Source organism: Campylobacter sp. BCW_6877 (genome assembly GCF_001762445.1).
Taxonomy (GTDB): domain Bacteria; phylum Campylobacterota; class Campylobacteria; order Campylobacterales; family Campylobacteraceae; genus Campylobacter_D; species Campylobacter_D jejuni.
Window position 1 is genome coordinate 173,015 of sequence record NZ_MJWW01000059.1, and the last position, 51,442, is coordinate 224,456.

Genomic DNA, 51,442 nt, shown 5'->3' on the forward strand with positions numbered 1-51,442 from the left:
CGTAGAAAAAATCAAAGACATTCTAGCAGGCATATAAAGATAAATATCACGAGTTTTTGGCGTATCGATTTTAAAATCAGGTTTTGATAATGAAGCTAGAAACAAATCCACATTGCTTTGATTATAATCTTTCATCATGGCTTGTAAAATGTCTGTTTTTAAAATATCATTTTGCGGAGCATAAAAGCTTTTTTCTGTATATTCTACACTAAGTCTTGCCATATTAGCTGCAGCTTGTTCATCTTTGCTTAAAGCAAAAGAAGGGAAAAAATTATCCTTACCTAAATGCTTTCCACCATCTACTAAAGTTTTCACATCGCTATAATAACGCACAGGATAACCATAATCCCACCAAGTTACCACATAATCTTCTCTATTGGCTATATTCTTTAATTGATTTAATAATGATGCTTCATTTTGAGAAAAAACTGTTGGTGCTTTATAGTTGTAAATATGGATAAATACTGGAGCTAAAGTCAAAATAGTTGCAAAAACAATACAAACATTTGAAGTTAATTGGCTATATTTTTTAACCAATATAGCCTTAAACTCGCTCAATAAAAAACCAAATCCTAAGGCCATTACAGGTACAGAATAAATGGTAAATCTAAGCCCCCCTTTTAAGGCTAAAAACCCGAGCACCAATATAGGTAAAGCCATAATCATACTTTTATGTTTTCTCAAAAGCCATACAAAACCAAACAAAGAAAACAAGAAAACAATTTCACTACCACTAATTCTTCGCATAAATTCGCTAAGATCTACATTTTCAACTTCTTGTATGGTTTGATTGACATTAAAATACATAAAGCCCTGTGTTAAATTCGCACTTTCATCACTTCTAAAAATATAAAATTTAAGCTGATAAAGTATAGGATCAACCCCACCGCTTAAAATCAAAAATATCAAAGTTGCACTACCTAAAATTCCTATAATCATAAAATTTAAGCGTTTTTGCTCTAAGGCGAATAAAGCAAAAAGTATTACTATAATGGCACTTTGATAAAACCATGCTATATTTGAAAGAGTAAGAGAAGACAAAATCACAGCTATATAAAAAATCTTTTCTTTTCTATGAAAAATAAGTGTATAAATTAAAAAAAGTCCAATTAAAGCTACATTTAAAGTATAACTTGAAGGATACCACCAAAGATAAATTCCTATAAATAACGGCAAGGCAATCAATGAAAAAAAGTCTTTTTTTAAAATCATTCTTACCATAAAAAATAAAATAAACATAGGCAAAACAATTACCAGCATATCCGTATCATAATACCCGCTCATAGTGCGATTATAATAACTGTTTGCTATGCTTGCTAAAAAAGCAGCTACAAAGCCCATTAAAGGACGTTTGTATTCATTAGCTAGCAAAATAATAGGAATCACCACCAAAGAAGATAAAAAAGTACTCATATATAAAATGATACTTTCAAAAGAAAAAGGTGTGACTTTATAAAGCCAATAAGTAAGCGCGGATAAAGAAGATCCATAATAACTCAAATCATTAGGCTGATGAAAACCTGCTATCATATCTCTTGCGCCCTCAGCAAAGGCATAGCCATCGTTTGAAATGATCATTAATTGATTATTGAAAAAATACTCATTAAACTCACTTGCCCACCAAACCCAATAAAACCTGCAAAATACACTAAAAACATAAGCTAATATAATCATCACAAATAAAACTAAATAAGGGTTTTTTAAATACTCTTTTTTCAACATCTTCTATCCTAATAAATATTTCAAAGCATCGCGTGCAATTTTTACTTTATCAAAGGCCTTAGCCCTAGTTTTAGCCTTATTTTTATACGCTTTTCTTAATTTATCGTCTTCAAGCATAGTTTTTAAACCCTGAAACATGGAGTTTTCATTATCTACTTCTACTAAAAGTCCAAATTCATCATCGCCAAAAAGCTCTCTTGCGCCACTTTTATGATCAGTGCAAACCACCGCACAAGAACAAGCTAAGCTTTCAATTAAAACATTTGAAAAGCCTTCAAATACAGAAGCAAAAGCAAAAAATTCGCATTTAGCCATGTATTTATAAGGATTATTATCAAATCCTAAAAGCAAAACCTTTTCTTCTAAATTTAACTCTTTAATCAAAGCTAAAAGCTCATCTTTAAGCACACCTTCACCTAAAATCACAAGCTTTAAATCTGTTTTCAATCTCGCATAAGCACGAATTAATAAAGCATGATTTTTACCTTTATCAAGTCTGCCTACACTTAAAATAAATTTATCTTTTAAAGCTATGTCTTCAAGGGCTTTTTGCTCTATGTTTTCTAAATCGATGGCATTGTACAAAATTTCACATTTTTTTGGATTTATACTAAAATTTTGCACTAAATCTTCTAAATTTCCCTTAGAATTAGGCAAGATTAAATCAGCTTTTGGGTAAAGCAAAGAAATTAAAAATTTATTTGCCAAAGAATTAAAATTATTTTTCGCATACATCACACTTGGCGTAGTGCATTCATTGATCACAAGGCGAGTTTTATTTCCAAACATTCTTGCCATTAAAGCTATATAATTAGGTCGATTTAAAAAAACAAATTCTGTATCAATGCCTAAATTTCTGCAAAGTTTTTTGTATTTTAAAGCCAAAAAAGGTAATTTTAAAAATTTCAAAATAGGATTTTCACTAGGTTTTGAATATTCTAAAAAATGAATTTGACACTCTGGAATTTCATAAGAAATTTTATCATTCATCAAGATCAAATGCACTTCAAATTTCAAACTTAAAATAGGCAATAAAGTCGCCACAACTCTTTCAGCACCACCACTTCCTAAAGAATAAATAAAAATTCCTAATTTTTGCATAAAGCCACCCGAATTTTCGATAATTTTTCAATCATATTATTTGGAATTATACTTAAAATGAGTAATATCAAAGCAGGAGCGTTGATTTTTATACTCAGGCTTTTAAACAAACATTTATAAAGAGCTTTATAATTTTTTGCAAGTTTTGCATAATAAGCTGCCATTTTATAATAACTCGCACAAGTTTTTTTATAATCTTTATCCTTACTCATTCTAAGTTCATTTTCTAAAATTTTAGCAAGCTCTAAATATCCCAAATACACCCTATAAGCATTTTTACTCGCCCCTAAAGTCACGCTATCTTGCCTAAAAATCCTATAAATCCTAAAAGCCTTATGAATATAAAAACTTTTTTCCTTGTATAAATTTACCCAAAGCGTGGCTTCATTGCCATAAAATTCTTCATTAAAACGCTTGTTTTCAAGTAGAGATTTTTTAAAAACAGAAAAAAACTCTCCGCTAAATTTAGCCATTAAAAAATCTTTTTTAGAAATTTCGCTATCTTTTTCCAAACCCTTGCCGCTAAATTCCTTGCTTAAATTTCCTTCTTTTTCTATCAAACAATTTCCAAAAACATGAGCATAACCTTCGTTTGCTTTTTGCATTAAGATGCCTAAAGCCCCAGATAAAAGTTCATCATCATCATCTAAAAAAGTTACAAACTCGCCACTTGCTTGATCTAAGCCATTATTTTTATTGCCATTTGGACCTTGTTTGTAGTTTTGATTTAAAAAATACTTAATGCGATCATCATTTTTTTGTAAATTTTGCACCACACTTTTAGTATCATCGCTAGAATTATCATCGCTTATAATAATTTCTAAATCTTTAAAATCTTGATTTTGTATGCTTTTAATAGCCTTTTCTAACAAAACTTGACGATTAAAAGTTGGTACTATAACAGAAAGTTTAGGCATTTTTAACCTCGACTATAAGCTTAAGCCATTCTTCTTTGATATGAGAAATTTCAAAATCTTTACACCTTTGTTTGGCATTATTTACAAGTTCTTTTCTAAAATTTTCATCATTTAAAACAAGTTCGAGTTTTTTAGCAAGTGCTATTTCATCATCACAACCTACCAAAAGCCCGTCATGATTATCTTTGATCAAATCCTTAGCACCATTATAATAAGAACTTGAAATTCTACAAACCTCAAAATACAAACTTTCAATTAAAACCGTTGGCAAACCCTCTACAAAAGAACAAAGGCAAAGCGCTTTTGCTTTTTCATAAAGAGCCTTGACATTTTCAATGCGTCCTAAAAAATCAACTTTTATTCCTAAAGATTTTACCTTATATTCAAGTTCTTGCCTTAACTCTCCATCTCCTGCTATAACAAATTTATAATTTTCTTGCAAATTTTTATCCAAATGCGCTATAGCTTTTAAAAACATTGCAGGGTTTTTGTTGTGATCTAAACGCCCTATAAAAAGAACCAAATTTTCCTTTTTAAAACTAGAATCAAAAGGAATTTCATCGCTAAAATGACAAGGATTTAATAAAAGCTTAACCCTTTTTACAAATCTTTCATAATACACCTTATCACTGCTTCCAAGCACACTTAAAGCATCACAAAAAGGATAGCTTACCCTTCTTAAAAAACGCCAAATTTTAGGTTTTAAATACGCCTCATTGCTATGCTCACTTATAATGAGTGGAGTTTTAAGCCCTATTTTCGCAGCAATACAAGCAATATTAGTCGTATCCAAAAAAGAAATAAAAACATCAGCCTTACTTTCTTTTAAAGCCTTTCTTAAAGCAAAAAATTTCTTAAAACGACTTGCGATTTTATGATAAAATGTGTCAAATCTAAATTGTTTTAAACTTGTAACTTTAACTTCATTTTCAAGCTTATAAAAAGATTTTCCTGCATGAAATTTAATAATACTTACTTCATGCTCTTTGCAAAGTGCATTAGCCAAGGTTACCAAAACACGCTCAGCGCCTCCTGAATTTAAAGTTGCGATAATAAAGCTTATTTTCATCATTTCTCCTCTTTAAGCTTACCGTGTTCTAAACGATAAACCTTATCACATTGCGTTATCGTAGAAAGGCGATGTGCGATAATAATCATGGTTTTATCTTTAGAAATTTTATAAATTTCATCCATGATTTTTGCTTCACTTTGAGTATCAAGCGCAGAAGTTGCTTCATCAAGCACTAAAATTTCAGGCTCTAAATATAAAGCTCTTGCTATGGCTATGCGTTGTTTTTGCCCCCCGCTTAAATTACTCCCCCCATCGCCCACTTTTGTTTGCACTCCTTGAGGTAAATTTTTTATAAAATGCTCTAAATTTGCTTGTTTGATAACCCTGTTAAGTTTTTCTTCATCAACCGCATCTGTAAAAGTGATATTTTTAGCTATGCTGTCATTAAAAAGATAGATATTTTGCGGAATATAGCCTATTTTTTGGCGATAATTTTTTGCATTGCTTGCATTTAATTCTTGCTCATCAATTAAAATTTGCCCTTCTTTTGGTTTTAAAAGTCCTATGATAAGATCTACTAAGGTACTTTTTCCGCAACCACTCTCCCCTATAAAAGCGATTTTTTCGCCTTTTTTAATGTTTAAGTTAAGATTTTTAAATAAATGTTTTTTTCCCTCATAACCAAAGCTAAGATTGCAAATTTTAAGCTCTTGATTAAAGCTTAATTTTTCCTCGCCCAAATTTTCTTCTTCTTGTCTTAAATTTTGGTAAATAATATCCAAAGAAGAATGATAATAAAGCAAATCATGATAACTTGTGATAATACGATTTGCACTTGGCATTAAGCGATAAAGCGCTAAAACAAAAATAGAAATCGTGGATAAAATACCTGAAATATCACTTTCATTTTTCAAAACCAAAAATACCACGATAAAAACAAGTACGCAAAAACCTATTCCTTCAAGATAAATTCTAGGCACCGCAGCTACGCTTTCATTGGTAATATTTGCTTTAGAAAAAGCTTCACTTTGTGCTTTAAAAAGGCTTAATACTCCATCTTCTTTGGTTTTAAGCTTGATAAATTTGAAATTATTTAAATTTGTATTTAAAATTTCGAAGAAATTTTTCATCGCTTCTTCACGTTTTAGTCCTGCTTTTTTAATGATAGGGCTTAAAATTTTCACTAAAATAAAGGCATTTAACACCATAAAAATACTTAAAAATAAAGTGATTTTATAATTAATCAAAAGCATTAAAGCATAAAGCAAAAGCACTACAAAAATTTCACTCATCAAAAGTAAAAATGATGAAATCATAGTGCTTAGATTATAAACTTCTCCTGTAATGGACTTTAAAATTTCAGATTGATTTTTTTGAGTAAATTTTTCATAATTAATATTTAAAAATTTAGAAAAAACCTTATAAGCGATCGCGTGATAACGTCCTTTAGAAAATCTTGCCAAAAGATGAAAATAATACGCATTTAACAAAGCTCTAAATACATAAAAAACAATAAGCCCCACTCCAAAATAAACAATGATTTCAAAAACAGGGATATTAAGATATTCTTTTAGGCTGATTAAATATTTATTACGATCAAAATAAGAAAAATCACTAGCCAAAGTGATAAAAGGCATTACCAAAGAAATTGCAAAAGTTTCTATAAAAGAAACAAATACTGAAAAAACAAGCAAGAAAAATAAAAAATTTTTATCTTCCTTGCTTAAAATAAAAAAAAGTTTTTTTAACACTGTTTTTCCCAATCAAAAGCAGATTTACAAATAAGCTCTAAATCATCGTATTTAGGCTGCCAAGAAGTAAGATTTCTGATTTTACTTGCATCAGAAATCAATACACTAGGATCGCCCGCACGGCGTGGGGCAAGTTCTACTTTAAAATCCGCTCCGCTAACTTTTTTCATCGCTTCAATCACTTCTTTTACACTAAAACCATGTCCATAACCTACATTAAAAACATTACTTTCATTCTCTTTTAAATAATCCAAAGCTGCTAAATGCGCGCTTGAAATATCATCTACATGGATAAAATCTCTTATGCAAGTACCATCTTTTGTATCATAATCATCGCCAAATATGAAAAGTTTTTCACGTTTTCCTGCGGCACATTCAGCTGCAACTTTTATAAGCAAAGTCGCTTTTGGATAGCGTTGTCCTAAAGTATAATCCATACAAGCACCTGCAACATTAAAATATCTTAAAATACAATGCTTAAATTCAGGATTTGCCATACTTGCATCACGCAAAACTTCTTCGCTCATAAGCTTACTACGACCATAAGGATTAATAGGTGCTAAAGGACTTGTTTCGCTCACAACAGGAGTTTGTGGTTCGCCATAAGTGGCTGCCGTTGAAGAAAATATAAATTTATTCACTCCAGTTTGCAAACAAGTTTCGATGAGATTTGTTGTATTAACAGTGTTGTTCATATAATATTTTAAAGGATTTTGCATACTTTCAAAAACTTCAATGCTCGCTGCAAAATGCACAATAGCGTCAAATTTTTCTCTCTCAAACAATGCTTTTACGCCTTGAAAATCACTTAAATCTTGTTCAAAAAATTTAAAAGCTCTTATTTTTTGCAAATCTTCTATTGCGATTTTAGAGCCCTTAGAAAGATTATCTAAAACACAAATTTCATGATCTGTTTTTAAAAATTGTCTTAAAGTATGAGAACCTATATAACCTGCGCCACCGCTAATAAGAATTTTCATCATCATTCCTTTTTTTAAAAATGTCAAAAATAAATTTTAATATATTTTCTTAAATACTTAAGATTGAACTTTTGAAATTTCATTCTCACAAGCTTTTGCAAAAACTTCTGCATAAGAACGATCTGATTTTTTTGCACGCAAAAAATCTCTCATATAAGAAAGAAAATCAACATAATCTTCTTCACTAACATTACCTTTAATAAGTTCATATTTTAAAAAAAGCATATAGGTGTTTAAAACATCACTTTCACAATATTCGTGAATTTTTTCAAGTTCATTTTCATAAAAAAGTTTCATTACCTCATCGCCATGTACATCATATTTTCCTGGCAAACCCACCATAGAACAAAGTGTATCAAGCTTTATTCCACGCCCATTAGAACCTAAGGATTCCAATAAATCACAATGTTTTAATTCTGAAAATCTTGTTTTATAATTATTCCATTTATCACTTTGGGTATCTAAATAAGTTGCTGCTTTTAAATTGTATTTTAAAGCCCTTAAAACAAGAACAGGCATATCGAAATTTTTACCATTAAAACTGACTAATTTTGGCTCATAATTTTCTATAAAATTAAAAAAATTCTCAATCATTTCTTTTTCATTTTGCCCATCAATTTTATTTACTTTGATAAATTTTCCAAAATTATCGCTTAAAACCGCACAAATACTGATGATTTTATGATAAGGCAAAGGCAAAAACTCACTTCCGCTTTGTTCTTTTTGCCACTGAAGTGCTTTTAAACTTACCTCTAAATCACTTCCTTCAAAACCTAAAGTTTTGCGGATAAGCTCAACATCTGGCACACTCTCACAATCAAAAACACAAATATAACCTTCATTTTTTGCCATTTTTAACCTTTTTTTAAATAATTTCGCTAAAATCATAGCAAAAATTTTAAAATATTAGGCTTTTAATGAAAATAGCAATTGTTCGTTTATCAGCACTTGGTGATATTATCCAAAGTGCCGTGGTTTTGCAATTTGTCAAAAATTTTAAAAAAGATATAAAAATTCATTGGTTTGTAGATGAAAAATTTGAAGGCATACTCAAAAATCATCCTTTAATAGACAAACTCTATGCCCTGCCCTTAAAAGACAAAAAAATTTTAAAAAGCCTAAAAATTCTTCTTAAAGCAAGAAAAAACAACTATAATACAGTAATAGATCTACAAGGGCTTATAAAATCTGCTATTGTAAGTCGAATTTTAAGTAGAAATAATTTTGGTTTTGATAAAAATAGCCTTAAAGAAAGTTTTGCTCATAATTTCTATAACCAAAAACTTGAGTTAGATTACAATGAAAATGTATTTGTAAGATACTTAAGTCTTACCTCCTTTATGTTAAATACTGATTTTAATGTCAAAAATTTAGCCTTTAAACAAGATATTTTTAGCGTAGATGAAAATTTAAAACAACTCTTAAACAATAAACTCAAACTCGATAAAAACGAAAAAAACATACTCATACATGTAGGTTCAAGCGTAGAAAATAAAATCTATCCTAAAACCAAACTTGCTATACTTTGCAAACTTTTAATCAATGAATTTCAACAAGCAAAAATTTGGCTCGCTTGGGGAAATGTAAAAGAATATGAATTTGCTAAAGAGGTTTTAAATCTTAGTGGTATTGATGAAACACATATAGAATTAGCGCCAAAATTCAGTCTTGAAGAGCTAATGGCTTTTACAAAAATGATGAATTTAATCATAGGAAATGATAGCGGTCCAACACATTTAGCTTTTGCTTTAAACAAAGCATCTATTACGATTTTTGGAGCAACACCAAGCTACCGCAATGCTTTTCAAACTCATATCAATAAAATCATTGACGCAGGTAAAAAAATCCAAAATGCCAAGCATATCGATAAAAGTGATTTTTGTATCACGCGCATAGAAGAAGAAGATATCTTCAAACTTGCCAAAGGCTTACTTAATGAAAAATAGCGATAGAATATATCTTAGTCTTTATTATATTTTGAAATTTTTTGTTACTTTTATGCCTGATTGTATCTTGCATTTTTTAACTTTAATTGCGGCAAGAATCACTTTTCATCTTAACAAAAAACATCGCAAAATCATCGATATAAATTTGCAAATCTGTTTTCCTCAATACACTCAAAAAGAACGCGATAAATTGTCTTTGAAAATTTATGAAAATTTTGCTCAATTTGGAATTGATTGTTTGCAAAATCAAAACACTACCAAAGAAAAAATTCTCAATAAAGTAAAATTTATCAATGAAAATTTACTTACAGACGCTCTAGCTTTAAAGCGTCCTATTATCTTCACAACTGCACACTATGGAAACTGGGAAATTTTAAGCCTTGCTTATGCAGCTAAATATGGTGCGATTTCTATAGTGGGGAAAAAGTTAAAAAGCGAAGTTATGTATGAAATTTTAAGTAAAAATCGTACCCAATTTGACATAGAGCTTATTGACAAAAAAGGGGGGTTAAGACGAATGCTAAGTGCTCTAAAAAAGGGGCGAACTTTAGGAATTTTAACCGATCAAGACTGCGTAGAAAACGAAAGCGTAAGATTGAAATTTTTTAACAAAGAAGTGAATTATCAAATAGGAGCAAGCCTTATCGCACAAAGAAGCAATGCTTTAATCATCCCTGTTTATGCCTATAAAGAAGATAGTAAATTTTGCATAGAGTTTTTTAAAGCAAAAGATTCTCAAAATGCAAGTTTAGAAGAACTGACACTTTATCAAGCACAAAGTTGCGAAGAAATGATTAAAAAAAGACCTTGGGAATACTTTTTTTTCCATAGACGCTTTGCTAGTTATAATCAAGGAATATACTCATGAATATTTCAATAGTAATACTAACTTTTAATAGCCAAAAATATCTTCAAGAAGTATTGCAAAGTGTTAATTTTGCTAATGAAATTATTTTAATAGATAGCGGAAGCACGGATGATAGTTTAATAATAGCAAAAGCTTTTAAAAATGTGAAAATTTTCCATCAAGATTGGCTTGGTTTTGGAAAGCAAAAACAATTTGGAGTTGAAAAAGCAAATAATGACTGGATATTTGTTTTAGATAGTGATGAAGTTTTTACTGAAGAATTAAAAGAGGAAGTATTGCAAATAATCAAAAATCCATCATTTAAAGCATACAAAGTAGCAAGATTAAATTTTTTCTTTGGAGAAGCAATAACAAAAATGGGGCTATATCCTGATTATAACATAAGATTATTTCATAAAAAATATGCCAAATTTAATGAAAGAGAAGTTCATGAAAGCATAATCTGTCAAGAAAAAATAGGGAAATTAAAACATCATTTTTTACATTATGCTTATGAAAATATCGAGCAATTTATAGATAAGCAAAACAAATACTCAAGTCTAAATCCTAAAAAAAATAACCTTCTTAAAGCTTTAATAAATCCTTATTGGACTTTTTTTAAACTTTATTTTGTAAAATTAGGTTTTTTAGAAGGCAAAAGAGGTTTTATCATAGCAAAGCTTTATGCACAATATACTTTTTGGAAATATATTAAATAGGAGTGCAACAATGAAAGGCATTATTTTAGCTGGAGGTAGTGGAACTAGACTTTATCCTAGCACATTAACTTTATGCAAGCAACTTTTACCTATATACGATAAACCAATGATTTATTATCCTATGTCTGTTTTAATGCTTGCAAAAATTAAAGAAGTTTTGATTATTTCTACTCCAAAAGATATTGATAGATTTAAAGAGCTATTCAAAGATGGTTCTTTTCTTGGAATGCAAATTCAGTATAAAATTCAAGAGCGTCCAGAAGGTTTAGCACAAGGACTTATTTTGGCGCAAGATTTTATTCAAGATGATGATATTGCATTAATTTTAGGAGATAATATTTTTTACGGACAAGGCTTTAGTGATATTTTGGAAAATGCAAAAGATGACTTAAAAAAAGGATTTGCTAGTATTTTTTCTTATCATGTAAAAGATCCAGAAAGATTTGGAGTGGTAGAAATAGATCAAAATGGAAATGTTTTAAGCCTGGAAGAAAAACCCAAAAATCCAAAAAGCAACCATGTGGCAACTGGTTTATATTTTTATAATAATGATGCTATAGATATTGCAAAAAATGTAAGACCAAGTGCAAGAGGAGAACTTGAAATAACAGATGTAAATATAGAATATTTAAGGTTAAATAAGCTAAAATCACAACATTTAGGAAGAGGTTTTGCTTGGATTGACACAGGAACTCACGATAGTCTTATAGAAGCTAGTTCGTTTGTGCAAACCATAGAATTAAGGCAGGGTTATAAGATTGCCTGCTTGGAAGAAATAGCCTACAATAACAACTGGATAGATAATGAAGTCCTAGAAAAAAGAGCATTGTTACTTTCAAAAAGTAATTATGGTCAATATTTATATAAAATACTTAGTCAAGGAAAATAATGTATATTTTAGTTACTGGCGGAGCTGGTTTTATAGGTAGTAATTTTTTATTATATTTTTTTGAGAAAAATCCAGATGCTAAAATTATAAATTTAGATTTTTTAACATATGCTAGCGATATATCAAATTTAAATGAATTAAAAAATAATCCTAATTATATATTTATTCAAGGAGATATAAGTGATGTTTTTTTGATTAATGAAATTTTCAGAAAATATAAAATAAATGCGGTTATAAATTTTGCAGCAGAATCACATGTAGATAATTCCATAAAAAATCCAGATATTTTTATAAAAACAAATATATACGGAACTTGGAATTTATTAAACTCAGCTTATAAAACTTGGTTTCTCGAACCTTTTCTTAAAAAAGACGAATTTAAACAAAGTTTCTTTTATCAAATAAGTACAGATGAAGTTTATGGATCTTTAGGAGAAAATGGAAAATTTACAGAAGATAACGCTTATGCTCCAAATTCCCCTTATTCAGCTTCAAAAGCAAGTGCTGATATGCTTGTTAGAAGTTATCATTATACTTATGGATTAAATGCTGTTATCTCTAATTGTTCTAATAACTATGGACCTTTTCAGCACGATGAAAAACTTATACCCACTATAATAAGAAATGCTTTAAATGGGACTCCGATTCCTATATATGGAGATGGTAAAAATATAAGAGATTGGCTATATGTAAAAGATCATTGCATAGCTATAGAAAATATTTATAAATATACTTTTGAAAAAATAAACAAAAATGATATTTTTTTTGATTCCTTTAATATAGGAACAAATGAAGAATGGCAAAATATAGACATAGCTAATAAAATTTGTTCTTATTTAGATAATGTATTGCCAAAAAAGACTTCTTATAAAGAACAAATTATTTTTGTAAAGGATAGAGTCGGTCATGATAGAAGATATGCCATAGATTCGACAAAATTACAAAGGGTTATAGATTGGAAAGCACAAGAAAATTTTAATAGCGGTTTAGATAAAACTATACAATGGTACATTAAAAAATACAGGGGTTAAATTTGAACTATACAATATTAAAATTCAAAGCCATAAATAGTAAAAATTCAATATTAAATGTCCATCAAAAAGATGTAAATTGTCCATTTGAAATTAAAAGAATTTTTTATATATATGATTTTTTAGATGATTCAATAAGAGGTGATCATGCTAATTTAAATTCAGAATTTATTTTTATAGCTTTAAATGGAAGTTGCGAAATTTTAATAGACGATGGAAAAACAAAACAAAAAATAATATTAAACAACAAAACCAAAGGCTTATATATAGATAAAATGATATGGAAACAAATGTATAATTTTTCTAAAGATTGTATTTTATTGGTATTAACAAATACTTATTATGATGAAAAAGAGTATATTTATGATTATAAGTATTTTTGTGAATTAAAAAATAATATGGGGGGGGTATGCTATAAAAACCATGCCTTAAAAGCGGCATGAAAAGTTATAAAATTTTAAAGTTAGATGCCATAAAAGATGATAGAGGTAAATTAGTAGCTTTAGAAAGCAATAAAGAAATTCCATTTGAGATAAAAAGGGTGTATTATATATTTGATACAGAACCAAATTTTCCAAGAGGAGCACATGCACATAAAAATTTAGAGCAAGTGCTTATAATGATGAGTGGTTCTTGTGATATAATACTAAATGATGGAAAAAATTGTGAAAAAATTTGTTTAAATCGTCCTGATATGGGTCTTTATATAGGTAAAAATATGTGGAGAGAAATGAAAAATTTTTCTTATGGAGCAAAATTGCTAGTTTTGGCAAGTGATTTTTATGATGAAAAAGAGTATATAAGAAATTATGATGAGTTTTTAAAGGTTTTATAATGCTTAAAAAATATTTTTTAGAATATTTGGATCAATTTATTTACAATTTTCTATATAAAAATGTTGGCATAATGCCTATTAGATTATGCAAATTTATTGCTGTTTATTATCCAGATGCAAGAATAAGAAAATTATATTGGGAGAGAATGGGAGTTCAATTTGGTAAAAATTCTTTTGCAAACATTGGTTTAAATATAATTTTTAATAGGATAGAAAACATAAAAGTGTTTATAGGCAATAATGTTTCTATTGCTAGAGATTGCACTTTAATAGTTGATAGTGGACCATGTAATAATAGTTTTTTACTAGATTGTGAGTATGTCAAAAATAAATTAATACATGATGGAGATGCAAAAATTATTATAGAAGATGATGTATGGATTGGAGCAAATGTAACAATTATGCCAAATGTAAAGATAAAAAAAGGAAGTATAATAGGCGCTTGTTCACTTGTAACAAAAGATACAGAAGAATATACAATTTATGCTGGTACCCCAGCAAAAAAAATAAAGAAAATACTATGAAAAGAAATATCAAACAATATACTAAAAATTACACAAGCAAAGAGCATGATTTTGAAGAAATAATGGTTTATTACAGAAGAAAAAAAGTATTAGAAATTTTAAATAAATACAATCCTAGAAACATTTTAGAAATAGGATGTGGCATGGATTCTATTTTTAATTATTATAAAAATTTTAATAAAGCAACTATAATAGAACCATCTGATGCATTTTATAATAAAGCTATAAGCGATTTTAAAGAAAAGGATAATATAGAAATTTTTAATGATTTCTTAGAAAATATAACAAAAACATTGAAAAATAATAATTTTGATTTTATAATATGTAGCAGCTTATTGCACGAAGTAAATAATCCTGATAGTTTTTTAAAAGATATTTTAAAAATATGTATTAAAGAAACTATAATTCATATAAATGTCCCGAATTCAAATTCTTTTCATTTGCTTTGGGCTTATGAGAGTGGTTTGATAAATAAACTTGGAAATTTGACAAATACAGCCATAAAATTTCAACAAAATACAACATTTGATTTAAATAAACTCACACAATTCGTAAAAAATCATATTGGCGGGGCGGGGTGTATATTAGATAGTGGTTCGTATTTTATAAAACCTTTTAATCATTCTAAAATGTCATTATGCTTAGAAAATGGAATTATAGATGAAAAATTACTAGATGGTTTATACAAATTAAATGATTATATGCATGAATTTGGTGCTGAAATTTTTGTAAATATTAGGATTTGAATGGATATATTAGAAATAACAGAAAGCGAATATCATAATTTTGATTTAACATTTTCATATTTTGACTTGGTCAGTTTTATAAATTATAATAAATATAAAGTAAATGATGTGAAATATTTTTTATTTAAAAATAATAAAAATAGATTTATTATTTCTTGTGGTATTAAAGAAAATGATATGCTATTTCCTTTTTCAGCACCATTTTCATGTTTAACAAACATATCAAAAGATAATAAGATGTTATATTATCATGAAGCTATTAAACTTACAATTAAATGGGCTAACGAAAATTGTAAAAAAAATATATATTTTAATACACCACCATTATTTTATAATTACAGCCATATAACAAAATTACAAAATGCGTTAATATCTAATAATTTTAGCATAAATGATTATGATGTAAATTATGAAATTTATTTAGAAAATATAGATGATTATCTGAATACAATAAAACATGCAGCTAAAAAAAATTTAAACTCATCTTTAGAGCACAAATTAAAATTTATTAAAACAAATAAATTAGAAATTGTTTTTAACATAATAAAAGAAAATAGAGAAAGTAAAAACTATAATTTAAATATGACAATTGAAGATGTAGAACAGACATCAAAAATTATACCTACAGATTTGTTTTTAGTATATAAAGATGATATACCTATAGCATCTGCTATTGTTCATATAATGAGCCAAAATATAACTAGAGTGGTATATTGGGGAAATACTACAAATAGCAATAAATATCGCCCTATGAATTTTTTATCTTATAATTTATTTTTATATTATAAAAATCAGAATTTCAAAATAGTTGACATAGGCACATCAACTCTACATACTACTCCAAATTTTGGATTATGTGATTATAAAGAAAGTATAGGGTGTAGTTGTTCGCCAAAAATAAATTTTTTACATAAAGTAAAAAAATGAAAAAAATATCTATCATAACCCCATGTTTTAATCATGAAAAATATGTGAGTTATTTTTTACAAAGTGTTTTAGAGCAAAGTTTTAGTGATTTTGAGCTCATTATAGTAGATGATTGTTCAAGTGATAATAGCACAAAAGAAATTCAAAAATTTAAAGATCCAAAAATAAAACTTATAAAACATGAATTTAACAAAGGTATAAATGCGACATTAAATACAGCTTTTGAAAACTCAAATGGAGAATACATAGTATTTTGTGCAAGTGATGATATATTAGAAAAAAATGCTTTAGAAATTATCTATAAAACATTTAAAGATAATGATATTATAGCTGTATATCCAAATTTGATTTGTATAGATGAAAATAATGAAATTTTAGGGAGCTTATATCCATTAAAACAAAGAAATAAGGTAGAATTATTATATTATTTATTTATGCGATACAACTGCTTAACATCAGTTGGATTATCTTTAAAAAGAGATGTTTTTGAAAAATTATATCCTTTACCAAATTCAATGTGCAACTATCAAGATATGAAGATGCATATTGATATATTAAATATTGGCGAAATTAAAATACTTGAAACACAACTTATAAGATACAGAAGAACTAGGGACAAAACAAATATAAGTTCTCATAATAGCATCACAACAACTCGAGAAAACCTAGAAACAGAAATGCTCTTAGATACTTACTTAAAATTTGATAATATATTTTTATTAGAGCAAATTTTTCATAAAGAAGTAAATAAAACAAATATAAAACCTTATCAAGAGACATTGCCTTTTTTTTTAGGAATAATGGCTTTAGAATCTGACAACATATATAAAAAATATTGGGGTTATCATAAAATAATGGAATTTTATAAAAATGATGCCAATGCTAAAATTTTATATGAAAAATATAATTTTACATTTAAAGACTATCTACAATTAGCAAAAAAATGTGATACAGGGGATATTTTTATAAAAAAATATAGAAAATATAAAAAAATGTTTAATTATACAGCTTTATTATTGGGTATAATTGTATTTATTTTAATTTTTAATTTTATAATAATGGAAATCAAATGATAAAATTTTTAGACTTAAAACAAATAAATGATAGATTTAATACTGAATTTATAACAAAATTTAAAGAAATTCTAGAAAGTGGTTGGTATATACTTGGAAAGCAATGTGAAAAATTTGAAAATAATTTTGCAAAATATTGTGGGGTTAAACATTGCATAGGCGTTGCAAATGGGCTTGATGCTTTAAGATTGATCATAAAAGCTTATAACTTTAAAGAAAATGACGAAATCATAGTTCCCGCAAATACATACATAGCATCAATTTTAGCTATAACTGATAATAAATGCAAACCTATACTGATAGAGCCTGATATCAATACTTACAACATAAATCCTGATTTAATAGAAGAAAAGATCACAAAAAAAACTAAAGCTATCATGGTTGTTCATCTTTATGGTCAAGTTTGTGATATGGAAAAAATTCAGTTGTTAGCTAATAAATACAATTTAAAAATTATAGAAGATTGTGCTCAAGCACATGGTGCTATTTATAAAGATAAACGAGTTGGAAATTTGGGAGATGCCGCCGGTTTTTCTTTTTACCCTGGTAAAAATTTAGGTGCTTTAGGGGATGCTGGGTGTATTTGCACCAATGATGATAATTTTGCATCCAAAATTAGAGCTTTAGCAAACTATGGCTCTCATAAAAAATATGAAAATTTATATATAGGATTAAATTCTAGATTAGATGAGATACAAGCTGCTTTTTTGGATATAAAATTAAAATATTTAGATGAAGACAATAATAAAAGAAAAAATATAGCAAATTTTTATCTACAAAATATAAAAAATGAAAATATTATATTACCTAGTAATAAATTTGATCATGTTTGGCATCTATTTGTAGTCAAAACAAAGCTTAGAGATGAATTACAACACTATCTAAATAATCATGATATTCAAACTATTATACACTATCCTATCCCTCCTCATAAGCAAAAATGCTATAAAGATTTAAATCATTTACAACTACCCGTAACAGAAAACATCCATCAAGAAGTTTTGTCATTACCTATATCGCCAACCATGAAAGAAAATGATTTTAAAAAAGTGGCTGATATATTAAACAAATGGAAAGTCTGATAGATCGCTCTCCATTTTATTCGCTTATTCTTTAAAAAATTTCAAGAAATTTTTTATAGTATTCCCAACTATTAATAATATCTGGTCTATGCTCTTTTATATGTTGCAATTCATAATCCAAAATATTTTTAATTTTTTTTCCTAAATCTTGATGCTCCTTTAAATAATTTAAAACATCTTCTTCTTTTACCATATTTTCAAGTCTTTCATTCGCTTTTTTCTCTAAAATAATCATAAATTTTTCAAAATATTCTCTAAGATCATTGATTAAAGCTTTATCATCTTTAATAATGGTCCAATTTTTATTTTCTATATTAATCGAAATTTTATCAAATAACTTGCTTTTTGTATTTACAAGTTCTTTTTTTATATCAATTAAATCATCTTTTATCTCATTATAATGCTTATCATTGTCTAAAAATACTTTATTTTCATCAGATACTATTATCAAAATATCATTATTGACAATAAGTCTATAAGGTAGTAAATAATACAATTCGTTCCAAAATTTCTGCTTAAATTTATATTCATCATTATCATTTGGTTCTTTAAAATTAAGCTCTTTAGCAAGAGTTTTTATAGTGGCAAATGCATTATCTTTTGAAATTGATTTCGTGTCTACATATAATATATTTTTGTTTTTAATCAAGTTTATATTTGAAAAATAGCTAAAACTTAGCTCTTCGTTTACGATAAAATAGATAGATGATAAATCAGGTTTTTTAAGATTAGCATTATGTCCATTTTTATCTGTATATCTTATTCTATCTAAATTTTCAAATATATCTTCATTTATATAAAAATTTTTTAATTCATTTTTACCAAGTTCTTCAATCTTATAAGAACCATGATTAACCATTGTTTTTAATCTAGATATAGGATCTCTTGTCAAAATTACAACAGGCTTATTTTTATTTAAAATTTTACTTATATGCTTATATTTTGGCTGCATACTTTGATACCAAGCTATTTCTACATAATAATTTTTTTTATTAAAATTCTTATATTCTTTATAATAACTATAATTATTCTGATATAAGACAAAGTCATCTAATTCACAATATTTTAAAAAACTTTTAAAAGCCCAATGCCCACTTACACCATAACTAAATAATATAAATTTATAATCATCTTTTAAAGGTTTGCAAAATTTTAATAAATAAGGAGTAAAAATATTGATATTAAATTTTTTCTCATATTTAGTGTATATTTTTATTTTTTTATATTTTATAAATTCAGCTATTCCTTGTTGTTTGATTATTTGTATGGATTTCGATTTTTTCATTGATTTTCCTTTATATATTTTTTTAAATATAGCAATTTTTCTTTAGTTACCATATCAGGTGATATTATATCTTTATATTCTTTGATACTAAAATCATCTATGGGAATTAATTCTATCTCATTTTTATCTAAGCTTCTCTTAAAATATGGAAAATGATAATTTAAAAATTCTGTTTGATAAATTTTTAACTTTTTTATATCCAAATACTCCATACAATACCTATCTTCATGCATACTTTCTGCCCATTTAAGATGATTATTTTTTATCAACCATTGATCATTACTCTTGTTATTCAAGATATTATTGATACTCTTATACTTTACTATAAATACCTCAGCTCTATCATCATCTTTATAATAAAAATCTATTCGAGAATAACAAAGTATATCATAGTCTTTTTTAGGTATATAAAAACTTTTGTATAATCTTTTAGCATCATAAATATGATCAACATCTATTTTTATAAGCCATTCGTTTTTTGGGATATAATTCATTACATAATTACAAAATTGGTAAAATTTATTCTTTTCGCTTTGCGGATTTTCAATTTGTACTTCATAAGGGTATTTTACTGGTATAAAAGAAGGATACTGTTTGCAAAATTCTAAGATTATCTCTTCGCTTCCATCATTACAATCATTATATCCTATAATCCCTCTTTGTATAGCCGGAAGTATACTTTTTAACGAAGCTTTCAAAGTTAATGCTTCATTTTTTACTCTTATATAAGCCCATGGATTTAAAGGGGATTTTGGATTTTTCGAATTTTCATCAAAATCAAAAAATCCTTTGTGTTTAGATTTTATAATGTGATTTATTTTATAAAAATGTTCATTATCATATTTTTCTATATTATCTACTATATCTTTTGGAATATACGAATTTAAATTATCAAGTTTTATTTGCATAAATTGATTGAGTAATTTTTCTCTAATTATTGCTCTTATATTTTTATTTGGTATAAACAAGCATACAATCTTCGCTAAATATTTTTTTAAATAATACGGATAATATATCATTGCCATAACCTTTTTTATTTATATTATAGTATAATTTTATCTTATAAATTATTATGATAGGTTTTTATTTATGAAATTTTTTATAATCAATTTAAAAATAGCCGAAGATAGAAAAGAATATATGCAGAATTTATGTTTAAAGCATAATTTAGATTATGAAATCATACAAGCTGTTGATGGAAAAGAGTTGGATAGTGATTTTGTAAAAAATATCAGTGATTTTTCTTTATCGGAAAAATATTTAGGTAGAACTTTAAGTCTTGGTGAGATAGGGTGTGCTTTATCCCATAAAAAATGTTTTGAAAGAATGTTTGAGCTAAATTTAAATGAGTGTTTAATACTAGAAGATGATGCTTATTTTGATGAAAAATTAAATTATATTTTAAGTTTAAAAGATAAATTTCCAAAAGATTTAGAATTATTCTTACTTGGTCATTATAGGCAAGTTTATTTAGATGATGGATTTCGTATAGAAAGCCCATTTTCTTTAAGATATGATTATAAAATAGATGATTTTTATCATGCAAAAAGATTAGTTAGTGGTGGCAATGGAACCCATGGATATTATATCAATAAAAATGGTGCCTTAAAAATGTATAAATACTTAGAAAAAATAATATTTCCATATGATCATTGTACTAGTAATGATAATATAATAAATGTATATGCTTTATATCCTGTTGTTATAACTACTGATGAGATATTTGGAGCCCAAACTTATGTGCAAGATGATAATAAAAGAAGATATAGAAAAAGAAGTAAAATTTCAAAATATATAAAAAAGATAAAAAATAAAATCATATTTTTTATACCTAGTTTAAAAAAATTGAGAAAATATGAATAATTTTGTATTATATAGCTTGTATTTTATTTATTCTGCATTTTTCTTAAATAAACATAGAAGAATTATAAAAGGTAAGATCTTATATCAAAAAGAACATGAGAATATAGCTAATTATTTGGAAAATACTTATATAAAAAAATACTTTGAAAATAAATTAGATAACATACAGATAAAAAAAACACGGAATATAAATGGTAAAAAAATAATATGGCAATTTTGGTATCAAGGTATTGATAATGCACCTTGCATTATAAAAAAGTGTTTTAAATCTGTTCAAAAATATAAAGGTAATTATGAAGTTGTTTTACTTGATAAAGATAATATAAAAGATTATTTAATATTTCCTGATTTTATTTATCAAAAAATTGATGATAAAAAATTTGGAGAAAAAACGATAACTATTTTTTCTGATTTATTAAGAGTTTCTTTGCTCAATAATTATGGTGGAATTTGGCTAGACGCTGGTATGTTTTTAAGCGGAGAAATTCAAAAAGAAATTTTAGATCAAGATTTTTTTATTTTTCATAGATCTACAAAAAAACCGCAAGATTACAAAAATTGGATAAATTTTAATTACAATTTTTTTTCTTGGGATGAGAAATTTAAAGTTAATATTGTAAATGGTTTTATATTATCAAATAAAAATAATGAGATTATGAAGATAATGCAAGATATATTGATTAATTATTGGAAATATGAGAATAAATTAGTATATTATTTTATGTTTCAAATATTGTTTGACACCTTAAAGAAAAAGTATTTAAATTTAAATTTATACATAACAAATGATACAGATATTCATCTCTTGCAATATCATGCAAAAGATAAATATAGTGATAAATTATGGAATGATATAAAAAATAAAACAAGCATACATTCATTAAAAATTTTTAAAAAAATTAGAAAACATTCCATGATAGATAAAATATTATTTAAGGATACAATATGATCGATAATGAAATTACGATAGTAACAGCTTTTTATGATATAGGTAGAAAAGATATTAAAAATTTTGAAAGAGATAATGATAAATATTTATCTTATTTTGAATTTTTAGCAGGTATCAAAAATAAAATGATTATATACACCCAAGAAAATATAAAGGAAAAAATTTTAGATACAAGAAAAAAACATAATTTAGAAGACAAAACCATAATAATAACCAAAGAATTACAAGAATTTGATGAGCAAGGTTATAAAAAAATAATAGATACTTTTAAAGATTATAATCAAGGTATAAATAGAAAAAATCCAAATAATATAGAATGTATTTCTCCTATGTATTGCTACCTTATGTATTTAAAACCTTTTTTTGTATGTGATGCTATACAAAGAGGTTTGACTGATGAGAATATAATGTGGCTTGATTTTGGTTTTAATCATGGAGGAAATTTTTTCGTAGATAAAGATCAATTTAACTTTTATCTACAAAAACAAAATAGTATAGATGAAAATAAAATTAATCTCTTTTCAATAAAAAATGATGATAAACAAACTTTAGCAAACATTTACTTTTCCATGGAAACATTTTTAATAGGTGGTATTATATTCGCAAAATCAAAAAATTGGCTCTTATTTAAACATCATATGCAAAAATGTATAAAATATTTTACCTCATTTGGAATAATTGATGACGATCAAATAATGCTTTTATGGTGTGCTAGAAATTATCGAAAAAATTATAACATTATAAAAGTTTATTTTTGGTTTGATTCTTTATATCATTTTATACCACAAAATATTGCAAAAAAATTAAAAATAAATACAAATCAAATTAAGTATTATAAAATAATCAAAGAAAAATTAAAAGAAGATTTTAATAATAAAAATATAAAAAATATATTTATAAATTTAATTAAATATTGCTATTTTAAATTTATAAATAAAAATCATAAAGTATTATAAAGCTAAATCTTATTTGCTCTCATACATAAACTCTTTTCCTCTCTCTCCAAAACTTCAAATAATTTCTGATGAAATTCATCATGTAAAAACTCTTTTGATAGTTTTTTTATAATTTCATTGCTTTTCTTTTTATCGTGATAATTTTGATTTAAAATTTCTTTATTTTTGTTTTCATATCTTCCATTTGGATTAAATTCATAATGATAAATACAAGTTTTAAAAACAGCTATTTTATCACAAAACATAAAATAAACATAACAAAAAAGCACATCTTCACCATAACTCAAACGCTCATCTATTTTAATTTTTTCAAAACTTTTTAAGATCATATCTTTTCTAAAACATTTCGCCCAAACCGACCAGCAAAAATGCCTTTGGTTATTTAAAAAATCTAAAAATTCCTTTTGATTAAAAACTTCATCTTGTTTAAAACGATAAAATTGTTTGGTTTTTACCCTATGCACAAAGGCATCAAAACAAAGCAAATCAAAACCTTTTTTCATCTCTTTAAACGCTATTTCACAAGCATCAGGTGTCAAAAAATCATCGCTATCCAAAAACATTATAAAATCAGAACTAGAATGCAAAACCCCCAAATTTCTACTTGCAAAAGTGCCTAAATTTTCCTCATTTTGAAAGATGTTTATTCTTGGATCTTTTTTAGCAAATTCTAAAACCATATTTAAACTATCATCTTTACTTTTATCATCGATAATCAAAATTTCAATATCTTTTAAAGTCTGATTTATGCAACTTTGCAAAGCTCTTAAGATAAAATCGCAAGAATTAAAAAGCGGGATTATGATAGAAAGTTGTGGCATATTTTTCCTAAATTTTGTTAAAATAATAAAAACAATTCTATCAAAGTTTAGGAAATTTATGAAAATTTTTATACACCTTCCCACTTGGCTAGGCGATGCGGTAATGGCTTCACCTGCTTTATACGTTATAAAAGAACATTTTAAAAATGCTCAATTTATCCTTTATGGCTCTTTGGTTTCCACGGCACTTTTTAAGGAATTTCCTAATTCTAAAATCATCATAGAAAATAAACAATCCCGCTATAAACAAGCCCTATCTTTACGCAAAGAACTTGGCAAAATCGATTTTAGCTTTGCTTTTAGATCTGCGTTTTCTTCTAAGATTATCTTGCATATTCTCAAAACAAAACAAAGATATTTTTTTGACAAAAACAAGCACAAAGAAGAACATCAAGTATTAAAATACCTTTATTTTATAGAAAACTCACTTAGTATAAAAGCTCATTTTAAAGACTTAAAACTTCCCTTTAAACTAAAATTTCAAAACCCTCTTATCTTAAGAAATGGTAAAAAAATTCTAGGACTCAACCCTGGTGCAAGCTTTGGAAGTGCAAAAAGATGGGATGCGAATTATTTTGCTAAAGTGGCTTTAAATTTCAGCCAAAGTCATGAAATTTTAATCTTTGGCGCAGGAAAAGCCGAACAAGAACTTTGTAATGAAATTTATCAAATTTTAAAAGAACAAAACATAAAAGTAAAAAATCTTTGCAATAAAACCACCATCAAAACCCTTTGTCAAAATATCGCTTTTTGCGATCTTTTCATCACAAATGACAGTGGACCTATGCACATAAGTGCGGTTTATAAGGTAAAAACCGTAGCTATTTTTGGCCCTACGAAATTTACTCAAACTTCACCTTGGCAAAATGAAAACGCAAAATTAGTGCATTTAAATCTAGCTTGTATGCCTTGTATGCAAAAAACCTGTCCTTTAGAACACCACAAATGCATGAAAGATTTAAAGCCTGAAAAGGTGATAGAAGAAATTAAAAAATTAAGCACTCCATAAAAAAATTTTAGTTAGAATAAAAATTTATTGCAAAAATTTTATAGGGTTGCTTATGCTTTTTAGCTCTTTTATTTTTATTTTTATTTTCCTGCCTTTAACCTTATTAGGTTTTTATGTATTAAAAGCTTTGCAATATTATACAAGTGCAAAAATATTTCTAATATTAGCTAGTTTATTTTTTTATGCCTATTTTAAAATTGATTATATTTTCATCTTAACCTTTTCAACCTTGATAAATTTTTTTCTTGCAAACCTTATCTTAAGAAAAGAAAATAATGGGACAGGATATACTTTACTTTATCTAGGTATTATCTTCAACCTTTGCTTGCTAGCAATCTTTAAATATACAGACTTTTTTTTGGAAAACTTTAATCTTTTTTCCAAACTTGCTCATTTAGACTTTAATATTCCTTTACCACATATTTTACTACCTTTAGGAATTTCATTTTTCACTTTTCAACAAATTGCATTTTTAGTGGACTGTTATAAAAAAAGTAATATTGAGGATTTATTGGAAAATAAAAAAGTTGATTTTATAGATTATTGCTTATTTATCAGTTTTTTTCCGCAACTTATCGCAGGTCCTATAGTCCATCATAAAGAAATGATGCCACAATTTCATTCTTTACTTAATAAAGAAAAAGCTTTAATCGATTGGGAATTAATAGCAAAGGGCTTGTTTATATTTTCTATAGGACTTTTTAAAAAAGTTTACATAGCTGATAGTTTTGCTTCTTGGGCAAATGCAGGATTTACAGTTGTGCAAAATGGAAATTTTTTAAATATTTTTGAGGCTTGGGCAACAAGCCTTTCGTATACTTTTCAACTCTATTTTGATTTCAGTGGATATTGTGATATGGCCATAGGATTAGCTCTTTTTTTCGGCATAGCTTTACCTATAAATTTTAATTCTCCATATAAAGCTTTAAATATAGCTGATTTTTGGCGAAAATGGCATATTACTTTAGGAAGATTTTTAAAAGATTATTTATATATCCCTCTTGGAGGAAATCGCTTTGGAAAATTTATCAATCTACGAAATCTTTTTATCGTAGCTTTTTTAAGCGGAGTATGGCATGGAGCCGGATGGGGTTTTGTTATATGGGGAATTTTACACGCTATAGCTATGATAAGCCATAGAATTTATAGTTTTTGGACTAAAGGCAAAACTTTTTTAAATTCGAAAATTTATAAAATTATATCTTGGTTTATCACTTTCAATTTTATCAATATAGCTTGGATTTTCTTTAGAAGTGAAAATTTACAAGGGGCTATAAACCTCTTAAAATCAATGTTTGGGGTAGTTTGGGTGGAATTGCCGTTAAAATTCAAAGCAGGGCTTTTATTTAAAAAAATAGGCGGAAATGATACAATGGTAGGTTTTATTTTAGTCTCCTTTATACTATGTATTTGTTTTAAAAATAGCATTAATATGCTTCAAGATTTTAAGTCGAGCTTTAAAAATTCCCTTATTATAATGTTTTTATTTTATATAGCTTTAATTACTCTTATTGCTACACCATATACCGAATTTATCTATTTTAATTTTTAAGGAAAAATATTGTTTACTTCTGATAAAAAATTCATTCTTTTTTCTTTATTATGTCCTTTGCCTCTCGTAATAATTCTTTTTACATTGCTTTATATTCGCGATCCTTTTTGGTTCTTTCATCCACCATATTTTAGAAAAGAAACTTACATGAAAGATATGAGAATGCAAGCTAGAGGACTCATTCTGTACAAAGATTTTGATTCTGCTATAATAGGCACTTCTATGCTTGAAAATACCTCTGCTAAAGAAGCAAACAAAAAACTAGGAGGTAATTGGATAAATCTATCTTTAGGTGGAAGCACATTTGCATTAAGAGCGGTAATTTTAGATTATTTATTTAAACATAAAGATATTAAAAACATTATTTATTCTTTAGACATTAGAGCTTTAAATGAACTTGAAACACCCAAAGACAAAAACTTTATTTCACTCTACAATGATAAAACTATTGATTTATTTAAATTATATCTCTCAAGTCGTTTTATTAATTGTGCTATATTTTTTTCAAAAAAAGAAAAATGTATAGGAAAAGATAATTTAGATACTTTAACAAATTGGTTTTTAGAAAATAAAAACCACTTTGGAGGTATTGAATACTGGAGTAAAGAATGGTGGCATGATAAAAATTTTCAAAATGAAATTTTACAAGCTCAAAATTTTCAACCAAATTTTGATATAGATATTTCACATTTTAAAAATTATACAAAAAAATATCTCTTAAGTTTTATTAAAAAATATCAAAAAACGCAGTTTTATCTTATTATACCAAGTTATTCAAGATTAAACTATAGAAAACTCAGTTATGGGGAATATTATAATAAAGATAGTGCTCTATTTTCAAACTATTATGCTATTTTAAGTTGGATTATACAAGAAACTCAAAGATATCCTAATGTAAAAATATATGGATTTGATGATTTGGACTACGCTGACAACATAAAAAATTATAAAGATCCTGCACATTACAATACTGATATGAACTCTATGCAACTTAATGCCATAAGAGATAATACGCATATTTTAAATATCCAAAATATAGTTAAATATCTTAATACAATGGAAAGGAAAATTAAAGAATTTGACTTAACACCATTTGTAGAGTATATAAAAAATCAAAATTTTTGAAAATTAAAAACCTTCATCTATAATCTGACAAAGTGTGTGTATGATTAAAATATGCATTTCTTGAATTCTAGCCGTATCATCGCTTGGTACGACAAGATTATAATCACAAAGCTTATTCATCATTCCACCACCCTTTCCGCTAAGCCCTAAACAAAGCATATTAAGTTCTTTTGCTTTTTTAAAAGCTTCTAAAACATTAGGGCTTTTTCCGCTCGTTGAAATGCCGATTAAAACATCATTTTCATTTCCTAAAGCTTCCACTTGTCTTAAAAAAACAAACTCAAAACCATAGTCATTTCCTATAGCACTAAGTGCTGAAGTATCGGTTGTAAGTGCTATACCTGCTAAAGCCTTGCGTTCTTTTTTATAACGCCCACTAAGTTCAGCTGCAAAATGTTGGGCATCAGCTGCACTTCCACCATTTCCGCAAATCAAAATCTTGCCACCTTTTTTAAGACATTCACATAAAAGCTCACCTACTTTAGCGATTTGTCCTTTTAAAATTTCACTTTCTTGAACGATTTTTTGATGTTCTTGCCATTCTTTTTCCACTAAATTTATCATTTTTTATCCTTAATCTTTTCTATGATCTTACTCGTACTAAATCCTTCTTCAAAGTCGATTAATTCAACCCTTGAAACGATATCCGCACCCACAACAAGCTTATCTTTATAATCAGCTCCTTTAACCAAAATATCGGGTTTTAAAAAGCTTATAAGCTCTAAAGGCGTATCTTCATCAAAAATCACCACAAAATCTACAAAATAAAAAGCTGCCAACATACAAGCTCTTTGAAACTCTGAATTTATAGGACGACTCTCACCTTTGAGTCTTTTCACACTCGCATCTGAGTTTAAGCCCACAATCAAAACATCGCCCAATCTTTTAGCTTTCTCAAGATATTTTATATGTCCAAAATGCACTATATCAAAACAACCATTTGTAAAAACAATCTTTTTATCATTTTGTTTTAAAAGTGTTAAAAGTTCTTCTTTGCTTTTGATTTTTTTCTCAAAATCCACACGCTTAAAACTCTTAATCTCATCAAAACTCACACTCACGCTACCTATTTTACTTACCACAACAGCTGCTGCTTCATTAGCGAGTTCACAAGCTTTAAAAATTTCAATCCCATTTGCCAAACAAAAAGCTAAAACGGCGATCACACTATCGCCCGCCCCTGTTACATCATAAACTTCTAAGGCTTTAGCAGGTGCGATTTTTAATTTCTCATCAAAAAGTGCAATCCCCGCTTCTGAAAGAGTGATAATAGAATAACGCAAAGCAAAATCTTCTTTTAATTTTTTAATCCCTTTTTCTAAATTTTCACCCTCTAAATTTTCAAATTTCAAAGCCTCTAAAGCTTCTTTTTTATTAGGTGTAAGTAAGGTTGCACCGCTATATTTACTAAAATCACTACCTTTAGGATCAACTAAAACAGGGATGTTTAAGAAATTTGCTTTTTCTATCACAGCCTTGCAAACCTTAGGCGTTAAAATACCCTTAGCATAATCGCTTAAAACCACAGCTTTAAAATCTTTGATCTTTTCATCAAACAAAGCTATAAGTTCATTTTCAAGTAAAATTTCACTTATATCTTCTTCATCTAGTCTTAAAACCTGCTGATTGTGCGCCATAATGCGATTTTTAAAAGGGGTTTTGCGTCCTTTTTGGATCAAAAATTCTCCTTTTAAATTTTCTTGTAAAAATTTCCCACTCTCATCATCGCCCACAACACCAAGTGCAAAAACATCAGCACCTAAACTTTTCAAATTTGCATAAACATTCGCAGCCCCGCCTAATCTTTTATCTTCTTTAAGAGTTTTAGCTACCAAAACAGGGGCTTCAGGGCTGATACGCGAACAATCACACCAAGTGTAATTATCCACCATAAAATCCCCTATAATTAAAATTTTAGGTTTTTGCTGACTTAAAAACTCAAGCATTTGCTTCCTTTTCAAAAAGTCTTTTTATCTCACCTAAATAATCTTTTACCCCTTCTTCTAAAGTGAATTTTGGCTGATAATCCCAAGTTTGATCTAGTTTTGCTTCAGTGTGGAATTGATAAGATTTTACATAAGGATTTGGGATATATTCGCAAGGCAAATCAGTCTTTAACTCTTTTTGCAAAATATCAACTATATCTTGAAAAGTTCTTGCTTTACCACTGCCTACATTATAAACTCCACATTTTGAATCAAGGGCGATTAAATTGGCATTAATAACATCTTTGATATAGGTAAAATCTCTATAAATTTTATCACTTCCTTCAAACAAGCGTGGATTTTTTCCTGCTAAAATTTGATGGCCAAATTGCAAAACCATAGAAGCGGTTTTGTTTTTATAAAATTCGCCTTTTCCATAAACATTAAAATATCTAAGTCCTACTAAATGGGCTTTATCGTAGTATTTTTTCGCTAGCTTGTCCATCATCAATTTTGAAAAAGCATAAGGATTTTTTGGTTCTTCATCTTTACCTACAGTTTGTGGACTTTTTGCATCACCATAAACCGAAGCTGAACTTGCATAAATAAGCTTTGCATTAAGATCTATGCTAAGTTCTATAAAATCTTTAAAAGTATTTAGATTGGTTTGTAAAACCTTAGTTTGATCAAAAACTGTAGTGTCTGAAATTGCTGCTTGATGAAAAATAATCTCTGGCTTAAAATCTTCAATCTTTTTTAAAACTTTTTCATCATTAATATCACCTGTAAAAAGTTCTCCATCAAATTCAAGTAAATTTTTAAAATGTCCAAAACTTTGCAAATTTCCATTTTCAAAAGTCGCACTACTACGCATTTTATCTATAATTAAAATTTCATGTTTTTCTTGCAAGTTTAAAGCTAGCTGCGAACCTATAAATCCCGCACCACCTGTGATTGCTATTCTCATTTAAATGTCCTTTTCTTTAAAAAAGCTTAAAATTTCTTTTAAATTCTTAAATTGCTTAAAAAAATCGCCTTCTTTTTTTTCTTCATTGACTAAAATCAAAGTGCCAATATCAGCATTTAATCCTGCTTGCATATCGCTTAGATTATCTCCGATAAAAATAGAATTTTTCATATCTAAATCAAACTCATCTTTTGCTTTTAAAAGCATTCCTGCTTTAGGTTTGCGACATTCACAACCTTCTAAATGCGGACAATGATAAATTTTATCAATTTTTATATCTTGTTTAGCAAATTCTTTAAGCATATAATCACAAAGCTTAAAAAAATCACTTTCCTTGTAATATCCTCTTGCAATGCCTGATTGATTTGTCGCTATAAAAAGCAAATACTTTTTAGCTAAAAAATATCTACAAAGTTCAAAAATTCCATCACAAAATTCAAAATCTTCTATTTTATAGACATATTTTTTATCTATATTAATCACACCGTCTCTATCTAAAAATAATGCTTTTGTTTTCATAAAAAACATTATAATATAGCTTTTTTAAAAAGAAAATAAACATTATCTTTAATTTCTTAAGATTTTTATAAAAATAAAGATATATAATACCTAGCAATCTAATTTTTACTAAGGAGAAAACAAATGAAAAAATTATTAGTAGTTTCTGCTTTGGCATGTCTTGGTGTTTCTGCTTTTGCTGCAGATGGTGCTACACTTTTTAAAAAATGTGCAGTATGTCATGGTGCAAAAGCAGATAAAGTTTATTTAAACAAAGTTCCAGCTTTAAAAACTCTTTCTTCTGCTGAAAGACTTCAATACATGAAAGAATATTCAGAAGGCAAAAGAAATGCTTATGGTCAAGGTGCGATCATGAAACTTAACCTTAAAGGTTTAACTGAAGAAGATTTTAAAGCTATCGAAGCTCATATTGAAACTTTAAAATAATTTCTAAAAAAGGCTTTTCTTTTTAAGAAAGCCTTTTTTTATCCAAAGCTTCTTTTTTACGCCTTTCTAATTCTATAGCATCACGCAAAGAATCCTCATCATCATTTAAAGTAGTAAATTTATAATCATCATCAAATTGTTTATTTTTAATCCCCCAAAGCAAAGTTGCCAAAATGATAAAAAACGCTAAGATAGAAACCCCTATCATCATCATGATTATACTATTCATTCTTTAATCCTTAAAGCATTTAAAATAACTATTATACTACTAAAAGACATAGAAATAGCAGCGAATAAAGGATTAATCATACCCAAAAAAGCCAAAGGTATGGTACAAGCATTATAAAACAAAGAAAAAGCAAGATTTTGCTTGATAATTTTAAAGGTATTTTTAGATAATTTGATGGCTTTTTTTAAAGAAAGCAAGTCATTTTTCAAAAGTAAAACATCACTACTTTCTATAGCTAGATCACTTCCTTCTCTTAAAGTCATCGAAACACTTGCATATTTTAAAGCTAGTGCATCATTTACCCCATCACCTACAAATAAAACTTTGTAATTTTTGCTTAAATTTTCTATAGTTTTCATTTTATCTTCTGGCAAACAAGAAGCTTGATAATTTTGAATTTCTAACTTTTTAGCGATTTTTTCCACTGCTTTTTGATGATCGCCACTTAGTATCATTAATTCTTTCTTTTCTTTTTTAAGATAAGCGATAAGCTCTTTTGCACCTTCTCTTAAAACACTATCAAACTCAAAAGAAGCTAAAATTTTACCTTCCTTAGCAAAAATAAAATGTGTATTATCAAATTCTTTAGCCACAATACCCTTTTCTTGCAAAAATTTAGAACTTCCGCCTAAAAGCAACCCTTCATTTAACTCAGCACTTAAACCTTTAGCTTGAATGCTCGAATGCTTTTTAAAATCCAAATTTAAATTCTTAGCTCCTTTTTGCTTTAAATACGACGCAATATTTTGAGAGATAGGATGTTTAGAAAGTTTTACAAAATTATAAAGCTCATTTAAATCAAGCGCTTCATCTAAAAAAACCTCTTTAAGTTCAAGCTCTATTTTGGTTAAAATACCCGTTTTATCAAACACCACGCAATCACATTTGCTTAAATCTTCTATCACGCTAGAACTTTTAAACAAAATATGTTTTTTCAAAGCTCTACCTAAAGCTACAAGATTGCTCACTGGTGTTGCTAAAGCCAAAGCACAAGGACAAGCGATAATCAAAACTGCAATCGCATTGACTAAAGAAATTTCAAAACTCTCTTCCTTATAAAAAAACCAAAAAGCAAAACAAACAAAAGCGATCAATAAAACCGTTCTAGAAAAATAAGCCGAAAGACTATTGACCAAACTTTCAAGTTTTGCTTTTTTAGAACTTGCAAGTTCTAAAAGCTGGATAATTTGACTGAGTTTTGAATCCTTGTAAAGCTTTGTTGCTTCATACTCCACACTTCCATCAAGCACTATACAAGCTGAAAAAATTTCATCTTCTTTTTGTATGAGTTTTGGAATACTTTCTCCGTTTAAAGAAGAAGTATCCACACTCATTTCACCACTTTTACAGATCCCATCGATTAAAATTTTATCTCCAGTTTTAAGCAAAATTCTATCCCCTAAACAAACCTTTTGCACTTCTTTAGGAACAAATTCTTTACCATCAAAAACCAAAACTTCATTTTGCAAAAAATCATTAAGCCCATCTATAGTATCTAAAGCACGCTTTTTACTAAACATCTCAAGATATTTACCTATAAATACAAAGCAAACTATCATCGCCACAGAGTCAAAATACACCTCCCCTACCCTAAAAAACATAGCCCATAAAGAATAAATATAAGCCAAACTCGCTCCACTAATTACCAATACATCCATATTTAAACTATGCATTTTTAAAGTTTTAAAAGCGCTTTTATAAAAATGAGATCCCGTATAAAAAAGCACAGGAGAACAAAGGATAAATTCAGCAAAATTTAAAATATCCTTAGTATCCTTATCCATACCGCTAAAAAATCCTGCGTATTTTGCCACTGCTATCCACATGATATTCATCACACAAGCTATAGCCACAACAAGCTTAGAATAAAATTCCCTTTTTAATAAATCCGCTTTTTTTGAAGCCTTGCTCGCATCATAAGCACTCGCTTTATAGCCTATACTTTCAATAAGTCTTAAAATTTGCACCAAAGAAATACTTTGTTCATCAAAAACAATGCGTGCTTTATGGCTTAAATGATTGATATCAAGTTCTAAAATTCCTTCTTGCTTGGTTAAAATTTTCTCATTAAGCCACACACAAGCTGCACATTCTATACCGTGTATCATGAGATAAATTTCACTAAATCCTTCTTTAGTTTTAGTAATAAACTCATCATAATTTTTCATTTCATTTTGGAAATTTACAGGGCTTAAAGTTTGATTTCCAAGCTTTTCATAAAACTCATCTAATCCACTTTCATGTAAAATTTCCCAAACGCTCTCACAACCCTTACAACAAAAAAATTTACCCTTATACTCTATCATTTGAGCTTGTTTATAATCAAGTCTGCAATGTTCACATTTCATAATCATTCTTTAAAAAAATATTTTTTATAATTATAAACAAATTTGACAAAAAGTGTACTTTTTTACTAAAATCACATTTTACAAAAATTATTCTGCTAAATCTTACGAGGACTTATGGAAAAAGAAAAAAAACAACATCAAAGAACCCACGTTCCAGTGGAAGGTTATAAAATCGAAGAATTAAAATTATTAGATTTAGAAAATCTAGTTAAAATCGCTAATGAATGTGAAATCGAAAACCCAAGAGAATTTCGCCGTCAAGAACTTATTTTTGAAATTTTAAAAGCACAAACAAAAAAAGGCGGTTTCATACTTTTTACAGGGATTTTAGAAATTTCTTCTGAAGGTTATGGCTTTTTAAGAGGCATGGACTCCAATCTTAGCGATAGTGTTAATGACGCTTATGTTTCAAATTCGCAAATTAGAAAATTTGCTCTGCGTGTAGGCGATATCGTTACAGGACAAGTTAGAGAACCTAAAGATCAAGAAAAATACTACGCTCTTTTAAAAATTGAAGCGATCAATTATCTGCCTTTACAAGAAGCCAAAGAAAGACCTTTATTTGATAACTTAACCCCTATTTTTCCAACAGAAAAAATCAAACTCGAATACGATGCTATGAAGCTTACAGGTCGTGTTTTGGATCTTTTTACTCCTATAGGAAAAGGGCAACGCGGACTCATCGTTGCTCCACCACGCACAGGTAAAACAGAGCTTATGAAAGAACTTGCTACTGCTATTGCAAAAAACCACCCAGAAATGCATTTAATCGTGCTTTTAGTCGATGAAAGACCTGAAGAAGTTACCGATATGCAAAGATGTGTAAAAGGCGAAGTTTTTAGTTCTACTTTTGATTTACCTGCTTATAATCATGTGCGTGTAGCTGAACTCGTGATAGAAAAAGCCAAAAGAATGGTAGAAACAGGAAAAGATGTTATCATCTTACTTGATAGTATCACAAGACTGGCACGTGCTTATAACACCGCAACTCCAAGCAGTGGAAAAGTCCTAAGCGGTGGGGTAGATGCTAATGCTTTGCACAAACCAAAACGCTTTTTTGGTGCAGCTAGAAATATAGAAAATGGAGGCTCTTTAACCATAGTTGCTACAGCTTTAATTGACACAGGTTCAAGAATGGATGATGTGATTTTTGAAGAATTTAAAGGCACAGGAAATAGCGAAATAGTTCTTGATAGAAATATTGCTGATAGAAGAATTTATCCTGCGATTAATATTATCAAATCAGGAACAAGAAAAGAAGAATTACTCCAAGGCGTAGCAAATCTTCAAAAAATTTGGGCGATCCGTTCGGCGATTTCTCAAATGGATGATGTTGAGGCATTGAAATTTTTATATTCTAAAATGCTTAAAACCAAAGATAATGTAGAACTTTTATCTATAATGAACGAGTAGAAAATGCTTCAAGCTTTAGCGATTAAATACAGACCAAAAACCTTTGATGAACTCATAGGACAAAAAACAGTTAGCGTAAGTTTAAAATACGCTCTAAATCATAATCGCTTAGCTCATGCTTATCTTTTTTCAGGACTTAGAGGAAGTGGAAAAACTTCGAGTGCTAGAATTTTTTCTCGTGCTTTAGTTTGCGAACAAGGGCCAAGTGATACTCCATGTGGCACTTGCAAGCACTGTCTTGCAGCACTTGAAGGCAAACATATAGACATTATAGAAATGGATGCTGCAAGCAACCGTGGACTTGAAGACATACAAACCTTAATCGAACAAACCAAATACACCCCTTCCATGGCAAGATTTAAAATTTTCATCATCGATGAAGTGCATATGCTTACCCCACAAGCTGCAAATGCACTTTTAAAAACCTTAGAAGAACCACCAAGCTATGTTAAATTTATACTTGCAACCACAGATCCTTTAAAACTTCCAGCCACTGTGCTTTCTAGAACACAACATTTTCGCTTTAAACAAATTCCACAAAGTGAAATTTTAAATCATCTTAAAAAAATTTTACTTAAAGAAAATGTTAAATTTGAAGAAGAAGCTTTAAAATTCATAGCAAGAAGTGGCAATGGATCTTTAAGAGATACTTTAACCTTGCTTGATCAAGCCATTATTTTTTGTCAAAATGAAATCAGCATTAGTAAAATTACAGATATGTTAGGCTTTTTAGATCCTCAAAAAATCAAAGCCTTTTATCAGGCTATTTTAACAAAAGACAAAGAAAAAGTTTTTGCATATTTAGAAGAATTGCAAGACTATGAAGCTTCAAGCGTGATTGATGAAATGCTTTTTTATTTAAAAGAAAGTTTTTTTGCAAAAAGTACAGAATTTTCTACTTTAATTTATGAAAGATTTTTCCGTATTTTATCAAAAGCTAAAAATATGCTTTGCGATGATGATGGCTTTACGCTTTGTGTTATGGCTTTTATGATGATGGAAGCAAGTCATTTAAAAGAAATTGACGCACAAATCCAAGAAATCAAACAAGAAAATATAACAAATACTACACCTAAGATCACACCTTCTCCTATCATGCCTAATCTTGAGAAAAAAATAGAAAAAAATGCTTATGAAATCTTGCTTGATAGTATTTATGATAGGGATTTTGATCTTGCAGAATGCTTTAAACAAAGCACAAAATTTATTAGTTTTGAAAGCAATACTTTAAATATAAGCTCAAACGCACAAGGACAAAATCGCGATACGCTCAATAAAGGTTTTAAACTCATACAAGAACTTTTTAAAGCTAAATTTGGAGAAAATGCAAAAATTAATGTGCAAAAAGCACTAACAATTGATGAAAATAAGCTTCAATCCTTAACTCAAGAATTACCAAACAGTGAAAATAAAAACAATATTCAAAGTTCTATTAATATGCTTAAAGAAGGAGCTAAAAAATTTGACCCACAAGAAGATCTTAAAGAGGCTCTTAAAGATTGTTTTGGGGAGCCTAGTATAGAAAATTAATCATCATTTTTAAGAGAGATGAAAATCAAAGCTAAAAACATATAAGTTACCAATCTTGTAGCACCAGGCAAACCATTCCAAACATTACTCATCCACATTTCAAACCATTCTGCAGCAACAAGTTAAGGAAATAATCCCAAAAATCTTAGCGTTAAGAAAGCTTTGAGCATCTAAATTTCTAGCTTTAAACATATCATAAGCACCTTTTAGGGCTGTTAAGGTAATAAAAATTTCAAAAAGAATAATTATTATATAGCCTATATGATGAATCACAGGAGAAGTAATAACCCCATAAACTATAGCATTACCTAAATAATCAGACTTTATATCCGTACTCATCACATGCGAAACAAATTGGAAATTAGAATTATAATCTGTCACATTTCTAAAAACCACTATACCTGCTAACGATGCAACAATAAGCAAAATAATAATTTTTGAAAATCAAATCATTTTACTTATGCAAAAACATTTTTGTTACATTTATACCATTTTAATAATATATTATTAATAAAAATTAAATTTTTAAATTCTTTTAAGCCTTAAAGAATTAAGTACCACAGCAACAGAACTAAAACACATTGCAAGTGCTGCTATATGAGGACTTAAAGTGATAAAAGGTACAAATCCTGCTGCGATAGGAATGCAAAGTACATTATAAATAAAAGCCCAAAAAAGATTTAGCTTAATAATCCTGCGTGTTTTTTTAGCAAGTTTAAAACATTTAAAAATCGCTGATAAATCATCTTTTATCAAGATAAAATCTCCTGTTTTTTTTGCAAGTTCATTTGCCTTTGAAAAACTCATACTCACGCTTGCAGCAGATAAAGCCGCCGCATCATTGATCCCATCTCCTACAAAAAGAGTTTTTTTAAATTTTTGAATGATTTGTAGTTTTTCTTCACTCTTAAGTTGGGCATGAAATTCGTCTATTTGTAATTCTTTAGCTATTTTTTCTACATTTTTTATATGATCACCACTTAAAATAAAAGTTTTAAGATTTTGCCCTTTTAAATTTAACACAAGCTCTTTGGCCCCATCTTTTAAAGCATTGCTTAACAAAACACCACCTAAACACTTTTTATTCTTAGCAAAATACACCCTAACATATTCTTTAAAAGAATCAAAAAAGATATCGCTTTCTTTTGTGTCAATTTCATTTTCGTGCAAAAACTCCGCACTACCTACAAGATAAATATCATTATCTTCTTTGTATTTTATACCAGAACCCACAATCACTCTTCCCTCGCCCTTTAAATCAAAAATTTGATCTTTATGCAAAGCCTTGGCTATAGGATGAGAGCTTAAACTTTCAATTTGACATAATTTATCAAAATCATCTTTAGAAAGATTGTGCTTAAAAATACTCAAATTTTCCTTTGTTAATGTACCTGTTTTATCAAAAAAAGCGTACTTAACTAAGGCTAATTTTTCTAAAGCAGCAGGATTTTTAATAAGAATGAAATTTTTTGCCGCATTTGCACTTGCCACAACCAAAGCTATAGGCGTTGCAAGCCCTAAAGCACAAGGACAAGAAATCAAAAGCACAGCACAAGCGTGTAAAAAAGCTATATTTAAATCCGCTTTTACCGCCCAAAAAACAAAAACTAAAAAAGCAAAAAATATTATACCCCCTACAAAGTATTTAGAAATTTGATCTGCTAAATTTGCCAAAGGACTTTTGATATTTCCTGCTTCAAAAACTAGATTTTTGATTTGTTCTAAAGTACTATCCATAGCCTTTTTGTTTGCTTTGATCCTTAAAGCGCCATTTAAAACTACTGCTCCTGCTTGAACTTCATCGCCTTCTTTTTTTAAAACAGGCAAAAACTCTCCATTTAAAAAACTCATATCAAGCTCTGCGCTCCCTAAAAGCACTACTCCATCTGCAACAATGCTTTCTCCTTCTTTTACCAAAAGCACATCGCCACTTTTGACAAAAGAACTTGGAATTTCTTTAATACTTTCATCTTCAAGCAAAATTTTTGTCTTTTTTGTATCTATATTTTCCAAAATTCTTTGATAATCTTGTGCTTTAAATTTAGCTTTACTTTCAAGATATTTTCCTAAAAGCACAAAGGAAATAATCATCATTGCACCACTAAAATACAAATCTTCTTCTTTAAAAATTTGCAAATACACTAAAAAAGAATACACAAAAGCACTCAAAGTCCCTAAAGCTACAAGGGTATTCATATCTAAATTTTTACTTTTAAGTCCTAAAAAAGCATGAGAAAAAAAGTCTCTCCCGCAATAAAATATCCCAAAAAAACTCAAAGCCATTTGGATATTTTGCGAAAAAGAACTTTTAACAAACATTTCAAAATACATAATAATCACACTCAAAACTATACTTAAAAGCAAATTTTTTCTTAATTCTAAGTGTTTTTTTGCCTTGTATGCGTTCAAGCTTTGTTCATCTTCTAAAATTTCAAAGCCTAAATTTTTAATTTTTGCGATGATATCTTTGCGTTTTTCTTGATCTTCAAGTAAAAAAACTCCGCTAGAATTCACATAAGAAACACTAGCATCTTTAACACCATCAATTTTTTTACAAGCTCTTTCTATAGCGTTAGAACAATTAACGCAAGTCATTTTACCTATTTTTATACGCAATTCTTCCATTATAAACGCTCTATGATCTCAAAACCTAAATCTTGAAATTCTTTTGTAAAATTTGATACTTGATTTTCTTCTAAATTTAAACTTAAAATTTTTTGCTCCAAATCTACTTCTATATTACCAAATTCATCTTCAAGAGAATTTTTGATCAAATTTACACAATTCATACAATTAACATTTTTTACTTTAAATTTCATTTTCACTCCTTATAGGATGTATGGTAATGTGCCCGATTTCAAATTCATGTAGTAATTTATGGGATAAATCCTGAGATAGTTTTTCAAATTCCTTTAGATCGTAAACTTTCACTTTTAAGTGCATAGAAGCTACTAGCATTTTATTGGTGATTTGAGTAATATGCAAATCCACTACCTCATCCACACTAGGATTTAAAAGCAAAACTTGTCTTACTTTTTCTATATCCACAGGAGAACTTTCAAGTAAGACATTAGCGCTTTGTTTAAGCAAGATAATTGCCCATCTTAAAAGCAAGATTGATAATACAATAGCTAAAATCGTATCTATATAAACAATACCACTGAAATACACCGCTATTCCACCTATAATAACCACTAAAGAACCCAATAAATCACTCATCATATGTAAAAAAGCGGACTTCATATTGACATTTTCTAAATTTGCACCCTTAAACATCATCAAAGCATTAATCCCATTTACCAAAAAGCCCAAAATAGCTACAATTATCATGGTTTTAGCGTCAATTTCTTTTGGATTAATAAATTTTTCTATAGCCTCATAAATGATAAATAAAGCCGATAAAATAATGGTTAAAGCATTGACAAAAGCCACTAAAACTTCAAGACGAAAGTACCCAAAGGTCTTTTGATGATCTTGCCATTTTTCTACAGCTATGATGGCTAAAAAACTAAGAGCTAAGGCAAAAACATCAGAAAACATATGCAAAGTATCGCTTAAAAGTGCCAAAGAATTTGAAAGGATTGAATAAATAAATTGCACAAGCATCATAGAAAAAGTCATTAAAAGAGAAATTTTTAAAATCTTTTTATCCATACTCCTTGCATCAGCATGGGAATGATGATGTTCATGAGAATGTTCTTCGTGATTATGATTACAAGATTTGTTAGCTAAAGGCTCGTGTGATAAAAATTTATACATTTTATATCCTTTTTGCTTGACATTTTAAGATATTAAGCTAAAAAGAATATAAATATTTGTTATTCTTATAAAAATTAAAAGTCAAAAAGTTCGCCTAACCAACTTTCTTTCTTTTTCTTTTTATAGTAATCATTGTGCTGATGATAAGCTGAGTTATTATATCTTGACTCTTGTCTTGAAGCTTGGTTAAAATTTGCTGTATTAGGGACACTGCGTTCTATGATTTTGTCAAGTTCTCCACGATCAAGCCAAACGCCACGACATTTTGGACAATAATCAATCTCAACTCCACTCCTATCGCTCATAACCAAATCCACATTGCAAACTGGACATAACATACAATACCGCCTTTTTTTAAATTTTTGATTTAAAATTATAAAAAGAAATACTAAACAATTTTACAACAAGTTTTAATGTTTTTTTGCATGTCTAGTCATCATAAAACTTTGTTCAAAAAATATAAGCAAAGTAACACTCACTCCTATAGCTAGAGCCAAAGTCACAGAAACAGTTGTAAAAAAATAATCAAAAAATTGAACCAAAAATTCAGACTTAGCCTTCAAATCATCACTGCGTATAAAAGAAATAAGATACAAAATCGCTTTATAAGCATAAATTCCAGGTATCATAGGAATAAGAGCAGGAAAAGCGATAATTTCAGCAGGGGTTTTAATGATTTTTGCTAGAACAATTCCTAAACATCCTATGCAAAATGAAGCAACAAAAGTTGCGATTGCTAAAGTTTGAAAATGAAAATATTCCACCAAGGTAAAACGAAGCCCATGTGCAATTGCTGCTAAAAGAGCAGATAAAATAAGGGTTTTTAAAGGTGGATTGCAAGCATAAGCAAAGCCAAATCCCGCCACAGCAGCAAAAAACATATCTCTTAAAATAAATTCAATCATCTTAAAATCCCAAAATCCGAAATACTAAGCGTCATGTAAATTCCAAGTGCTATACAACAAATCAAAATAGCCACGCTGATAATACGACTAAGCCCCATTAAAATATGATCTTTTAATATATCAATCACAGAATTTATAAAAAATACCCCTGGTATAAGATATAAAATACTAGAACCCAAAGCCACATCAGAAGTATTGGTATATCCCATATCCAGTCCAAAAAATACAAACCACGATGAGATAAAAGAACAAAGGATGTATTGAATTCTTAAATCAATCTTTGCTTTAGTTAAAATATATCTTAACAACAATCCCACGAAAGTTGCAAAAAACACCAAATTTCCAGCGCCAAAATCACCGCCAAAAAGCCTACAAAAAGCCGAATTTGCCATAGAAACAAATAAAAGATTAAGCAAATAAGAATGCTTTTTTTGTTGAGAAATTTGCCCAAAAACGACTTTTGCTTTTTCAAGATCGTATTTGTGATCATATATAGCCCAGCTTAAAGCACTTAAATCAAAAATAAGTTTAAAATTAACATGGGCATGATGATTGGGTATGACATAAGTTCTTTGAATGGAGTTATCATCCATATCTACAACATTTAAAGTAATATGATGAAAAAAGAAATTGATATTTATCTCATAGCCATAAACCTCGGCTATTCTTCCTACGCATTTTGCCACCCTAGCTGTATAAGTTCCAGCACCTAGTAAAGTTTTAGTATATATGATTAAAAAATTAGTTAATCTTTGTATATCAGGTTTTTCCATATTTTAATAATCTTTGATTGAATTTGTTATAATTATAGCAAATTTTAAAATAAATAAGGAGAAAAAATGGCAAAAATCGGTATAGTTGGTTTAGGTTATGTAGGAGCTGCTAGTGCTTATAGCATAGTTACTCAAGGTATTTGTTCAGAACTTTACTTATATGATATAAAACAAGATTTAGCTCTAGCTCATGCAAGAGATTTGGAAGATATGTCAGCCATTCATTTTTCTTATACAAAAATTTTTCATACACTAAATTTAGAAAATTTAGCTTCTTGTGATATTATCATTTTAGCTTTTAGAAAAGAAAGTTTAAAAGAATTACCTAGTCGCTTAGTAGAACTTCAAAACAATATCCTCGAACTTAAAGACATTGTTTTAACCTTAAAAAATGCTAATTTTAAAGGCAAATACATTATCGCAACAAATCCAAATGACACCATAACTTACTACACTCAAGTATTAAGCCAATTACCTAAAAATCATGTTTTTGGTAGTGGAACAAATTTAGATAGTTCAAGACTTAAGAAATTTTTAGCCAAAGATTTAAACATAAATTCAAAAGATATTTTTGCTTGTATGATTGGCGAACATGGAGATTCTCAGTTTGCAGCACTTTCTAATGCAAGCGTTTTAGGACAAAATTTATTAGATTTTTATAAGCAAAAATTAGGCAAAGATTTAGACATACAAGAACTCGAAAAAGCTGTGATTAGCGAAGGATATTTCATCTATGAACGCAAAGGAAGAACAGAATTTGGCATAGGAACTTCTTGTACAAATTTAGCCAAAGCCATCCTAGAAAATAGAAAAAGTTTACATCCTGTAAGTGTGGTTTTTGATGATATAGCTTTTTCAATGCCCGCTATCATAGGAAAAGATGGTATAGAAAAGGTTTTTGAATTAAAATTCAATGAAAAAGAAAAAATAAAATTAGAAAATTCAAAACAACAAATCAAAAACGCTATACAAAGCGTAAAAGATAAAATTTAAGCCTTTTTAAAAGGCTTTTTGATTTTGATATAAATTAAACTTGCTAAAATCACAAAAACAATTATAATGATTAAAATTTGAGTTAAATAAGTTTTAATCAACTCTTCATTTTGTCCTATATAATAACCCAAAAATACAAGTATAGCCATCCAAATAGCACTACCAAGTGCAGTAAAAAGTATAAAATTTACAAGTTTCATTTTTACCAAACCTGCAGGCATAGAGATGTACTGACGAATTCCTGGTAAAAGACGACAAGTAAAGGTTGAAAATTCTCCATGTTTGTTAAAAAATTCTTCAAATTTAGCAAATTTGGCTTCGTTTATACCAAAACACTTACCCCATTTTAATACAAAATTTTTACCCCAAAAAAAGCAAATATAGTAATTAATCAAAGCCCCTAAAACAGAACCTAAAGTCCCACTAAGTATACAAAGAGTGATATCAAGTTCTCCTTTATGTGCCAAATATCCAGCAGGTATCATAACAACTTCACTTGGAAAAGGTATAAAACAACTCTCTAAGGTCATTAAGATAATAATACCCAAATACCCCCAAGCACTAGCCGTCTCAACAATAAAAGAAATGATTTCTTGCATATTAGCCTTATTTGAAGAAAATTTTAAAAAATTGTAGCTTAAAAGATTAAACAGTAAAAAGCGGTTTTACACCGCTTTTTTTATTTACCTGCAACTGAAACTTGATTTGGATTGTCCGCTGCACGAGCGATCATGCACTCTTTTAAAACAGCAGCATCAGCTGGATCGCTAACTTTTTTATTAATCCAGCGTTCAACTTGTTTCATTGTTTTTGACTCTGGCTCTGGAGCTTCGTATTTTGCCATCAAACTTGCACAATCAGCCAAAGCAATGATAGGTAATAAACTTGCAAAAAGTATTTTTCTCATCTTTTGCTCCTTAGAATTTTACATTATACATTAACATGATATTATCAGCTCTTGCTTTATCTTTTTTCGCTCCACCAAATGGTAAGCCACGATTACCCCATTTATTTTGGATATTGGTATAGCTTAAGCGTAAGAATTGATATCTATCAAGTTGATAAATCACATAAACATCGTGAGCCGTTCCTCTTGTCATTCTTATATTAAGTGGATCGTTGATACTTGGACGGCTCATAGTATACCAGTATCTACTTCCCCAGAAGAACTCATACCCCACTTTTAAAGCCTTGGTAAAATCATAGCGTCCGCCCACATGCACAGCATAGCCGTCTTCTTCATTAAACTTGCCATTATAACCTTGCTTCTGAAGAATTGCGCTTAATGGCAAACTTAATTGATTGTTGTTCCCGTGAGAATAACCTAAAGATAGAAAATAATTAAAATTCGTTCCAAAAGCTTTATAATTTTCAAAATGAAGATTTGCTATAGTTAAATCTCCTAAATTTACCACACCATCATCATCAAGAATAGTAGTAGTACCGGCACCACCAACAGGTGGTAAAGCAATTGGACCATTGTTAAGCGGCAAAGCAAAATCACTTAAATATGCAATATTAAATAATATTAAATTATCTCCCATGCCTTCTATAGGAAGCTCTCCTTCTACTGCAGCATAGTAAAGATTTGCATCAGCATCTTTTTGATCGCTCATCCAGTCTCTTACCTTGCCTTCTTCATCCCATTGATAAGTTTTACCGTAAGCTGCACGGATAGCCACCTTATGATCTTGCAAACTTTCAGGCTTATAAGTGATCACTGCTGCATCACCTAGAGCATTGATCGCTAAGGCTGGATAAGTTGATTGTCTTAAAGCATTGTTTCTAAGATTACTTCCTGGACCATCGGTTCCTGGCTGTCTTCCTATGGTTGCAATCCACTCAGGTGTGATATAGTAGTCAAGATAAGCTCTATCTACATAAAGCACAGGCCCACTTGATCTTGTGTTTCTTCCTGCATCTAAGTCATAAGGACTTCCACTCCAACCCATTTGAGACCAGTTTTTAGCCATAGATAAACGACCATAGAATTTGGTTTTATCATTAATATCAGCATTCATATTTAAATGAAGCTCATTCATCCATTTGTTGTTAGCACTATAATCTTGTCCGCCAACTTTATAGTTTGTATTTGAAACCGCTGTTGAAAACTCAAGTCCAAATTTAACCTTGCTTAAAGCAGCTTGAAATTCTGTTTCATCAGCTCTATCGTTAAGATCAGCAAGTTCAGCTTTTACAGCTTCATTTTGCTTAGCTTGAGCTTCTCTTTCTTTTCTGATTTGTGCAAGTTCAGCTTGAATTTGTGCAAGCTGTTTTTGAAGCTTGGTTATTTCATCATCTGTATTTTTAGCAAAAAGTGAAGATGAAAGAAGACAAGCACTTAAAATAAGTGAAAACTTAGTTTTCATAATCATAACTCCTTGTAATTTTGTTACATTTCACTGAAATAAAATTATAATTATAGAAAAAAAAGCTTTAAAAAAAATTATGTGTTAATTATTTTTAGCTAGTCAAATTTTATGACTAGCTTTACATTATAAGATTTAAATTTAATTACAAAATTTTTATATCTAGAATTTTATCTCCTTGGCGTATAGAGTCTAAAACTTCCAAACTTTCTTCATCTTTTGGATCAATTTGCCCAAAAACAGTATGAACCCCATCTAAATGAGCTTGAGGGCTGTGACAAATGAAAAATTGGGATCCACCCGTATCGCGTCCTGCATGCGCCATAGATAAGGTTCCACGCTCATGTTTATGTTCTTGATCATCACATTCACAAATGATTTCATATCCAGGCCCACCTATACCATTGCCGTGTGGACAACCCCCTTGTATGACAAAATTTGGGATCACACGATGAAAATTTAAATCTTTATAAAATCCTTCATTAGCCAAAGTAGCAAAATTACAAACCGTTTGTGGAGCCTCATCACCAAAAAGTTTTAGCTTCATTGTGCCTTTTTCAGTTTCTATAAGAGCAAATTTGTATTCATTTACTTTGCTTGTGTCAATTGTTTTTATCATATTTTCTCCTTAATCTATATTTGTATAAACAGCTTGAACATCATCATCATCTTCTAACTTATCTAAAAGTTTTTCTATATCACTAAGCTGTTCTTCGCTAAAGCTTACAGGATTGTTTGGTATATACTCAAGTCCTGCTTTTTTAAGAACTAAACCCTTAGTTTCTATAGCAGAGCTTAGCTCACCAAAAGCAGTATAATCACCGCTAATTACCAACTCTTCTTCATTTTGTTCTAATTCTTCAAGCCCTGCATCGATCAAATCAAGTTCTAATTCTTCTAAATCTCCTGCAAATTTTTCAAGATGAAAAACCGCTTTTCTAGTAAACATAAAGCCTAAAGATCCATTTTGCAAAACTTCTCCACCATTTTTACTAAAAATAGCTTTTACATTAGCCACGGTGCGTGTAGGGTTATCACTCATACATTCAACTATAACCAAAGCTCCATGTGCAGCTTTTCCTTCATAATGAATGTTTTTAATATCTGCGCTATCTTTTCCGCTCGCACGCTTAATAGCCGCATCTATATTATCTTTTGGCATATTATTTGCTTTTGCTGTAGCCATAGCACTTCTTAATTTTGGATTCATATCAGGATCAGTGCCACCTTCTTTAGCAGCTACTTGTATGGCTTTAGCAAGCTTAGGAAAAAGCTTACTCATTTTATCCCATCTAGCCTCTTTAGAAGCTCTTCGGTATTCAAATGCTCGTCCCATAAATTCTCACTTTCTTTAAAGATTTTCAAACTTAAAAGTATAAACTAAAAAGGCTAATTAAAGCTTTAAATGGTATGATTTTACCATTTATTTTAGGAGAAGTTTTTGAATATCGCAAAAAAAGAACTTTTTGTTGCTTGGTTTTTCTTGATTGTTGCTATTGTATTTGAAGTTTTAGGTACTAGTTTTTTAAAAATGGAAAATCAAATTTTAGGCTATATATTTATGGCTTTATTTATAGCTTTTTCTTATTTTTTTATGGGCAAAGCGATTAAAAAAATTCAAGTAGGCATAGCCTATGCTGTATGGGAACTTTTAGGGATTATTCTTATACTTTTAGTTTCTTTTATAGTTTTTAAAGAGAGTTTAACCTTAACTCAAATTCTAGGCATTGTTCTTTCTATCGTTGGAATTATCATGATTAATATAGGCGAGGTTAAAGAATAATGTATATTTTTATCATTGTTTTATCAGCATTCTTAGATATCATAGCAAATTTATTGCTAAAAAAATCAGATGGTTTTAAGCATAAAATTTGGGGCTTGGCTGCGATTGTCAATGCTATACTTGCTTTTTTTCTACTTTCTTTTTCTTTAAAATACGTTCCTTTAAGCATAGCTTACTCAACTTGGGGTGCTATAGGCATCATAGGAACTTGTCTTGGTGGATGGATTTTATATAAAGAAAAATTAAACAAAATAGGAATTTTAGGCATCATTATCGTAATAATAGCAGTATTTTTACTAAATTATTAAAACAGCAAAATGCTGTTTTAATGTTCCATTTTGTTTTTCGCTTCAATACCCATTAAAGAAAATGCGGTTTTAATACTAAGAGCAACTAAAGAAAATAATTTAAGCAAATCATTTTCATTTATAGAACCTACAACTTTATTTTCATTGTAGAATTTATGAAAATTTGCAGCTAAATTTTTAAGATAATCAGGAATTTTTTGCAAAGCTCTAGCCTCAAAAGCATCGTTTAAAATAGCTTTTAAATTCAAAGCTTCAAAAAGTAAATTTACACCATCTTGATTTAAACTTTGTAAATCAGCTCTCATTACATCATCGATTTTTTTACCAGCTTTAGCAAACACTTGATGAATTCTAGCGTGTGCGTAGTTGATATAATACACAGGATTAGAACTATCTTCTTTTTGCAAATCACTAATATCAAATTCCAAATGAGTATCGCACTTTTTACTCAAAAAGATATAACGCAAAGCATCACTTCCTATTTCATCAATCACATCGCTCATCAAGATAAAATTTCCTGCTCTTTTACTCATTTTATAAGGCTCTCCATCTTTAAGCAAGGAAACCATTTGTGCTAAAATAATCTCAAGATTATTAGAGTCAAATCCCAAAAACTCCATCGCAGCTTTCATTCTAGGGATATAACCATGATGATCTGCTCCCCAGATATTAATACACTTGCCATAACCACGACTCATTTTATCCTTATGATAAACAATATCTGCTGCCAAATAAGTCCCGCGTCCATCTTCACGGATAATTACCCTATCTTTTTCATCACCTTTTTGCGAAGAAGCAAGCCAAATTTTACCTTCTTGCTCGTAAATTCCTTTATGTTTTTTTAAAGATTCTAAAGTTGCATTTAAAGCGTCATAATACGATCTCTCGCTTACATAGCTGTCAATTTTAATCTTTGCTTGTTCTAAATTTTGTTTAATCAAAACAAGCATTTTATCTTTTGCCCAATCAGCTAAACTAGGGATATTTTCTTCACTAAAAAATTCTTTACCAAATTTTTCAAAAGCTTCTTTTGCCAAATCTGCTATATACTCGCCTTTGTAATATTGCTCTGGATATTCAACATTTTCATGAAGTATATTTTCTTTCACACTTAGTAAAATAGAAAGCCCTAGTAAATAAATTTGATTACCCGCATCATTGACATAGTATTCTGTATCAAATTTATAGCCCAAATGTCTTGCAAGTCTTGTTAAGGTGTCTCCAAAAACAGCGCCTCTTGCATGTCCTATGTGTAAAGGTCCGGTAGGATTTGCACTCACATATTCAAGCAAAAAACTTTCTTGTTTTTTTTCTCCTTTAGTAAAATCATTTGGATTTGCTAAAGCTTGATTTGCAAGTTCATTTAAAAAAGTTTTGGAAATTCTAAAATTTAAATACCCATTTACAGCTTCAACCGATTCAAAGCAATCATGATTTTGAAATTTGCTCGCTAAGTCGCTAGCAATCAACATAGGAGATTTTTTTAATTCCTTAGCCAGTGAAAAAGCCAAAGGGGTAGCAAAATGTGCTAAATTTTTATCCTTTGGATTTTCAAGTGTAAAATCACACTCTAAAATCTTTTTAATTTCATTAAAAATAATACTTTTCAAAAGACTAAACCTTAAGCTTTTTTTGTTTCGTCTATACTTGCATCAGCATTTGTATTATTAGTTGTGTTTTTGTTTTCTTCTATTTTTTGAGTATTTTTTGCTACTTCATCATCATTATTCATTTCATCTTTAAAAGTTTTAATACCTTTGCCTAAACCCTTTGCAAGTTCTGGAATTTTTTTTGCTCCAAAAAGCAATACAACAATCAATAAAATAATCAACCAATGACTTGGACTTGACCAACCACCCATTTTATTCTCCTTCATTCCAAATATTTTGAATTTGTCCTAGATTCTGCCCTTTGGTTCTAAATTTATGGGCAATTAAAATCGCTCGCAATGCTTCATAACTTCGCCTTAACTCATCGTTAATGATAAGATAATCATACTCACTAAGCTCTTTCATTTCATCACTAGCGTTTTGTAATCTTTTTTCTAGTTGTATTATTGTATCAGTATTTCGCTTAATAAGTCTTTTTTTTAACTCATCTTTATTTTTTGTAGTAATAAAAACAGAAACAATCTTATCAGCCATTTTTTTTCTGGCTATTTTAAATCCTTGCACATCAATATCAAAAACAACTATTTTTCCATTATCTAAAGCATCTTGAGTGTGCTTTAAAGAAGTGCCATAAAAATTTTCATGCACCTTAGCCCATTCTAAAAAATGATCACCATCTATACCTTTTTGAAATTCTTCATGGGATATAAAATGATAATGTATTCCATTTTTTTCGCCCTCTCTTGGTTTGCGAGTTGTTGAAGAAATAGAAAAATAAAGCTCATCTTCAAATTCATCAAAAAGTTTTTTTAAAAGAGTTGATTTTCCAGCTCCACTAGGACCTGAAATCAACAAAATAAAACCTTGCAATTTTAATCCTCTTTAAAACTAATGTTTATATTTATGTTCATATTCATACCCTTAAGAGCAGCTTTTAAGGTATCATCCTTAATACTTGAAGTGATCGCTCCTACTATGCTTTGGCTAAGCTCATTAACTATTTCTTCACCATTATCATCTTTAGTTGCATTACTTACTATAGACTCTTCATTTTTTTCTACAATTTCCTCTCCAAGAGCTTCTTGTATATCACTTTCTTTCAATGCATCAAAATCACTTATATTTAAATTTGGCACAACCACTTCCTCTTCATTTGTTCCTAATTCTTTATCGTTTAAAATTGGCTCATCTTTAAAATCTTCTAAAACCTTGCTACTATTATCACTATCAATACCATAATCAAGCTCATCAAGTTGAGCTAGTTCTTCTTTAATCTGATCTTGAGTGCTCAAATTTGAAATAAAATCATCCATTTCATCTTGAACATCTTCTTCCACAACAGGAGCAAACTCCTCTAAAATTTCCTCTGATTCTTCATTATCTTTTGCTTGACCTAAAAATTCAGCATCCTCAGGAAGATCATCAAAATCCATTTCTTTTTCTTGCTCTTCGACCACAGGAAGATCATCAAAGTCGCTTATATTAGCTTGTAATTCTTTGTTATCTTCTAAATCTTCATCATTTTTATCATCTAGTTCATCTAAACTAGGCTCAGTATCCAAAGCTGTATGTTCTTGGCTTAAGTCTTCTTTTTCGTTTTTGCCATCTTCTAAAGTTAAATCTAAATCAGTTTGAGTGTCTTCTTGAATCTGTTCTTTAGTTGTTTCTTGTTCTAAATTTTCATCTTCTAAATTTTGAACTTCTAAAGCTTTGTTTGCATTATCATCTTGAGATTCACTAAGCTCTTCTTGCATTTCTAATGCATTTGTTTTAGAATCGTCTAATAATTCTTGCTTTTCTATTTCTTCATTTTTATCATCTTCTTTGATTTCTAAATCTTCATCATTTTTATCATCTAGCTCATCTAAACTAGGCTCAGTATCCAAAGCTGTATGTTCTTGGCTTAAGTCTTCTTTTTCGTTT

At 28.7% G+C, this 51,442-nt stretch carries 53 protein-coding genes and 3 pseudogenes (1 of these 56 only partly in view); 24 read left to right on the top strand and 32 right to left on the bottom strand.

The features are described from left to right. The 7 genes in view from pglB to AJ936_RS08170 are tightly spaced (at most 57 nt apart) and all read right to left on the bottom strand, a layout consistent with a single transcriptional unit that may run on beyond the window. Nucleotides 1-1,722 carry the 5' portion of an undecaprenyl-diphosphooligosaccharide--protein glycotransferase gene (gene pglB, locus AJ936_RS08140; RefSeq protein ID WP_044780183.1) on the bottom strand. 420 nt of this gene lie to the left of the window's left edge, so only the first 1,722 of its 2,142 coding nucleotides appear in the window; it begins with the start codon at nt 1,720-1,722; the stop codon falls past the left edge of the window. 3 nt (nt 1,723-1,725) lie between these two features. After that, nucleotides 1,726-2,823 (bottom strand): N-acetylgalactosamine-N,N'-diacetylbacillosaminyl-diphospho-undecaprenol 4-alpha-N-acetylgalactosaminyltransferase, encoded by a 1,098-nt coding sequence (pglJ, locus tag AJ936_RS08145; protein ID WP_044780182.1) that lies wholly within the window; start codon nt 2,821-2,823, stop codon nt 1,726-1,728. Further along, nucleotides 2,811-3,740, bottom strand: a complete 930-nt coding sequence (gene pglI, locus AJ936_RS08150) for a GalNAc(5)-diNAcBac-PP-undecaprenol beta-1,3-glucosyltransferase (protein ID WP_044780181.1) — start codon at nt 3,738-3,740, stop codon at nt 2,811-2,813. Before pglI ends, pglJ begins: the two co-directional genes overlap by 13 nt. Beyond that, on the bottom strand, nt 3,733-4,812 hold the full coding sequence (pglH, locus tag AJ936_RS08155; RefSeq protein ID WP_079860816.1) for a GalNAc-alpha-(1->4)-GalNAc-alpha-(1->3)-diNAcBac-PP-undecaprenol alpha-1,4-N-acetyl-D-galactosaminyltransferase: 1,080 nt from the start codon (nt 4,810-4,812) through the stop codon (nt 3,733-3,735). Before pglH ends, pglI begins: the two co-directional genes overlap by 8 nt. Continuing rightward, the gene (gene pglK, locus AJ936_RS08160; RefSeq protein ID WP_070274335.1) at nt 4,809-6,503 is read right to left on the bottom strand and encodes an ABC-type lipopolysaccharide transporter PglK; all 1,695 of its coding nucleotides are present in this window, start codon (nt 6,501-6,503) and stop codon (nt 4,809-4,811) included. Before pglK ends, pglH begins: the two co-directional genes overlap by 4 nt. Then, nucleotides 6,497-7,483 (bottom strand): UDP-glucose 4-epimerase GalE, encoded by a 987-nt coding sequence (galE, locus tag AJ936_RS08165; protein ID WP_044780178.1) that lies wholly within the window; start codon nt 7,481-7,483, stop codon nt 6,497-6,499. The genes pglK and galE overlap by 7 nt, the downstream gene beginning before the upstream one ends. 57 nt (nt 7,484-7,540) lie before the next feature. Continuing rightward, complete coding sequence (locus AJ936_RS08170; protein WP_044780177.1) at nt 7,541-8,335, bottom strand: 3'-5' exonuclease; 795 nt, start codon at nt 8,333-8,335, stop codon at nt 7,541-7,543. Nucleotides 8,336-8,400: 65 nt separating this feature from the next. Here AJ936_RS08170 and waaC point away from each other — a divergent pair, with 65 nt between their 5' ends. Genes waaC through wlaRG form a run of 12 tightly spaced genes read left to right on the top strand, consistent with a single transcriptional unit; the run spans nt 8,401 to nt 18,102 of the window. Further along, on the top strand, nt 8,401-9,429 hold the full coding sequence (gene waaC, locus AJ936_RS08175) for a lipopolysaccharide heptosyltransferase I (protein WP_070274337.1): 1,029 nt from the start codon (nt 8,401-8,403) through the stop codon (nt 9,427-9,429). Then, nucleotides 9,419-10,297, top strand: a complete 879-nt coding sequence (locus tag AJ936_RS08180; protein WP_070274339.1) for a lipid A biosynthesis lauroyl acyltransferase — start codon at nt 9,419-9,421, stop codon at nt 10,295-10,297. The genes waaC and AJ936_RS08180 overlap by 11 nt, the downstream gene beginning before the upstream one ends. Then, nucleotides 10,294-10,995 carry a glycosyltransferase family 2 protein gene (locus AJ936_RS08185; protein WP_070274341.1) on the top strand — a complete coding sequence of 234 codons (702 nt, stop codon included), beginning with the start codon at nt 10,294-10,296 and terminating at the stop codon, nt 10,993-10,995. The genes AJ936_RS08180 and AJ936_RS08185 overlap by 4 nt, the downstream gene beginning before the upstream one ends. 10 nt (nt 10,996-11,005) lie before the next feature. Further along, nucleotides 11,006-11,884, top strand: a complete 879-nt coding sequence (gene rfbA, locus AJ936_RS08190; protein WP_070274432.1) for a glucose-1-phosphate thymidylyltransferase RfbA — start codon at nt 11,006-11,008, stop codon at nt 11,882-11,884. After that, a complete protein-coding gene (rfbB, locus tag AJ936_RS08195) occupies nt 11,884-12,915 on the top strand; it encodes a dTDP-glucose 4,6-dehydratase (protein ID WP_070274343.1) in 1,032 nt (343 codons plus the stop codon). The genes rfbA and rfbB overlap by 1 nt, the downstream gene beginning before the upstream one ends. Before the next feature lie 2 nt (nt 12,916-12,917). After that, the gene (gene wlaRA, locus AJ936_RS08200; RefSeq protein ID WP_070274344.1) at nt 12,918-13,358 is read left to right on the top strand and encodes a class E lipooligosaccharide biosynthesis 3,4-ketoisomerase WlaRA; all 441 of its coding nucleotides are present in this window, start codon (nt 12,918-12,920) and stop codon (nt 13,356-13,358) included. Next, a complete protein-coding gene (gene wlaRB, locus AJ936_RS08205; RefSeq protein ID WP_070274346.1) occupies nt 13,355-13,750 on the top strand; it encodes a class E lipooligosaccharide biosynthesis 3,4-ketoisomerase WlaRB in 396 nt (131 codons plus the stop codon). The genes wlaRA and wlaRB overlap by 4 nt, the downstream gene beginning before the upstream one ends. Further along, nucleotides 13,750-14,274 carry an acyltransferase gene (locus AJ936_RS08210; protein WP_070274349.1) on the top strand — a complete coding sequence of 175 codons (525 nt, stop codon included), beginning with the start codon at nt 13,750-13,752 and terminating at the stop codon, nt 14,272-14,274. Before wlaRB ends, AJ936_RS08210 begins: the two co-directional genes overlap by 1 nt. Continuing rightward, a complete protein-coding gene (locus AJ936_RS08215; RefSeq protein ID WP_070274351.1) occupies nt 14,271-15,020 on the top strand; it encodes a bifunctional 2-polyprenyl-6-hydroxyphenol methylase/3-demethylubiquinol 3-O-methyltransferase UbiG in 750 nt (249 codons plus the stop codon). Before AJ936_RS08210 ends, AJ936_RS08215 begins: the two co-directional genes overlap by 4 nt. Further along, a complete protein-coding gene (locus AJ936_RS08220; RefSeq protein WP_014517060.1) occupies nt 15,021-15,947 on the top strand; it encodes a hypothetical protein in 927 nt (308 codons plus the stop codon). It begins immediately after the preceding gene. Next, nucleotides 15,944-17,020 carry a glycosyltransferase family A protein gene (locus AJ936_RS08225; RefSeq protein ID WP_014517061.1) on the top strand — a complete coding sequence of 359 codons (1,077 nt, stop codon included), beginning with the start codon at nt 15,944-15,946 and terminating at the stop codon, nt 17,018-17,020. Before AJ936_RS08220 ends, AJ936_RS08225 begins: the two co-directional genes overlap by 4 nt. Then, nucleotides 17,017-18,102: a class E lipooligosaccharide biosynthesis aminotransferase WlaRG gene (gene wlaRG, locus AJ936_RS08230; protein WP_002891870.1), complete on the top strand. Its 1,086-nt coding sequence runs from the start codon at nt 17,017-17,019 to the stop codon at nt 18,100-18,102. The genes AJ936_RS08225 and wlaRG overlap by 4 nt, the downstream gene beginning before the upstream one ends. A gap of 31 nt (nt 18,103-18,133) precedes the next feature. On the opposite strand, the gene AJ936_RS08235 is transcribed toward wlaRG, so the two are convergent. Continuing rightward, entirely contained in the window at nt 18,134-19,387 is a 1,254-nt protein-coding gene (locus AJ936_RS08235) for a DUF2972 domain-containing protein (RefSeq protein ID WP_052821867.1), read from the bottom strand. After that, entirely contained in the window at nt 19,384-20,406 is a 1,023-nt protein-coding gene (locus AJ936_RS08240; RefSeq protein WP_002891861.1) for a hypothetical protein, read from the bottom strand. The genes AJ936_RS08235 and AJ936_RS08240 overlap by 4 nt, the downstream gene beginning before the upstream one ends. A 70-nt stretch (nt 20,407-20,476) precedes the next feature. Between AJ936_RS08240 and AJ936_RS08245 the strand changes: the two genes are divergently transcribed. The 3 genes from AJ936_RS08245 to wlaTC are packed head-to-tail and all read left to right on the top strand — an operon-like array spanning nt 20,477 to nt 23,155. After that, nucleotides 20,477-21,250: a glycosyltransferase family 25 protein gene (locus tag AJ936_RS08245; protein ID WP_070274353.1), complete on the top strand. Its 774-nt coding sequence runs from the start codon at nt 20,477-20,479 to the stop codon at nt 21,248-21,250. Continuing rightward, nucleotides 21,243-22,199 (top strand): class E lipooligosaccharide biosynthesis protein WlaTB, encoded by a 957-nt coding sequence (gene wlaTB, locus AJ936_RS08250; protein ID WP_052825460.1) that lies wholly within the window; start codon nt 21,243-21,245, stop codon nt 22,197-22,199. Before AJ936_RS08245 ends, wlaTB begins: the two co-directional genes overlap by 8 nt. Beyond that, complete coding sequence (gene wlaTC, locus AJ936_RS08255) at nt 22,196-23,155, top strand: class E lipooligosaccharide biosynthesis protein WlaTC (protein ID WP_070274355.1); 960 nt, start codon at nt 22,196-22,198, stop codon at nt 23,153-23,155. Before wlaTB ends, wlaTC begins: the two co-directional genes overlap by 4 nt. Nucleotides 23,156-23,157: 2 nt before the next feature. Here wlaTC and AJ936_RS08260 read toward each other — a convergent pair whose 3' ends face one another. Beyond that, nucleotides 23,158-23,976, bottom strand: a complete 819-nt coding sequence (locus tag AJ936_RS08260; RefSeq protein WP_070274357.1) for a glycosyltransferase family 2 protein — start codon at nt 23,974-23,976, stop codon at nt 23,158-23,160. Between the two features lie 58 nt (nt 23,977-24,034). Between AJ936_RS08260 and waaF the strand changes: the two genes are divergently transcribed. Genes waaF through AJ936_RS08275 form a run of 3 tightly spaced genes read left to right on the top strand, consistent with a single transcriptional unit; the run spans nt 24,035 to nt 27,662 of the window. Continuing rightward, entirely contained in the window at nt 24,035-24,985 is a 951-nt protein-coding gene (gene waaF / locus AJ936_RS08265; RefSeq protein ID WP_070274359.1) for a lipopolysaccharide heptosyltransferase II, read from the top strand. Between the two features lie 52 nt (nt 24,986-25,037). Beyond that, complete coding sequence (locus tag AJ936_RS08270; protein WP_070274361.1) at nt 25,038-26,537, top strand: MBOAT family protein; 1,500 nt, start codon at nt 25,038-25,040, stop codon at nt 26,535-26,537. A gap of 9 nt (nt 26,538-26,546) precedes the next feature. After that, nucleotides 26,547-27,662, top strand: a complete 1,116-nt coding sequence (locus AJ936_RS08275) for a hypothetical protein (RefSeq protein ID WP_070274363.1) — start codon at nt 26,547-26,549, stop codon at nt 27,660-27,662. A 3-nt stretch (nt 27,663-27,665) separates the two neighbouring features. On the opposite strand, the gene gmhA is transcribed toward AJ936_RS08275, so the two are convergent. The 4 genes and pseudogenes from gmhA to gmhB all read right to left on the bottom strand — a co-directional run bounded on the left by gmhA (nt 27,666) and on the right by gmhB (nt 31,116). Beyond that, nucleotides 27,666-28,226 (bottom strand): D-sedoheptulose 7-phosphate isomerase, encoded by a 561-nt coding sequence (gene gmhA, locus AJ936_RS08280; protein WP_070274365.1) that lies wholly within the window; start codon nt 28,224-28,226, stop codon nt 27,666-27,668. Further along, nucleotides 28,223-29,608 carry a D-glycero-beta-D-manno-heptose-7-phosphate kinase gene (gene rfaE1 / locus AJ936_RS08285; RefSeq protein ID WP_070274367.1) on the bottom strand — a complete coding sequence of 462 codons (1,386 nt, stop codon included), beginning with the start codon at nt 29,606-29,608 and terminating at the stop codon, nt 28,223-28,225. The genes gmhA and rfaE1 overlap by 4 nt, the downstream gene beginning before the upstream one ends. After that, nucleotides 29,601-30,554, bottom strand: coding sequence for an ADP-glyceromanno-heptose 6-epimerase (rfaD, locus tag AJ936_RS08290; protein ID WP_070274369.1), 954 nt, complete (start codon nt 30,552-30,554; stop codon nt 29,601-29,603). The genes rfaE1 and rfaD overlap by 8 nt, the downstream gene beginning before the upstream one ends. Beyond that, a pseudogene (gene gmhB / locus AJ936_RS08295) lies at nt 30,555-31,116 on the bottom strand (D-glycero-alpha-D-manno-heptose-1,7-bisphosphate 7-phosphatase). A gap of 80 nt (nt 31,117-31,196) precedes the next feature. On the opposite strand from gmhB, the gene AJ936_RS08300 reads away from it, so the two are divergent. Beyond that, entirely contained in the window at nt 31,197-31,499 is a 303-nt protein-coding gene (locus AJ936_RS08300) for a cytochrome c (RefSeq protein WP_002870485.1), read from the top strand. Nucleotides 31,500-31,521: 22 nt separating this feature from the next. On the opposite strand, the gene ccoS is transcribed toward AJ936_RS08300, so the two are convergent. Both ccoS and AJ936_RS08310 read right to left on the bottom strand, forming a co-directional pair. Then, nucleotides 31,522-31,728, bottom strand: a complete 207-nt coding sequence (gene ccoS / locus AJ936_RS08305) for a cbb3-type cytochrome oxidase assembly protein CcoS (protein ID WP_002852798.1) — start codon at nt 31,726-31,728, stop codon at nt 31,522-31,524. After that, nucleotides 31,725-34,082 (bottom strand): heavy metal translocating P-type ATPase, encoded by a 2,358-nt coding sequence (locus AJ936_RS08310; protein WP_079861664.1) that lies wholly within the window; start codon nt 34,080-34,082, stop codon nt 31,725-31,727. The genes ccoS and AJ936_RS08310 overlap by 4 nt, the downstream gene beginning before the upstream one ends. A gap of 108 nt (nt 34,083-34,190) precedes the next feature. Here AJ936_RS08310 and rho point away from each other — a divergent pair, with 108 nt between their 5' ends. Further along, entirely contained in the window at nt 34,191-35,489 is a 1,299-nt protein-coding gene (gene rho, locus AJ936_RS08315; protein ID WP_002853705.1) for a transcription termination factor Rho, read from the top strand. A 3-nt stretch (nt 35,490-35,492) separates the two neighbouring features. Continuing rightward, nucleotides 35,493-37,019 (top strand): DNA polymerase III subunit gamma/tau, encoded by a 1,527-nt coding sequence (locus tag AJ936_RS08320; RefSeq protein WP_002870483.1) that lies wholly within the window; start codon nt 35,493-35,495, stop codon nt 37,017-37,019. Here AJ936_RS08320 and AJ936_RS08325 read toward each other — a convergent pair. From AJ936_RS08325 to AJ936_RS08355, 7 genes and pseudogenes are all read right to left on the bottom strand, one after another. Beyond that, a pseudogene (locus AJ936_RS08325) lies at nt 37,016-37,415 on the bottom strand (DUF2165 family protein). The gene AJ936_RS08320 and the pseudogene AJ936_RS08325 sit on opposite strands and share 4 nt — an antisense overlap. A gap of 129 nt (nt 37,416-37,544) precedes the next feature. Beyond that, the gene (gene copA, locus AJ936_RS08330; protein WP_070274373.1) at nt 37,545-39,644 is read right to left on the bottom strand and encodes a copper-translocating P-type ATPase CopA; all 2,100 of its coding nucleotides are present in this window, start codon (nt 39,642-39,644) and stop codon (nt 37,545-37,547) included. After that, a complete protein-coding gene (locus tag AJ936_RS08335) occupies nt 39,644-39,838 on the bottom strand; it encodes a heavy-metal-associated domain-containing protein (RefSeq protein WP_002870481.1) in 195 nt (64 codons plus the stop codon). Before AJ936_RS08335 ends, copA begins: the two co-directional genes overlap by 1 nt. After that, nucleotides 39,828-40,778 carry a CDF family cation-efflux transporter CzcD gene (gene czcD / locus AJ936_RS08340; protein WP_044794139.1) on the bottom strand — a complete coding sequence of 317 codons (951 nt, stop codon included), beginning with the start codon at nt 40,776-40,778 and terminating at the stop codon, nt 39,828-39,830. Before czcD ends, AJ936_RS08335 begins: the two co-directional genes overlap by 11 nt. A 74-nt stretch (nt 40,779-40,852) precedes the next feature. Beyond that, nucleotides 40,853-41,116, bottom strand: a complete 264-nt coding sequence (locus tag AJ936_RS08345) for a zf-TFIIB domain-containing protein (protein WP_002870479.1) — start codon at nt 41,114-41,116, stop codon at nt 40,853-40,855. Nucleotides 41,117-41,188: 72 nt separating this feature from the next. Next, complete coding sequence (locus AJ936_RS08350) at nt 41,189-41,683, bottom strand: threonine/serine exporter family protein (RefSeq protein WP_002831613.1); 495 nt, start codon at nt 41,681-41,683, stop codon at nt 41,189-41,191. Further along, nucleotides 41,680-42,456, bottom strand: a complete 777-nt coding sequence (locus tag AJ936_RS08355) for a threonine/serine exporter ThrE family protein (RefSeq protein ID WP_002852826.1) — start codon at nt 42,454-42,456, stop codon at nt 41,680-41,682. Before AJ936_RS08355 ends, AJ936_RS08350 begins: the two co-directional genes overlap by 4 nt. A gap of 66 nt (nt 42,457-42,522) precedes the next feature. Here AJ936_RS08355 and AJ936_RS08360 point away from each other — a divergent pair, with 66 nt between their 5' ends. After that, nucleotides 42,523-43,449 (top strand): L-lactate dehydrogenase, encoded by a 927-nt coding sequence (locus tag AJ936_RS08360; protein ID WP_070274375.1) that lies wholly within the window; start codon nt 42,523-42,525, stop codon nt 43,447-43,449. Here the strand turns inward: AJ936_RS08360 and AJ936_RS08365 are convergent. The 5 genes from AJ936_RS08365 to AJ936_RS08385 all read right to left on the bottom strand — a co-directional run bounded on the left by AJ936_RS08365 (nt 43,446) and on the right by AJ936_RS08385 (nt 47,154). Further along, nucleotides 43,446-44,048, bottom strand: a complete 603-nt coding sequence (locus tag AJ936_RS08365) for a DedA family protein (protein ID WP_002870476.1) — start codon at nt 44,046-44,048, stop codon at nt 43,446-43,448. The two genes, AJ936_RS08360 and AJ936_RS08365, sit on opposite strands and share 4 nt — an antisense overlap. A gap of 80 nt (nt 44,049-44,128) precedes the next feature. Continuing rightward, nucleotides 44,129-44,356, bottom strand: a complete 228-nt coding sequence (locus AJ936_RS08370) for a hypothetical protein (protein WP_002822505.1) — start codon at nt 44,354-44,356, stop codon at nt 44,129-44,131. 10 nt (nt 44,357-44,366) lie between these two features. Then, nucleotides 44,367-45,818: a DUF3373 family protein gene (locus tag AJ936_RS08375; protein ID WP_070274377.1), complete on the bottom strand. Its 1,452-nt coding sequence runs from the start codon at nt 45,816-45,818 to the stop codon at nt 44,367-44,369. Nucleotides 45,819-45,963: 145 nt separating this feature from the next. Further along, the gene (locus tag AJ936_RS08380; RefSeq protein WP_044780073.1) at nt 45,964-46,437 is read right to left on the bottom strand and encodes a peptidylprolyl isomerase; all 474 of its coding nucleotides are present in this window, start codon (nt 46,435-46,437) and stop codon (nt 45,964-45,966) included. Nucleotides 46,438-46,446: 9 nt separating this feature from the next. After that, nucleotides 46,447-47,154 carry a YebC/PmpR family DNA-binding transcriptional regulator gene (locus AJ936_RS08385; protein WP_060667367.1) on the bottom strand — a complete coding sequence of 236 codons (708 nt, stop codon included), beginning with the start codon at nt 47,152-47,154 and terminating at the stop codon, nt 46,447-46,449. A 105-nt stretch (nt 47,155-47,259) separates the two neighbouring features. Here AJ936_RS08385 and AJ936_RS08390 point away from each other — a divergent pair, with 105 nt between their 5' ends. Together AJ936_RS08390 and AJ936_RS08395 are read left to right on the top strand one after the other, a co-directional pair. Continuing rightward, on the top strand, nt 47,260-47,601 hold the full coding sequence (locus AJ936_RS08390; RefSeq protein ID WP_002861885.1) for a multidrug efflux SMR transporter: 342 nt from the start codon (nt 47,260-47,262) through the stop codon (nt 47,599-47,601). After that, the gene (locus AJ936_RS08395) at nt 47,601-47,909 is read left to right on the top strand and encodes a multidrug efflux SMR transporter (protein ID WP_002861886.1); all 309 of its coding nucleotides are present in this window, start codon (nt 47,601-47,603) and stop codon (nt 47,907-47,909) included. The genes AJ936_RS08390 and AJ936_RS08395 overlap by 1 nt, the downstream gene beginning before the upstream one ends. A 17-nt stretch (nt 47,910-47,926) precedes the next feature. Here AJ936_RS08395 and argS read toward each other — a convergent pair whose 3' ends face one another. The 4 genes and pseudogenes from argS to AJ936_RS10625 form a co-directional block, all read right to left on the bottom strand. Beyond that, nucleotides 47,927-49,519: an arginine--tRNA ligase gene (gene argS / locus AJ936_RS08400; protein ID WP_002870472.1), complete on the bottom strand. Its 1,593-nt coding sequence runs from the start codon at nt 49,517-49,519 to the stop codon at nt 47,927-47,929. 11 nt (nt 49,520-49,530) lie between these two features. Beyond that, a complete protein-coding gene (locus AJ936_RS08405) occupies nt 49,531-49,770 on the bottom strand; it encodes a twin-arginine translocase TatA/TatE family subunit (protein WP_002852866.1) in 240 nt (79 codons plus the stop codon). 1 nt (nt 49,771) lies between these two features. Then, nucleotides 49,772-50,389 carry a guanylate kinase gene (gene gmk, locus AJ936_RS08410; RefSeq protein ID WP_070210295.1) on the bottom strand — a complete coding sequence of 206 codons (618 nt, stop codon included), beginning with the start codon at nt 50,387-50,389 and terminating at the stop codon, nt 49,772-49,774. A gap of 2 nt (nt 50,390-50,391) precedes the next feature. Then, a pseudogene (locus tag AJ936_RS10625) lies at nt 50,392-51,442 on the bottom strand (highly acidic protein); the annotation flags it as partial.

Coding starts and splice junctions, on each gene's coding strand:
- pglJ (WP_044780182.1), bottom strand. CDS start 2,823: ATGCAAAAATTAGGAATTTTTATTTATTCTTTAGGAAGTGGTGGTGCT.
- pglI (WP_044780181.1), bottom strand. CDS start 3,740: ATGCCTAAACTTTCTGTTATAGTACCAACTTTTAATCGTCAAGTTTTG.
- pglH (WP_079860816.1), bottom strand. CDS start 4,812: ATGATGAAAATAAGCTTTATTATCGCAACTTTAAATTCAGGAGGCGCT.
- galE (WP_044780178.1), bottom strand. CDS start 7,483: ATGAAAATTCTTATTAGCGGTGGCGCAGGTTATATAGGTTCTCATACT.
- AJ936_RS08170 (WP_044780177.1), bottom strand. CDS start 8,335: ATGGCAAAAAATGAAGGTTATATTTGTGTTTTTGATTGTGAGAGTGTG.
- waaC (WP_070274337.1), top strand. CDS start 8,401: ATGAAAATAGCAATTGTTCGTTTATCAGCACTTGGTGATATTATCCAA.
- AJ936_RS08180 (WP_070274339.1), top strand. CDS start 9,419: ATGAAAAATAGCGATAGAATATATCTTAGTCTTTATTATATTTTGAAA.
- AJ936_RS08185 (WP_070274341.1), top strand. CDS start 10,294: ATGAATATTTCAATAGTAATACTAACTTTTAATAGCCAAAAATATCTT.
- rfbA (WP_070274432.1), top strand. CDS start 11,006: ATGAAAGGCATTATTTTAGCTGGAGGTAGTGGAACTAGACTTTATCCT.
- rfbB (WP_070274343.1), top strand. CDS start 11,884: ATGTATATTTTAGTTACTGGCGGAGCTGGTTTTATAGGTAGTAATTTT.
- wlaRB (WP_070274346.1), top strand. CDS start 13,355: ATGAAAAGTTATAAAATTTTAAAGTTAGATGCCATAAAAGATGATAGA.
- AJ936_RS08210 (WP_070274349.1), top strand. CDS start 13,750: ATGCTTAAAAAATATTTTTTAGAATATTTGGATCAATTTATTTACAAT.
- AJ936_RS08215 (WP_070274351.1), top strand. CDS start 14,271: ATGAAAAGAAATATCAAACAATATACTAAAAATTACACAAGCAAAGAG.
- AJ936_RS08220 (WP_014517060.1), top strand. CDS start 15,021: ATGGATATATTAGAAATAACAGAAAGCGAATATCATAATTTTGATTTA.
- AJ936_RS08225 (WP_014517061.1), top strand. CDS start 15,944: ATGAAAAAAATATCTATCATAACCCCATGTTTTAATCATGAAAAATAT.
- wlaRG (WP_002891870.1), top strand. CDS start 17,017: ATGATAAAATTTTTAGACTTAAAACAAATAAATGATAGATTTAATACT.
- AJ936_RS08235 (WP_052821867.1), bottom strand. CDS start 19,387: ATGAAAAAATCGAAATCCATACAAATAATCAAACAACAAGGAATAGCT.
- AJ936_RS08240 (WP_002891861.1), bottom strand. CDS start 20,406: ATGATATATTATCCGTATTATTTAAAAAAATATTTAGCGAAGATTGTA.
- AJ936_RS08245 (WP_070274353.1), top strand. CDS start 20,477: ATGAAATTTTTTATAATCAATTTAAAAATAGCCGAAGATAGAAAAGAA.
- wlaTB (WP_052825460.1), top strand. CDS start 21,243: ATGAATAATTTTGTATTATATAGCTTGTATTTTATTTATTCTGCATTT.
- wlaTC (WP_070274355.1), top strand. CDS start 22,196: ATGATCGATAATGAAATTACGATAGTAACAGCTTTTTATGATATAGGT.
- AJ936_RS08260 (WP_070274357.1), bottom strand. CDS start 23,976: ATGCCACAACTTTCTATCATAATCCCGCTTTTTAATTCTTGCGATTTT.
- waaF (WP_070274359.1), top strand. CDS start 24,035: ATGAAAATTTTTATACACCTTCCCACTTGGCTAGGCGATGCGGTAATG.
- AJ936_RS08270 (WP_070274361.1), top strand. CDS start 25,038: ATGCTTTTTAGCTCTTTTATTTTTATTTTTATTTTCCTGCCTTTAACC.
- gmhA (WP_070274365.1), bottom strand. CDS start 28,226: ATGATAAATTTAGTGGAAAAAGAATGGCAAGAACATCAAAAAATCGTT.
- rfaE1 (WP_070274367.1), bottom strand. CDS start 29,608: ATGCTTGAGTTTTTAAGTCAGCAAAAACCTAAAATTTTAATTATAGGG.
- rfaD (WP_070274369.1), bottom strand. CDS start 30,554: ATGAGAATAGCAATCACAGGTGGTGCGGGATTTATAGGTTCGCAGCTA.
- AJ936_RS08300 (WP_002870485.1), top strand. CDS start 31,197: ATGAAAAAATTATTAGTAGTTTCTGCTTTGGCATGTCTTGGTGTTTCT.
- ccoS (WP_002852798.1), bottom strand. CDS start 31,728: ATGAATAGTATAATCATGATGATGATAGGGGTTTCTATCTTAGCGTTT.
- AJ936_RS08310 (WP_079861664.1), bottom strand. CDS start 34,082: ATGATTATGAAATGTGAACATTGCAGACTTGATTATAAACAAGCTCAA.
- rho (WP_002853705.1), top strand. CDS start 34,191: ATGGAAAAAGAAAAAAAACAACATCAAAGAACCCACGTTCCAGTGGAA.
- AJ936_RS08320 (WP_002870483.1), top strand. CDS start 35,493: ATGCTTCAAGCTTTAGCGATTAAATACAGACCAAAAACCTTTGATGAA.
- copA (WP_070274373.1), bottom strand. CDS start 39,644: ATGGAAGAATTGCGTATAAAAATAGGTAAAATGACTTGCGTTAATTGT.
- AJ936_RS08335 (WP_002870481.1), bottom strand. CDS start 39,838: ATGAAATTTAAAGTAAAAAATGTTAATTGTATGAATTGTGTAAATTTG.
- czcD (WP_044794139.1), bottom strand. CDS start 40,778: ATGTATAAATTTTTATCACACGAGCCTTTAGCTAACAAATCTTGTAAT.
- AJ936_RS08345 (WP_002870479.1), bottom strand. CDS start 41,116: ATGTTATGTCCAGTTTGCAATGTGGATTTGGTTATGAGCGATAGGAGT.
- AJ936_RS08350 (WP_002831613.1), bottom strand. CDS start 41,683: ATGATTGAATTTATTTTAAGAGATATGTTTTTTGCTGCTGTGGCGGGA.
- AJ936_RS08355 (WP_002852826.1), bottom strand. CDS start 42,456: ATGGAAAAACCTGATATACAAAGATTAACTAATTTTTTAATCATATAT.
- AJ936_RS08360 (WP_070274375.1), top strand. CDS start 42,523: ATGGCAAAAATCGGTATAGTTGGTTTAGGTTATGTAGGAGCTGCTAGT.
- AJ936_RS08365 (WP_002870476.1), bottom strand. CDS start 44,048: ATGCAAGAAATCATTTCTTTTATTGTTGAGACGGCTAGTGCTTGGGGG.
- AJ936_RS08370 (WP_002822505.1), bottom strand. CDS start 44,356: ATGAGAAAAATACTTTTTGCAAGTTTATTACCTATCATTGCTTTGGCT.
- AJ936_RS08375 (WP_070274377.1), bottom strand. CDS start 45,818: ATGAAAACTAAGTTTTCACTTATTTTAAGTGCTTGTCTTCTTTCATCT.
- AJ936_RS08380 (WP_044780073.1), bottom strand. CDS start 46,437: ATGATAAAAACAATTGACACAAGCAAAGTAAATGAATACAAATTTGCT.
- AJ936_RS08385 (WP_060667367.1), bottom strand. CDS start 47,154: ATGGGACGAGCATTTGAATACCGAAGAGCTTCTAAAGAGGCTAGATGG.
- AJ936_RS08395 (WP_002861886.1), top strand. CDS start 47,601: ATGTATATTTTTATCATTGTTTTATCAGCATTCTTAGATATCATAGCA.
- AJ936_RS08405 (WP_002852866.1), bottom strand. CDS start 49,770: ATGGGTGGTTGGTCAAGTCCAAGTCATTGGTTGATTATTTTATTGATT.